Source organism: [Flexibacter] sp. ATCC 35103 (assembly GCF_001975985.1).
GTDB lineage: Bacteria > Bacteroidota > Bacteroidia > Flavobacteriales > Flavobacteriaceae > Flavobacterium.
Genome location: NZ_MTQF01000006.1, coordinates 322,412 through 380,082, shown reverse-complemented (window position 1 = coordinate 380,082; position 57,671 = coordinate 322,412). Strand labels below are relative to the sequence as shown.

The window sequence follows — 57,671 nt, the reverse complement described above, 5'->3', positions numbered from 1 at the left end:
TGTTAGCCTTGCTGAACAGTCAAACTCATTGAACGAAGTTGTTGTAGTGGGTTATGGATCTGTGAAAAAAACAGATCTTACAGGTTCAGTAAGTACTATTAATGCAGCTACAATTACAGAAAGAAATACAACAAGTGCACTTGAAGCAATTCAGGGAAGCACACCGGGAGTCCAGATTTCATCAAGTTCAGGACGTTCTGGTGACGGATTTAAAGTGGTGATCAGAGGAAATAACTCTTTGATAGGATCGTCCCCTTTATATATTGTCGATGGTGTGCCAACTGACGGAATTGACTTTTTGAATCCTCAGGATATTGCCAGAATGGATGTCTTAAAAGATGCTTCTTCGGCTGCGATTTATGGTTCAAGAGGAGCTTCAGGAGTTATTATCGTAACAACTAAAAGTGGGATAAGCGCTAAATCAGGAATTAGTGTTACTTATGATACTTCATACGGAACTAAAACGGCTGCAAGATTGCCAAAAATGATGTCAGGTGAAGAATGGTGGAAATTTCATCAGGTAGCTTATATGAGCGCAACACCGGCAACTCAAACTCCGGCACAATTAGCTACACTGGCAGGAAATCAAAGTCCGTTATTAGTTTCCAGAGCTAATAGTGGTTATAATTATGATTGGTATGATGCTGTACTTAAATCAGGAATGACAGAGAATAATTATTTGAATATTTCCGGACGTTCAGACTCCGGTTTGAGCTATAACTTAGGTTTTGGTGTTCAGAGCGACAAAGGACTTATAGACAATGATTCGACTGATAAATATTCATTCAAAATAGGCTTAAATCATAAGATAAATGATAAGTTTTCTACAGGAGCAAATGTTACAATAGCACGCCTTGATACACAATTAGGGAGTGATTTAGCCATGCAGGACGCTTTCAGGTTAAGTCCGCTTATGTCTCCTTGGGCTGTTGATGCTGCAGGAAATGAAAAAGTAGGTACATTGTTTTTTCTTCCTGGAAAATTAACTTATCCTGACGGTTCCTGGGCGATTAATAAAACCAGTACAGTAAACCCGTTAGTGGAGATTGCCAATTCATCTCAAACAGAAAAAACATGGCAAACAGTTGGAAATGTTTATTTGCAATACCAACCTATCAAATGGCTTACATTTAAAACAACATTTGCTGCAGGAATAGAAAATACAGTTACAAGTACAGCTTATGGAGCTCAAACAAATGCAGGAGTTACCTTAAATGGTAAAAACTCAGCATCTATTAAAAACTTCAATAACTTCAATTATACGTGGGATAATCAAATTGATTTAAAACACACGTTTAATGATGTACATGATTTTAGTGTATTATTATTGCAAAGTATCTACTCAAATGTTGATGAAACATCTTATTTATATTCTAACAATCAGCCTTTTGATGTTGGATCAAATAATTTGGGTTCAGGAGTTCAGACAAGTTATAATTTGAGTTCAGGTTATGCAAAAAATACGTTGAGTTCATATGCAGTTCGTTTAAATTATACGTTTAGAGACAAATATTTATTGACCGCATCAAATAGATGGGATGGTTCTTCAGTATTATCAGAAGATAATAAATGGCAAAACTTTCCATCAGTTGCTTTAGGATGGAAAATAAGTAAAGAAGCATTTTTAGAAAACAATACTGTAATTTCTGACTTGAAACTTAGAGCAAGTTTAGGATATACAGGAAACGATAATGTGGCGCCTTACACATCTCAGGCTTTATTAAATCAACAGACTTTTTATGCAAACGGAGCAAATGTGGTTTCGGGATGGCAGTCTGAAAATTTAGCAAACCAACAATTAACGTGGGAGAAAACAAGAGAACTTAACTTTGGTCTTGACTATGGATTCTTAAAAAACAGAATTTCGGGTAGTGTAGATGTTTACGACAGATTATCTGATAAGTTGATTTACAAACAACAATTACCATCTGAATCAGGTTGGAAAAACACGTTCTCAAATGTTGGTTCTGTTAGCAACAAAGGAGTAGAGGTTTTATTGACTACTAAAAATATTGTGTCTAAAAACGTAAACTGGGAAACTACATTTACATTTACTAAAAACGTAAATAAATTAGAGTCGATTTACAATCAGGATAAGGTAAGTGATATTGGTAATAAACTGATTTTAGGATCAGAATTAAATCCAAATTACAACTATGTTTATGATGGTGTTTGGCAGGAAAGCGAAGCAGCTCAGGCAGCATCTTATGGTATGGCTCCAGGTCAGGCAAGACCAAAAGATTTAAACGGAGATGGTAAATTTAATCAGGATGACAGAACTGTAATTGGTAATGCAAATCCGGAATGGCAAGGAAGTTTATATTCTAAATTAACAGTTGGCCAGTTTGATTTTAATTTCTCAGTGCTTACAAGTCAGGGACAAACGGTTTTGAGTACTTTTCATCAAAACTTTGCAGATGTAAGCGACAGAGGTCGTCAAAAATTAGCAATGGATTACTTTATTCCAACTAATGGTACTGGTATTCCGGCAAATGCTAATAATTCAAACCCAAGACCGGGACCAGTTGCAACTGGTGCAGGAGCGTATTGGACTTCTTTATTTGGATATTACAGAGATGTATCTTATGTTAAAATTAAAAATATCTCTTTAGGATACACTTTCAATTCAGACTTACTTAAAAAGTTGAAAATGAGTAATTTTAGAATTTACATAAATGTTCTTGACCCATTTGTATTTACAGATTTTGACGGATATGATCCGGAATGGGCCGGTTCTGCTTTTGGTGTAAACCGTCCGGCATCTATTACTACGCAATTGGGATTAAGTGTTAAATTTTAATAAGATATAAAATGAAAAAGATACTATTAATTTTAGGAATAATCATTACTGCTTTTAGTTCATGTAGTGACTATATTGAAGAAGAGAGCCTTTCTAACGTTCCCGCAGATGCTACTTACAAAACAGCATCAGGGTTTCAGTTATTGGTAAATTCAAACTATGCCTGGCTTAAAGGAATTTATGGAGGAAATCCATGGTTGTTTGAATCAGGAACAGATATGTATGCTGAAGGAAGAACTCCGGAACCAGCCGGCTTAAGCCAATATACGTTATTAATTCCGTCGTCAAGTAATGTCGATGAGTTGTATATTTCATGTTACCAACAAATTCAGTCCGTAAATAAAACATTATATTATTCGACTTTGACTGAGCAAACATCAAACTTAAATACGCTTGTTGGTGAAGCACGTTATTTAAGAGCCAATGCTTATTTTCTATTAGTTCAAACTTACGGTGGAGTTCCAATTGTATTGGATAATATTACTACTCCTGTTTTATCTTTTAAAAGAAATACAGCCGAGGAAGTTTACGCACAAATTATAGCAGATTTAGATGCTTCGTTAGCATCTGTAGGAACTGCGGCGTATGCTACATCAGGAAAAGTAAATAAAAGAGCTGTAAACGATTTGTTGGCAAAAGTTTATTTAACAAGAGGCTACGAAACTTTTGGTACTCCGGCTGATTTTACAAAAGCAGCAGCGTATGCAGATGCAGCAATTGCTGGACAGGCTTTAAATATTGCTTTTGATCAATTATTTAAACCAGGAAATGATCTAAATGCAGAAACTATTTTTTCTGTTCAATATGATAAAGCATCAACAAGTACATCGCCTACAACATTAGGAAATAATCAGTTTTATTATTTCAGTTCTTATTTAGGAGGAGCAGAAACTGGAGCGCCGTTAAGAAGCTACAATTTATGCCCAACAGATTATGCTTTAGGATTATATGAAAAAGGAGATAAAAGATGGGATGCTACCTTTATGACAGAAATTCTGGAAGGTCCTGAAACAACAAACGGAGTAACAAAAAACGTTTTGTATTATCCGTATTATAGAAGTTCAACTCCGGCCACATTAAAAGTGAGACATTTTTATGAGCCAAAATGGTTTACACCAGCTGATAAAGCAGCATGGAACACTGCAAATGCATCCAGAAAATCAGCCACATTTGTGTATCATCCTTGGGGAGAATATTCAGCAGCACATACTTTAATCCAGAATCTGGACTGTTATACGATTCCGGTTAAGAAATTTGATGATCCGGATCCAACAACACCATCAAGTACAGGTCCTGTAAGTACAAGAGATATTATTGTATCAAGACTTGGTGAAACCTATTTAGTTGCGGCAGAAGCTTACTTAAAAGCAGGAAACCCGGCAACTGGATTAGATCGTTTAAACGAAGTTAGAAGAAGAGCCGGCGTAGCAAATGCAACTGCCGCTCAGTTTAATATCGATTATATTTTAGACGAAAGAGGCAGAGAACTTGTAGGAGAATATAAGCGCTGGTTTGATTTAAAACGTACCGGAACATTGGTAGCAAGAGCTTCGGCGTATAATTATAAAATAAAAGCTGCAAATTTTGTTGGAGTAGATGGTAAACTTAAAATTTTAAGACCAATACCACAAACGGCATTAGATTTAAATCAAAATAAGGATTTCCCTCAGAATCCTGGTTATTAGTAATTTTAAAATTTTTGAGGCTTAGTTTTTTGAAGAAAGTTAAAAAGGAGTTCGATCATGAATCGGGCTCCTTTCTTAACTAAATAAAATAGATGATTTTAATGCGAAAAGTTGTATTCCTTTTATTGTTGTTTTCATGTGTAGTTTCAGCGCAGCAATCGTATAGTGTAGATACATCATATACGGTAAAAAGCACGTACAATAAATTGATTAAAAAATATCCTGCGATCACAATTCCTGTTGCAAGTAAAAACAAGAATGTTGATGAAATTTATGATATCGTTTATTTTAAAGAAAAAGAAAGAACAGTGCATATTGATGCCTTTATCAATAAAACAAAAAAGCAAAATCCTGCTGTAGTTATGATTCACGGCGGCGGATGGCGATCCGGAAATAAAAACCAGATGAATGTTTTAGCACAGGAAATCGCTTCAAAAGGATATTCGTGTTTTACAATAGAATACAGATTATCACTCGAGGCAAAATATCCAGATGGAGTTTATGATGTAAAAAATGCAATTAAATTTATAAAAGATAATGCAAAGAAATTCAAGGTAGATCCAGACAAAATTGCGGTTTTAGGATGCTCTTCGGGAGGTCAAATGGCAGCTTTGATTGGTACTACAAATGAAAATCCGGCTTTTGATGATCCTTTAAATAAAAGTAAATCATCATCAAAAGTAAATGCGATTATTAATATAGATGGAGTTTTAGCATTTAGGCATCCGGAATCTTCAGAAGGAGAAATGGCATCGTTTTGGCTTGGAGGTTCTTATGAAGAAAAAACAGAAAATTGGAAACAGGCATCGGCATTAAATCACACTGATAAAAATACGCCTCCAATACTATTCATTAACAGCAGTATCCCAAGATTTCATGCAGGACGAGATGATATGATTGCGATTTTAAATCAAAATAAGATTTATAATGAGGTGCATACCATAGAAAATTCACCACATTCTTTTTGGTTCTTTCAGCCTTGGTTTGATGAAACGATACAATATACCACACAATTTTTAGACAGAATATTTAAATAATTTACAATAAAAGATGAAAACGAAAATCACATTAGCAACCTTATTTTTAGTAGGTATTACAGCAGTTAATGCGCAGAAATATGATATAAAAACCGCTAAAACATATGCCGAAATATCTGCAAAAACAGACGGAAAATGGGAAGGACGTAAATACATTGGCGGAACAATTTTTAAAAATGTTGAAAGGTTAAAACTGGCTCCGGAACATACAGATCATTCATTTGATATTCGTTACGAAGGTCCGGGTTGGGAAAGTAACCGAATTGGGTATCGTTTATACTTAGACTGGAGAAATGCAATTGACATATTCGGGAAGAAAACTACGGCAAATATTCTACCATTAGTAGGGCAGGATAATTTTGATTCATATCACAATATGAGCGATTGGGGAGCAGATATCCTTAAAGCAGGAAAAGGAATTGGTATTGGATCTATCGACCGTTATTTAAACAATGAAAAATTACACTTTCGTGAAGTTGATTCTACAATTGCTGCTGTGGTTAATAAAACAAACGAATCTGGTGTAAAAGTGAATTATTATGGCTGGAAAACAGCAGCGGATAAAATCGATTTTACATCTGTATTAACGATTAAACCAGATCAGCTTTATACACAACATACGATTCAGGCATCAAAAGAAATTAAAGGAATCTGTACCGGAATTGTAAAGCAAAAAAATACGGAAACCTTCAAAAAAGAAAGTAAAAATAAAAAATGGGCTTATTTGGCTACTTACGGGGAACAATCGTTAGTTCCGGATAAATTGGGAATGGCGATTTTTTATCAAACCAATACTATCGAAAACATTGCTGATACAGATTTAGATTATCTTTTGGTTTTTAAACCTACAAAAAAAGCAACTTCTTTCTACTTTTTAGGCGCATGGGAACAAGAACCAAATGGAATTAAATCTAAAGAAGAATTTGTGAAATATTTAGACGCACAATTAGAAGTACTGAATAAGAAGGGAAAAATGTAGTTAAGAGGAGAGAAAAAAGAGAATAGATGCAAGAGAATAGATTTAAGATAACAAATTAAAAATCTGCTCAATCTGCGAGAAAAAAAGCTAAAGATCAAAAATAAAATATATGTTTAAATCGTCTTTTAAGAATATCAATTTAATCGTTTTGCTATTGATTTTTAGCAGTAAAACAATCGCGCAGACAAATGAAAATCCTGTTCTGGCGGATAATCTGAAATGGTCAGAAAGAACAGCACTTACGATTTTAAATAAGTATCCAAAAGCATATCAGATTGACGGAACCGAAAAGCCAAAATGGGATTATAAAATGGGACTTGTATTATCTGGTTTTGAAAAGTTATATCAAAAAACAAACGATAAAAAGTACATCGATTACATCAAAGATTATGCTGATGAAATGATTGATGCAGAGGGAAATATCAAAAAATATGATATAAAAGAATACAATATTGATTGTGCAAATCCCGGAAAATTATTATTTAATTTATATGAGATAACAAAAGACAATCGCTATCTAAAAGTTATACAACAACTGAGGGCACAGCTTGAAACTCAGCCCAGAACAGCAAGTGGTGGATTTTGGCACAAACAAATTTATCCCAATCAAATGTGGATTGATGGTTTGTATATGGCTGAACCATTTTATACCCAATACACGGTAAAGTATGAAAATGGAAAAGCATTAGACGATATTGCAAAACAATTTGAATTGGTACAAAATCATCTTGTAGATAAAAAAAATGGTTTGGTTTATCAGGCCTGGGATGAAAGCAAAGAAATTGCATGGGCAAATCCTGAAACGGGAACATCCCCAACAATCTGGGGACGAGGAATTGGCTGGTACATGATGGCATTAGTAGAAACGCTGGATTATTATCCAAAAAACAATCCAAAGCAAAAAGAGCTAATAGCATATTTAAATCAAATTGCGAAAAGTGCAGTTGAGCACAAAAGCAAATCAGGTTTATGGTATCAGGTGGCAGATAAGCCGGAATTAAAAGACAATTATTTAGAATCTTCGTCATCAGCCATGATTATTTATAGTTTAGCAAAAGGCGCAGACAAAGGATATTTAGCTTCATCATATAAAAAGATTGCCCAAAAATCATTCGATGCTTATATAAAAGAGTTCGTTAAAAAAGATGATAAAGGACAAATAATTATTTCGAATGTTTCATCGAATGTTGGTTTGGGAGGAAAACCTTTTCGTGATGGTACTAATCAATATTACATCAGCAGTAAAGCAAAAGACAATAGTTCGCCGGCTTTAGCAGCATTTTTGTTAAGTGCAATCGAATTGAATAAATAACCATTAACCATTTTAAAATGATAAATAATAGAAAGAAAATTTATTCTGCTTCAATCCTGTTAATAGGACTGATTGTATTGTCGATTGGTAAAATGAATGCTCAGGAATCTGCAAAGAACGAAGTTATAATTTCTAAAGATTTAAAATGGTCAGAACGAATGGCTCTTTCTATAATAAAACGTGCGCCAAAAGCCTGGCAAATGGATAATAATGAGAAACCAAAATGGGATTATAAATTAGGTTTGGTAACGATGTCTTTTGAAGAGCTTTACAAAAAGACAAAAAATCCTGTTTATGCCAATTACGTAAAAGAATACGGAGAAACGGTAATTAATAGTTCAGGAGAAATCATGAATTATAAACTCGAAGATTACAATATCGATAATGTAAATGCCGGAAAAATTCTTTTTGATCTCTATAAAACAACAAAAGACAAGAGGTACTTAATCGCAATGCAAACATTAAGAAAACAATTAGAAACACATCCCAGAACAAATTCAGGCGGATTATGGCATAAAAAAATCTATCCGTATCAAATGTGGCTTGATGGTTTGTATATGGGAACTCCCTTTTATGCCCGTTACAGCACAGAGTTTAATAAAGGAAAAGATTTTGATGATATAGCAAAGCAGTTTGAGCAAATACAACTGCATACAATCGACAAAAATACAGGTTTGCTTTTTCATGCCTGGGACGAAAGCAAACAAATGCCTTGGGCAAACAAGGAAACCGGAGTTTCACCTAATTTTTGGTCACGTTCTATTGGATGGTATATGATGGCTTTGGTAGATGTATTGGATTATATGCCAAAAAATCATCCAAAAAGAAAAGAATTGATTCAGTACCTAAATGAAATTTCTGGAGCTGTTGCAAAATATCAGGATGCTTCAGGATTGTGGTATCAGGTTACAGACTCAGCAACAAAAGAAGGAAATTACCTTGAAGCCTCAGGATCTGAAATGTTTGTTTATGCTTTTGCAAAAGGAGTAAAAAAAGGATATTTACCATCAGAATATAAAAAACTTGCCGAAAAAGGATTTGACGGTCTCCTTAATAAATTGATTACAGTAGATCCTGATGGAGAAATTCATATTACACAAGTTTGTGCCAGTGCAGGATTAGGAGGCAATCCGTATCGCGATGGTTCTTATGAATATTATATCAAAGAGAAAATAAAAATAGATAACTCACATGGGTTAGGGCCCTTTATTCTCGCAGCACTTGAATTAGAAAAATAGTAGAATTTAAATATATTTTAAAATGAAAAATAATAAAAGACAAGGTTATTTTGCATCGGTAGTGTTAGTTTGTTTAATGGCTTTTACAAGCTGTAAAGTAACTTCGCAAGAACCTGCAAAAAAAGAGATCGTAATTTCTAAAGAGTTAAAATGGTCTGATAAAATGGCTTTGACCTTGATGAAACGTCATCCTGAAGCATACATGATCGACGATTCTAAAAAACCAAAATGGGATTATGTTCATGCTTTGGTTTTACACTCTATCGAAGAATTGCATAAAAAAAATCCTGATCCAAGATACAAAGCTTATATAAGAGGTTATGTAGATGAACTGGTACAAAATGACGGAACAATAAAAACGTACGAATTCGATAAATACAATATTGATTTGGTCGTGCCGGGGCGTTTGCTTTTTGATATTTATGCGACTTCAAAAGAAGAAAAATACCTAAAAGCAATGCAATTAGTACGCAAACAAATTGCTGAACAGCCACGAACTGCAAGCGGTGGATTCTGGCATAAACAAATTTATCCCAACCAAATGTGGTTAGATGGTTTGTACATGGGAGAACCATTTTATGCACAATATACTCTGACATTCGAAAACGGAAAAAGTTTTGATGATATCGCAAAACAATTTGAATTGATTCAGGCGCATGCAACTGATCCAAAAACAGGATTATTATACCATGCCTGGGATGAAAGCAAGCAAATGCCATGGGCAAATAAAGAAACAGGTAACTCACCAAACTTCTGGTCAAGAGCTTTAGGCTGGTATGTTATGGCACTTGTTGATGTGTTGGATTATATGCCAAAGGACCATCCAAAACAAAAAGAATTAGTGAAGTACTTAAATAATGCTTGTGAAGCTTTGGCTAAGGTTCAGGATAAATCTGGTTTATGGTATCAGGTAACTGATAAAGGAGGAAAAGAAGGAAATTATCTTGAAGCCTCAGGATCATCAATGTTTGCTTATGCTTTTGCAAAAGGCGTAAACAAAGGATATTTACCTGCAAAATATAAAAAACTGGCAAACAAAGCTTTTGACGGATTGACTAAAATCCTAATCAAAAAAGTAGATGAAGATGGAGGTATTACTTTAACAAATTGCTGTCAGGTTGCAGGTTTGGGAGGTACGCCATATCGTGACGGAACTTACGAATATTATGTAAACGAAAAAAAGAAGGACAATGATCCTAAAGCAACCGGACCTTTTATTCTGGCTGCATTAGAATTAAACAGATAATAAACAACTTTTTAAGTTCAAAAGAAACCCCACAGGTTTTTAAAACCTGTCGGGTTTAACTAAAGTAATTATTAAAAAATGAAAAACTTAAAAATCCTCTTTCTCTTATTATCCTTTTTCGCGATACAACAGAATTCTGCACAGGTTTGGGTGCCGGATAATGGAGACGAAACCTATACAAATCCTATTATCCACGCCGATTATTCAGATCCTGATGTCGTTCGCGTAGGTGATGATTATTATATGACCGCATCGTCTTTTAATTGCATTCCCGGATTACCAATTTTGCATTCTAAAGACCTTGTAAACTGGAAGATTTTAAGTTATGCTTTGCCAAAACAACCTCCATTTGATACTTTTAATACCGTACAGCATGGTAATGGCGTTTGGGCACCAAGTATTAATTTTCATAATAATGAATTCTACATTTATTATCCGGATCCTGATTTTGGAATTTATATGATAAAAGCCAAAAAAGCAGAAGGTCCGTGGTCTGAACCGCTTTTGGTAAAAGCAGGAAAAGGACTTATAGATCCTAGTCCGTTATGGGATGATGACGGCAAAGTGTATCTGGTTCATGCTTTTGCGGGAAGTCGTGCACAGATAAAGAGTTTATTGGTCGTTTGCAGTATGAATGCTGAAGGAACAGTGGCTAACAATGACGAAGTGATGGTAATTGACGGACATGAAAGCGAAGGAACAATTGAAGGTCCAAAATTTTATAAGCGCAATAATTACTATTACATTTTTGCTCCTGCCGGCGGAGTTGCTACAGGCTGGCAAACTATTTTAAGATCAAAAAATGTGTATGGTCCTTATGAAACGAAGAAAGTTCTGGAACAGGGAAAAACAACTATAAATGGTCCGCATCAGGGCGCTTGGGTACAAACACAAACTGGAGAAGACTGGTTTATACATTTTCAGGATAAAGGCGCTTACGGCAGAATTGTTCATCTTCAGCCTATGAAATGGGAAAAAGACTGGCCGGTTATGGGACAGGATTTTGATAAAAACGGAATTGGAGAACCCGTTACAACATTCAAAAAACCAAATGTAGGCAAGAAATATCCAATAGAAACTCCGGCAGAATCAGATGAGTTCAATGAACCTAAATTAGGTTTGCAATGGCAATGGCAGGCAAATTCTCAAATCAATTGGGGGTTTCCTACGAGTTTAGGATATCTTAATTTATTTTGTCAGACCACTCTAAAAGACAATCAGAAAATTTTTGATGCTCCAAACTTATTGCTCCAAAAATTCCCCGCCGAAGAATTTACCGTGACCACCAAATTGACTTTTAATACAAGGTTAAACGGAGAATCAACAGGACTTATAATCATGGGATTAGATTATAGTTATTTGAATTTTAAAAATGAAAACGGAAAATTATATCTGAATCAGAAAACGGGAACTTTTGATAAAAAAGTTTCAGAAACAGAAACAACGCCAGTTTTAATAGCAAACAATACAATTTATCTAAGAGTAAAAGTTAAAAAAGGAGGGATCTGCAGTTTCTTTTACAGTTTAGATGATAAAAAATACCAGTCTATAGGAACTGATTTTGTTTCTAAAGAAGGAAAATGGATTGGCGCCAAAACAGGACTTTTTGCATTGAGCCCAAAAGTTACCAATGATTCAGGAAATGTAGCTGTTGATTGGTTTAGAGTTACGAAGTAGGTTTAGAAAAAAGGGAAAAAGGGACAAAGGGACAAAGTAACAAAGCAAGTAATAAAGTAACTAAGTCGAAGGAATCTGCTTAATCTGCCAAATCTGCGTGAGAGAAAAAAATCAACACACAGAAACTTTGGAAAGCTAGAACAGATTTGCACGTTAAGCAGATTTTTTTATATAATAATCTGCGCATATTTGCTTAAGTCTTTTTAAAATCTGCGTGAAAATAAAAATAGTATTAGATATTTATTTCAAGTGAAACGACTATTTTAAAGTTCACAAAACCGATGCCTCTATGTGTTAAAAAACAGGCACAACAAATACGCAAATCAAATAAAAACATACAAGTGAATCAATTAAAAAAATATACAGCATTCGTTTTCTTTAGCATTTGTTTGAGTATAAATGCCCAAAATGCCTATAAAAACTGGTCTGATGTCATTCGTAAAAATGATGCAGCGTGGTTTGGTACTGAGGAAGCAAAAAAGATTGCCGAAAATGTTTTGCTCTATCAAAGAGACATTGGCGGATGGCCAAAAAATATTCAGATGCAAAACCCGCTCACTGAAACAGAAAAGCAAAAACTGATGGCATTAAAGAGTGATTTACATGAAATTACGACCGATAATGGTGCTACATGTCAGGAAATGCTTTTTATGTCTAAAATATACGCACAGATAAAAGACGAACGTTACAAACAATCGTTTCTGAAAGGACTTAACTATTTGCTCGAAGCCCAATATGATAATGGCGGATGGCCTCAGTTTTATCCGCTAAAAAAAGGATATTATACCCACATTACATATAATGATGATTCGATGGTAAATATTATGAACATCATGAAACAGGTAAGTGAAGAAACTGATTTTTATAGCATAAAGCCTTCAGAGGAAATTGTTGCGAAAACAAAACAAGCATTTGATAAAGGAATAGATTGTATCTTAAAAACCCAATACAAACAAAACGGAATATTGACAGCTTGGTGTGCCCAGCATGATGAGGTTACATTAGCTCCCGCAAATGCAAGAGCTTTTGAACTGGCTTCTCTCAGCGGATATGAGTCGGCTAAAATTGTATTGCTTTTAATGTCGATAGAAAAACCTTCACGAGAAATAGTCACAGCAGTCAAAAGTGCTCAGGTTTGGTTTGAAAAAACTAAAATCACTAATCTTGAAGAGAAACGTATTTTGAACGATGCCGGAAAAATCATAGAGAAAAAAATGATTGTTACACAAAATGCGACACCAATTTGGGCAAGATTTATGGATTTGAACACCAATGAACCTTTCTTTTGTGATCGCGACGGAATCAGAAAAAAATCTATGGATGAAATAGGTTCTGAAAGGCGTAATGGTTATTCCTGGTATACAGATGCTCCTAAAGAAGTGCTGAAAAAATATACAGCATGGGCAACTAAAAACGGAACAAAAGTCTCCGATTCAGAAAAAAAAAATATTAGTTTAATTACCGTTGCCCAAGACGGTTCCGGAGATTTTACTAAAATTCAGGATGCTATTTACGCGTGTTCTGCATTTCCTTATGAAAAAGTTACCATTTATGTCAAAAACGGAATTTATAATGAAAAAGTCCGAATCCCGGAATGGAATACTAGCGTAGTTTTACAGGGAGAAAGCAAAGAACAAACTATTATTACTTTTGATGATAATTTCGCTAAAATTGGTTTAGGGCGAAACAGTACTTTTTACACACCGACTGTTTTGGTAGAAGGAGACGATTTTTCAGCTTTAAACTTAACCATCAAAAATACATCAGGAGATAAAGGTCAGGCAATTGCATTATCAGTTGTAGCGAATCGTGCTAAAATTTCAAATTGCAATATTTTAGGAAATCAGGATACTTTATATTTATCAGGAAAAGAAGCCAAACAATATTTTAAAGATTGTTATATCGAAGGCACCACCGATTTTATTTTTGGAAGTGCCACCACATTATTCGAAAATTGCGAAATTCACAGCATAAAAAGCTCTTATATTACAGCAGCTTCAACTCCTGAAGGAACAGCTTTTGGTTTTGTTTTTAAAGATTGTAAACTTACGGCAGAACCATCAGCAACAGCAGTTTATTTAGGACGACCTTGGCGTATTTATGCCAAAACAGTTTATCTCAATTGTGATATGGCAAAGCATATAAAACCGGAAGGCTGGGAAAACTGGTCGAAACCAGAAGCAGAAAAGAATGCTTTGTATGCTGAATATAATTGTAAAGGTGAAGGATTTCAGCCCACAAAAAGAGTTGTATGGTCCCACCAGCTTTCAAAGAAAGAAGCTCAAAAGTATACTATCGAAAATATTCTGAAAGATTCAATTTCTAATTGGTATTCAAAATAAGACACTAAGTTACTGAGATGCTAAGTTTTTAAAATTTAAGTCATAATCTTAGAAACTTAGCGGCTTAGCAACTAAAAAATAAACTATGAAATATTTATTCCTTTTATTAATTTCATGCACTTCTTTTGCACAAAACAGCGAATTTCCAACAGCAAAAGTAGATGCTATTGTTAATAGAATTCAGCTTCCTGTGATTCCTTCTTATCAAATTAATGTTTTGAAGTTGGGTGCCAAAGGAGATTCTGTAACCAATAATAAAGCAGTCTTTGACAAAGCCATGGCATTGTGCAGAAAGAATAACGGAGGGACTATTATTGTACCAAAGGGAATCTATAAAATAAACGGCCCAATTCATTTTGTAAGCAATGTAAATCTTAAAATAGAAAAAGGAGCAAAAATTAAATTCAGTGATAAACCGGAAGATTATTTACCCATGGTTTTAACCAGTTGGGAGGGTACAATGCTTTACAATTACAGTCCATTAATTTATGCCTACGAATGCTCGAATATCGCTATAACAGGAGAAGGAACAATTGATGGAGAAGGAGGAAAGACCTGGAAAAGCTTTAAAGCAAAAGAAGGAGCAGGCAAAAACCTTAGCCGTGAAATGAATCACAATAATATTCCGGTTAAAGACAGAAAGTTTGGTGATGGATACTTTTTACGTCCTCAGATGATTCAGTTTTTCAATTGTAAAAATATTTTAGTTGAAAACATCCGTATAGAAAATTCTCCTTTCTGGTGTTTACATTTGCTAAAATCCCAAAGTATTACCGTTCGCGGTGTACGTTATAAATCATTAAATTATAATAATGACGGTATTGATCCTGAATATGCTAAAGATGTTTTAATCGAAAATGTAACTTTTGATAATGGTGATGATAATGTTGCCATAAAAGCCGGACGTGATCATGAAGGAAGAGCAAACGCTGCTACGCCCAGTGAAAATATTGTAATTAGAAATTGTAATTTCAAAGGCCTTCATGGCGTCGTGATAGGAAGTGAAATGTCAGCAGGAGTACAAAATGTATATGTAGAAAATTGTAAAACTATTGGGTATTTAAAAAGGGGCATCTATTTAAAAACCAATGCCGACAGAGGAGGTTTTATAAAAAATATTTTTGTTCGAAATATAGAACTCGATGAAGTAGAAGATTGTTTGTATATCACTGCAAATTATCACGGAGAAGGAAACGGTTTCCAGTCTGAGATATCGAATGTTTCTTTTTCGAATATTACCTGCAATAAAGCAACAGCATCCGGAATTGTAATTCAGGGATTTCCGGATAAAAAAGTGCGTAATATCTCTTTAAATAATATTGATATTAAATGGGCCAAAAATGCAATCTCATGTACAAATGCAGAAAATGTAGTGTTAAATGAAGTTTTTATTGGAGAAAAAGCAACAACTCCGTCAGCAGCAAAATAGTTCTTTTTGTTAGGTAAAAAGTAAAAGTAAAAGGAAGGTAAAAAGTAAAAAGGTGCAAAGACACAAAGATTTTCCGTAGAGACGCACAGCAGTGCGTCTAAAATTATTAAACACATGATTATAAATCTTTGTAAAAAAAGATCAGAAATAGAAAACGATAGAGTAAAATACATAGCAACTCAGACAATCTGAAGACCAACATCTACAAAGTCCAATAATCTAAATAAGTCCAATAATCTAAGAAGTCTAACATCTAAGAAGTCTAACAATCCAAGCAATCTAATTATGAAGTATTTAATAATAATCCTGCTAATCACCACAGCCAGTTTCGCTCAAAAAACAACTTTATATACTATTGGTGATTCTACCATGGCAAATAAAAAAGATCCGGACAAAAATCCTGAACATGGATGGGCGCAAGTTTTACAGCCGTTTTTTAACGAAAATATTGTGATCGAAAATAAAGCTGTAAATGGCAGAAGCACCAAAAGTTTCATTAATGAAAAACGTTGGGATTCTATTTATAAAAAACTAAAAAAAGGAGATTATGTTTTTATTGAATTTGGACATAACGACGAAAAAATAGAAGATTCTACACGATATACAAATCCACATACCCGTTATAGATACAATTTGATCCGTTTTGTAAAGGAAACCCGTGAAAAAGGTGCAACTCCTGTATTATTGACTTCAATTGCAAGACGTAATTTTAATGAAAAAGGAGTTTTAGTACCTACTCACGGAGATTATCCGTTAGAGACAAGGTTGGTGGCTCTAGAATACAAAGTCCCTTTTATTGACCTGGAATATTACACAGAATTACTGGAACAATCCTACGGACCGGAAAAATCAAAGCAATTGCATTTGCATTTTAAAGCAGGAGAAAATCCATATTATGATAAAGATAAGGCAGATGATACACATCTTTCTTTAAAAGGCGCCATATCTATTGCGCAAATTGTAGTAAATCAAATTAGATTATTAGAGGATTCAGCTATCGACAAACTTAAAAAAAGTATTAGGTAGAAACTTTTAGACTAAACTTCAATTTAAAAACGATAATCTTTAATAATGTCTTAAACTATAAGTTTAAAAACTTTTAGGAGTAAGCTGAGTCTCTAATGATTCAGAGATTTGCATTAGATATTAAGTTTGTGGTTGTAAGTTAATTGTTTTTTTTATTCTTAATATTCTACTTTAAATATTTTGATGATTATTTAGAAAGAGAGAACTTAGGTTCTCTCTTTTTTTGTTTGATATGTTTGAGCTTCAAAATTTATTTCAGATCCTGTTTTTTCTTATTAGCTTATTTGAATTTCAAAGATTGTCTTAATCTATTATTTAAAAAACTTCTAAGAGCAATGTCAACTAATAATTAAAATGATATTTGACTCGTCAATATAATTGACGAAAAGGTTATTGAGTTTCATAATTAATTATTTTTTTGTTGTTGTTTTAGGCAGTATGTAAGCATGTTTTTAATTTATAGTAGGATAAAAATTTTAGACGTTGTTAAGTTTTTGGGAACTATATACTGTCTAATCAACAATTAAAAGATAAAAAAAGAAGTTAAAGAAATTAAAGATAGTAAGGAATGAAAGAAGACAACAATACTATTTGGCACGGAACGAGAATAATGTTATATATTTTGATCATTATTTTATCTGTACTTAATTTAATTCAATTTTTTCATAAATAGCTTTTGATAAAACAGAATCTGTTTCTCTAAGAGAAATACATATTATTATATCCATTTTTTTTGTTAGTAAATTAAGTTAAAGTAAAGGAGGAATTAAATTCCTCCTTTTTTTTTACTCTTTTTTGACAATGTATAAAGCTATCATGCAATTCTCATTGATGTGCTTTGCCACTAAACTAAATAAGTCACAGTGACTCTGATTTATAGAATTATTCCCCTTATAATCACCTAATAATTTTAATGGTTTTATAATGGAATACTAATGGATATTATCATTATATGCATTTGATATTTAATTTATTATAGTCTTAAGTGATTGGTTAGCAGTTGTTTGTGTTTTGGTTCTAATAATGCATAATTGTCTTAATCTACAATTATAAAAACTTCTACAGGCTAACGAAGGTGGTATTTCGTAAGACCTTTGCACTTTCAAATCACAATATTTGAAATAATAAATCACGTAAAAAAATAATAATAACAATAAAGATTAAATCTTATGAAGAATAGATTACTCCCTTTAGTATTTGTTTTAGGATGTTACTCTGCTTATTCTCAGGTAGGTATAGGTACTAATAACCCACATGGAGCAGCACAGTTAGAAGTGCTTTCCGGAACCAAAGGTATCTTGATACCAAGAGTTACATTAACTGATATTAATGATAATACTACAATAAAAAGATTAGATGCAGGCGCTAATAGCTTATTAGTTTATAATTTAGCTGGTAATCTTCCTGAAGGATACTATTACTGGACTGCTATTGATGGTAAATGGAACAGAATTGTAACTTCTGCTGATTTAATAGCTTCAAGTAGTACTATAGCAGAAGCAGGAGCTCCTGGCACAAAAGGAGATATTGGAGAAGGTGTTTATATTTATACAGATACAGATACAAGTATCGTGTATGTAAAAAATGCTGATGGTACCTGGACACCTATCAATGGAAAAGACGGAAAAGATGGTGTAGCCGGAGGAACTGGTATACCAGGAAAAGATGGAGTAACTGCCCCTGCAGATGTTACGATCTGGGTGAATACAGAAGATGGTAAAATTTATGTAAAAGATCCAATTTCACAGGAATGGATTTCAGTTAGTGGAAAAGATGGTGTTGATGGTGCAGCCGGATTAGCCGGAGGACCTGGAGTACCAGGAAAAGACGGAGTAAGTGCTCCTGCAGATACTACAGTTTGGATCAATACAGAGAATGGTAAAATTTATGTAAAAGACCCAATTTCACAAGAATGGATTTTAGTAAGTGCCAAGGATGGTGTTGATGGTGCAGCCGGATTAGCCGGAGGACCTGGAGTACCTGGAAAAGATGGAGTAACTGCCCCTGCAGATGCTACAGTTTGGGTAGATACAAAAGACGGTACTATTTATATAAAAGATCCAATTAGTAATGAGTGGATACCTGTAAGTGGAAAAGACGGAGCAGCCGGAGCAGCCGGAATCAATGGAATACCAGGAAAAGATGCTGTTGTACCAGATGGTATTAGAATGGTTGTTAATGAAGATGGAATTCTATATATTCTAAAACCAGGTACAGACGGAACCCATGAGGCTGACTGGATTGCAGTTAATGACAATAAAGGAAAAGGAAGTCTTACTTCTAGTGACGAAGATATTATTTCTATAGTAAAAGCAGATGGTATTACTCCTGGAGGAACAGAGATTTTATTTGCTGATGCAGTAATTAAAGTTAAAGGAGGTGCTCATCAAGGTCAGGTTTTAACAACTAAAGACGCAACTGGTACAGTAGGATGGTCTAATCCTGTAAACAATAAACTGAGCATAAAAAGAGTTGAAGGTGATACAGATGTAAATGTAGAAAATGATAATGTTATTATTGTTGATGCAGGTAAAATGGCTAGTGGAACCCTTGCAATAAAATTACCTGCAGTTACTGATGAAAATCTTATTGGTAAAGTATTTTTTATTAAAAGAGTAGATGGTAATGATAACGCTATTGTAACTGTTGCTTCACAAGGAGGCGGTACTATTGATGATGATGGTTCTACAGTAACAGTAGGTCAAAATATTACTTTCCAGATTATTTTGGAATCTATTTCACCAACAGTAAAATGGCAAACGCTTTCTAAATTCTAGAAATACATAATTTTTTTGAGTGATTAAATGGAAAAGCAATTGCTTTTCCATTTTTCATTTATTTATAACTCATAAATAAAATTTACTAGGGTTATTATTTTAAAAACAACATAAAAGCAAAATTTAGTAATGCTACGAATTTATGTCGCATTATAATATTCTGAAAACGTATAGGATAAAACAACACTCTTTTATCAGAGTAATTTTGCACTTTAAAATATCACATTATGAAAATTAAATACATAGTTTTGTTAATCATGCTTATAGGCTTTAAGCAGGTTAACGCACAAATGGGAATAGGAACTTCCAATCCCGAAAATTCGGCACAATTGGATGTTAGTTCAAGTAAAAAAGGGATTCTTTTGCCCAGAATATCTTTAAACAGTACAAAAATACAGGCACCTGTAAAAGAAGCTGCGACAAGTTTATTGGTCTATAATATTGCAACTATAAACGATGTTACACCAGGATTTTATTACTGGGATGGAACTCAGTGGATTAGAATGGCAAGAAGTGATGAATCAACTTTTGATGCACTTACAGATACACAAAAAGCAAGTTTAAAAGGAGAAAAGGGAAACCCAGGAATTGCTGGTGCACCAGGTGCTAAAGGAGAGAGGGGAGACAAAGGGGATTCTGGGTCAGGGTCAGGAGGCGCAGAGACAACATATACAGCAGGGACAACATATAATATAAATGTATCACCTAACAATAGTTCTGGACAAATAACTTTGAAAAATTCTAATCTAATAACTAATATTAATGTTGCGACGAATAGTCGTTGCCCTGGAATGACTTATAATTCAATAGCTTCATTTGTTTCGAGCGGTGATTTACTTGTATTTCTTGGGGGAAGCGCAGAAAATGTACCTTTTTCTGTTACTTATCTAGCTAGTAATTCTATAAAATTAACTGCTTATGCAAATAGTAATACTTGTTCATACAGTAGCGTTGACCGCTATGATTTTACCATTACTAAGTCGGGGACAACTTTAACAATTGTGAATAATAATCAACATCCACTAGGTGCAAACATATACATTATTTCTCAGAATTAATTAGATGAAGTCAAAAGGGAAATTAAACTTTGTATTCTTTATGTAATAATATTGATTTGCTATATTTTAATATGAAGTTTTAAAAATCTTCTACAGACTAATATCAATTTGGGTTGTAAAAAAGAATTCAACTTTATATAATAAAGGACCAGTTAAAAGCTACAGTTGTGAAACATGTGGCTTTTTTTATGCAATTCTAATAATACTACTTTTTGATAATTTTCATAGACAAAATATAAATTTTACTAATTAATATATTACAATTAATTTAGTTTGATCGATTGCTATTAGTGAAAAAATGTTTTAAATCTATGAGTAAAAAGTAGCTCTCATTTTGTCAATTTCATAAAGAACTAATCTCATCAAGTGACCCACTATCTGATTTTTCCTTTATAGAAATCGATAGGTTTAATTTACATACTGACTAAATTACTAAATCTATATAACCATTTAATTTTTTTAAATTAACAACATTATGTCGAAGTCATAAATAGACTTGACTATTTATAAAATCTACACAAATTATTTCCTCAATACCTTGTTGTACTTGTCATTATAATATTTATAAATTGATTTTTCAGATTAAGTCAAAACTTTGTCTTATTCTACTATTCAGAAAACTTATATGGCTATAATCAGACTAGTTGTAAGATTATATTTGCGAATTAAATTATAAACATGAATATAAAATACTTAGCATTAGCAATCTTGCTTTTAGGGTTAAAGCAAGCAAACGCACAAACAGGAATCGGGACATCTAACCCTGATAATTCGTCCCAATTAGATATTACTTCCAGTATCAGAGGTCTTCTTATACCCAGAATTGAACTGACCAGTACAACTTCGCAGAGTCCGATTCCGGGAGTTGCTGCAACAAGTTTGTTAGTTTACAATAAAAGTGATAAAAATGATATTACACCTGGTTTTTATTACTGGAATGGTATTAAATGGGTAAGAATTGCCGAAGGCGATACTTCAAGTTCGACTGGTAATGTAATGGATATTAAAGTAATAAACAGCAATTACACTATCGCCGCTGCAGATTACACAATTATAGCTTCTCAAATGACGGAGGATATAACAATTAATTTACCTGATGCGGTTACAAGCAAAGGTCGAATTCTAGTGATTAACCAAGCGAATATTACCAATAATGCCGGTGATGAAGTTACAGTAAAGTTTAATCTTCCGGTTATCTATTCAGACACATTTAGTAGAAGCGAACTGGCCACAGCATATTATGCTGCAACCGGTGGAACTCTTAAAGTTACCTTACAATCAGATGGTGTAAACTGGTATACAGTTTCATCATTATAAAATAAGATAAAGAGAATCCTGTATCAAGCCATTGTTCTTTGGGAATATCGATTAAGGATATAAGAAAAAAGACTTTTTTAAGTGTAGAAGTAAAAAAGCGGAAACTTTTGAAAATAATGGTAATACAATATTTATTAATCAGCAAAAAATTAAAAATTAATCAGTTTGACTAAATAAGTCTTGATTATATAAATATATGTTCCCTTGCTAAATTTTTAAATGGTTACTCTTTACTGTTACTTAAATCAGACAATTTTAAACAATTCAATAAATTCAATAATGAAAAAAAATCTATTTTGTACATGGCTTTTGTTTGTGGCCATATTATTTTCAGTAAATATACAGGCGCAGATGACCATAGGTGGTAAAAAAGCACCTGAGGCTTTCTCTGTATTAGAGTTGCTTAGTAAAGGAGGGCTTAGATTGCCTCAAATGACAACAACAGAACGTAATGCTTTTGCTGTTTCAGGAAATGTTTTGGCCAATGGCCTTACTATTTTTAATAAAACCACAAGCTGTGTAGAGTACTGGAACGGTAGTCGTTGGGTAAGCTTGTGTGAAGGAACTTCTCAAATAACCATTAGCCCTGCAGTATGTCTTAATGTAGCAGCTGATGGTACAGGTTGTGACCAGACATTTAGTATTGATGATGTAGATTGTCCTAATGGTCCGTTTACATTTTCTATTGTGGCAGGAAACGAATATGGTTCATTGTACGATATTGATCTGGCCAACGGTAAATTTAATATTGGGTTTAATGAAAACACTTCGGTAAATACACGTTCAATATTAGTACGTGTAACAAGTACCTGTAATAATTCTTACAAAGATTTCTTATTCTCTCAAAAAGGAGTAGAATGTTCTTCTTATGCCGTGCCAACTATTAGCCCTTCGGCAGCTAACCTTACTTTGTGTGTGGGTGGTGGTGTTTATCTTTCAGTACCATTTAACACCTCTAATCTGGATAAGGTGATTTGGACTCGTAACGGTATAGAAGTTGCAAGAGGAGTTTCTTATTATGTAGCAACTCAAAAAGGAAAATACAATGTATCCATGGGCGCTATTGGTTGTAATACAAATACAGCTAACGAACGTAACATTACAGAATCAAGTACAACTGCAGCTGCTGCAATAACAATAATTACTACAAATAATGGTATTATTTGTGGTACCAATTCTGTTAAACTTACTGCATTGGGAACTACTTCAAATGTGCTATGGTTTCATAACGGAGTACAGGAAAAATCAGGAGCAGCAATTACTTTAGATGCTACCGGTGATGTAGGAGAGTGGTTTGCAGTGATTAATGAAGGCAACTGTTTTTCTAAAGCTTCAAATATTGTTACAGTATCAAAAAGTACAAGTGCAGATCAGATTATTCTTAATCCGAATAATGTATTGGTAAATGGTCAGCCATTAACTAGTTTTAACGCATTCTGTCAGGGAGGTTCTCTGGATTTAACAGTTGCCAATAAAACTGACGGTATAACGTATACATGGTATAATGGTAATGATATAATACGTGTTAATCCGTTTATTATACCAGCTTCTCAGACTAAAATTTCGTTACGTATGGTAGCTACAGATAATAGTGGGGCACTTTGCCCGGCAGAAGTAAGTGTTCTTGAAAAAGATATCCTTACAGGTAATGCCCCGGGTCAGCCTAATATTACGGGTAATGCTATACTTTGTGATGGTACTACTGATCTGACTTTAGTGCCACAAACGGCAGGTACTTATACCTATACCTGGTACAAGGACAATGTAAAAATGAGTGAAACAACAGCGACTATTAGAGTATCGACTCCGGGTGCTGTATATAACGGTACTGTTACAAACGCTACGGGATGTACAAGTACTATGGCTGTAAAAGCAATATCTGCAAATGTTTCGAGCTTACCAGTACTTTCATGGCAATCAAGACCAGACACGGCTACTTTTGGAGCTACGGTTACATTACAAACTGCTATCGAGTTTGGTCCTGCTATTTCATATACGTGGACAGCAGATAATGGTGCTGTGATAATAGGTTCTGGCGCAAGTGTTTCCGTAAGACTACCTGCCAGTGGTTCAGAAGGCCTTAGGGTTAATATTAAAGTAACTGCTGAAAATAATTGTGGAAGATCAACATCTCTAGAGCATTTTATTACAATGGGTAATGCATGTCCTACACCGGTTCTGACAGCGCAATCTGATATTACTCAAAGTGTGGCTGCAGGCTCAAGTGTTCAGGTTTCTATATCAGTTTCAGGAGGAGTAAGTCCTGCTTATCAGTGGTATAGTAGTGGAACATCCGGTACAACTGGTAATGCTATAAGTGGTGCTAACAATTCTTCTTATTCTTACAGCCCTTCGACCGCAGGTACATCTTATTTATATTGTATCGTAACCAATGGTTGTTCAGGTAACTTACAAGCTACTTCACCTGTATTTACAGTTGTTACACAGGCAAACCCAGCCACTTTGCCTGCAGGTTCAGGCACATTTGGAGGTAAATCTTGTTTTGATATTGCTGAGAGTAATGATGGCGGAACTTGCGGAACATTAAGTGCTCGTGGTGGCGGTAGGGCTAATTTTAATCTGGCAGCTACAAATACACAAACGTATACCTTTACCCCAAGTGGTACAGTAAGTAAAGTTCGCTTTAGTTATGTAGAATCTTTGGGAGGTTCTATTGTGAGATCGATTACTAACAATGGTAATGAAACAAGTCTTAATGTATCCGGACCAGTTACGGCAACAGTAGTATATAAAAATACTTTAAGCAGTGGTTCAGGAAGACAAGGTGATGCTTACGGCAGATCAGCTACTAATGCACTTTCAGTTGATTTATATGTTATTTACAATAATAATGCAAATGGTACAGGTACGGATGTACAGGTAAAATTAACTGCAAAAATACAGGATTGCAGCTGTTGTGGAGCTTATATTTCGCCTAATGTATGGAGAGAATTTATGTGTTACAACTTAGGTGCCGATGAATCTTTGGATCCTACTAAACCAGCATTAGGTTTGGTTGGAGATTATTATCAATGGGGAAACAAGACTCCAGCTGCATCATATAGAAATTTAGGCAGTGTTGCAAATTGGGATAGAAATTATGTTAAAATGTACTTGGCTTGGGGAGGTTATTGGACAAAACCAGTAGTTGACCCTTGTCCTGAAGGATATCGTATACCAGGATCGTGGGAATGGGATGGAATCTCTAAAAACAATACTGTTACTTCAGTAGGGAATGTCTCTAATGGAATAGGTAATTCAGGATATTTAATAGGAAGCTCTTTGATGTTGCCTAACGGAGGACATCGTTCGATTACAAATGGTTATGCAGATTTCATGTTTAAATCTTTTTATTGGAGTAGGGTCAGTGATCAAGGGTCAAGTGGTGCTGCGGTTTCATTCCGAGATGCATCTTCAATTGGAAATTCTTCTATGGCTACTGGGGGGAATATACGTTGTATTTCTGAATATTAGATTTACGGATATACACCATAAAAGGTTTGTATTTATTGCCTTAGTCTGAAAAAACTAAAGCAGTATTAAAACAAAAAGGATATGCGCTTTTCATTTTCTGCAAAAAAGCAGGATGAAAGGCGTATCCTTTTTAAATTAAATTTTAATTCTCAATCAAAATTTTAAAAAAAAGATGCGCTTGAATTTTTCCATTATTTACAAAATTGAAATTATACAAGAATGATATTGTTAATCAATGCATAATAAAAAAACAGAAGAAATGAAAAAGCTATTTATAGCTACTATGACCATTTTTGGTATAGTATCGCTACAGGCACAAACTGTAAAAATGTCTTTACCAAAATTTGCAGGAAAAGAGTATCATTACAGCTTAATACAAGGAGATAAAAAAGACACCATTGCAAAAGGTATACTAAACACGACAGGTAACATTACCTTAACGCTTCCAGCTTCACAAAAAAGTTTTAAAGGTGTTGCACAGTTCACGATAAATCAGGACGTGAGCATAGATTTGATTATGAACAACGAAAATTTTACTATAAGTTCTAATGAGGCACAGCCTACAATTGAAAATACAAAATTTACTGGTTCAATTGAAAATAATTTTTTAAGAGAAAGTCTGCAGCAAAAGAAAATATCTGAGAAAATGGAGTTAATCAAAGCGAGTTTGCAGCTTTATGATAAAGATGACGTTTTATATCCTGTTTTTGACAAAGAAAAAATACAATTAACCCAGGAGTTTATGACACAACAGGCTGAGGTAAAAAACAGTTTGTTGTATGCCGCCCGTATGCGCGAAATGCTAAACTTTTTAGGTGGTATAGGTAATAAACCTGATATGACCCAGGAAGATCTAATAAAAGAATATAGTCCTTTTGTGCGAAACAATCTTGATATAGAGACGCTTTACACCAGTAGTTTATGGAGTCCGGTTATAGAAAATTGGCTTAATATGCAATTATTTGGAGTGAAAAATGACGAAGTATTGCTGGAAGATACCAAAGCAATATTTTCTCGTATAAAAAGCAATACTGTATATACTGCTTTTGCAGAAAAAATAGTGGGTTTGTTTTCTAAAAATGGCAAAGATGATCTGGTAAATGTAATAGGACAATATGTATCACAATCAGGCAGGGTTGAAAAACCAGGAAATAATTTGCTAAGTGCCATGAATAATTTGGATAATGGTGCAATGGCTCCAGCTTTAAAAACTGGAAGAAGTGAAAAAATAATTAAAAGCAAAACCTTGTTATTATTTTTTGAATCAGGTTGTAACAGCTGTGAAAATGAAATTCATCAATTATTGGGTAATTACCAAATTCTACAGCAAAAAGGATATGAAGTAATAAGTATTGCGGCAGATCTGACTGTAAATGCTGGAGATGGACATAATCATGAGTTCCCATGGAAAGAACAATTGCTTGATTTTAAAGGATTTAAAGGTGTTAATTTTGAGAATTATGGAGTGATTGGGACACCAACTTTTTTTGTAATCGATGAGAAAGGTAAAATTACCGGACGTTATGCGAGATTAATTGATACAGGAATTCTATAGTAACCAATTCTTATTTTTTTTGACTCATACATTCGATCTCAGAACTGTAGAAAGTATAAAAGAACCTTTCAGTAAATATGCTTAATGTTGCTTTCACATCAAGATATATCATCTCTGTAGAGTGCACATTGCACAATATTCTTACCATAATCTTTTCCAGATCCCGAAACTCAGGATTGAAAAGGTAAAATTAGACTCGTTCGGGAATAACTATTTTTAAATATTTCTCATAAGCGTTAGTAATACAATCTTACTCTCTGTAAGCTTTGTTCAAATTTTCTATGCGCTTTGCTACGTAATTGTTTTTTCCGAACACCAATAACCTTGTTAGAATGATAATATTGACAAGACTAATTTGACCCTATTTTGATATACCAATAACTTTTAAGGGTTTATTACCTTTTGGTATGAAATTATATTTGCTTCTTAATAAAAGCACATTGTATAACCAATATAAACAGATGTATGAAAAAAAATGACTTATATAAAGTGAATAATTTAGCACATGCTTTACCACAAGGTAAAAGCTCTTGTGTTACCTTAGGTTGCTTATTGATTTTGCTGTTTTGTGAAACAGCACAGGCACAGGTAAAAGGAATAAAGCAGGAAATTGATTCTGTTGTTGTTAACAAGGGACTTTTGCAAATTGTTACAGACAATAAGAGCGATGGAGGCATGTATGTTTTCTTTGATTTTGATAATCAAAATACAGGAGAGCTTATAAACGATGGTGAGCTGCATGTTTTTAAAAACTATAATAATGATGGTACTGTACGTTTTACCGCTGACGATATAGTAAAAAACAAACGCGTTATAAATAGCACCGGGACTACTTTTTTTTCAGATTTGTACGTAAAGCAATTAATTACAGGAAATGCTGTTTCTGACTTCCAAAATGTGGTTTTTAATAATATGTCATCAGTAGTTCCTTTTGATCTTACTACAACTATTAGGGTAGGTAACGAATCAAGATTCGAAAATGGTATCATCAACGCATTGGATTCTAAAGCCAGGGTAATTTTTAATCAATATGCTTCTGCTGTAAATGCTGGCGATCATAGTTTTGTTGACGGAATGGTTGTAAAATCAGGAGACACAGAGTTTGAATATCCTATTGGAAATAATTTATACTACAGGCCTTTAATAGTTGGTGCATCAGCAGGACAAAATGCCTATGTCTCTCAGTACTTTTTTAAACCCTCAGAATATTTAACAAGGGATAAAGACGCGAGTATCCTGGAATTAAACAGTGCTGAATATTGGGAAATTTCCCGTGACTCCGGAACAGATAAAATTATATTGGGACTTACGCTAAACAGCTCTACGACACCTTCTCATTTTTTAAATTTAAATCCTGACCAGCAATTAGCAATTGTTCGCTGGGATAGCAGGAATAATCTGTGGGTAAATGAAAAAGGATCTGCCGAAGAATCAACAAATCCTAACTTTTCAAATTTAATGATGGGAGAAGTAGAAGGGCCGGGGATTTTTACAGTAGCGATTGTTAAGAAAACAGTTCAACCTCAGGATGTTGAGGTCTTTAATGCGATTTCTCCAAACGGTGATGGTGTCAATGATACTTTCCATATAGCAGGAATCGATAAATATCCTGATAACTCAGTTGAAATTTATAACCGCTGGGGAGTAAAAGTATTTGAAACTAAGTCATATAATGAAAGTGACAATGTGTTTACTGGATATTCAGATGGACGTGCAACTGTTACAAGAGGAGAAAAACTTCCTACAGGAACTTATTTCTACATATTGCGATACAACAAAGAAGGAAACGGGATTGAGAAATCAGGTTATTTATATATAAATAATCAATAGAAAATAAAATTTAAGGATAAAAAAATAAGTACAACTAATGAAAAATATTTTTTACATAGCGGCAGTAATGCTGCTTGGGATAAGTAGCGCTTCAGCGCAGCAACAATCCCAGTATACCCAGTATATGTATAATACGATGACTTTTAATCCCGGTTATACAGGATCAAGAGAGGTAGTAAGTGTAATGGGATTATACAGAACACAATGGGTAGGATTGGATGGAGCTCCTAAAACCATGAATTTTTCCATTCAGAGTCCGTTAGGATATCATGGTAATGGTATCGGATTAAATGTTGTAAGTGATGTAATCGGACCAACCAAAAATATTGGTGCTATGGTAAATTATGCTTACACTATTCAAACAAACAACGATGTAAAATTCTCTTTTGGAATTGCGGGAGGTTTTGAAAATATGGTAATTGATTACTACCTATTAGACATCGAAAATCCTGATATTTATATGGTAGGAAAAGAATCTATGCTTTCTCCTAATGTAGGTGCGGGAATTTATGTGCATTCTTACAACTGGTATGTTGGTCTTTCTTCTCCTAAATTACTACAAACAAGTCATGATGATAAAGTTGCAGCTTCTGTTTACTCTTCAAAATCACATTTTTACGGTATTGCAGGATACGTTTTTGATATTAACCCTTATTTGAGATTTAAACCGGCTGTCTTAGCAAAATTTGTTGCAGGTTCACCAATAGCATTAGATTTATCAGCGAACTTTTTGATCAATGAGAAATTTACACTGGGAACTGCTTACCGTTGGGATGCAGGCGTTAGTGCAATGGCAGGCTTTCAGGTAACTGATGGTATACAGGTTGGTTACGGTTATGATTATGAAACAAGCAAGTTAGGAAATTATAATTCAGGTTCTCACGAACTTTTTCTAAGATTTGATTTATTCACCAATTCAGGTAAACAATTAATTAATCCAAGATTTTTTTAACTAATGATTTCAGAACTACTTATGAAAAAATATTTTTTACTTTGGATAGTGTTATTTAGCTTACACAATACATATTCGCAGACGCGATTAGTAAATAAAGCTGAAAAAGAATTCGATAATAAAGCATACGCTTCTGTAAATTCAAGTAATTTATATGAAATTTTACTTGAAAAAGAATTTAGCTCTTCAGCTGTATACGCAATGTTAGGAGATTCCTATTATTTTAATGGAGATTATAAAAACGCACTAAAAGCATATGATTATATTGGAAAACTAAAAGATGAATATGTTTTTACCAATGATCAGTTATTTAGATACGGACAATCTCTAAAATCAAGCGGACGTTACGATGAAGCGTCTAAAATTATCAAACAACTGAATAGTAAAATTGGGAAAGAAGCCTTGAATTCGGATACTGATTATCTGAAAAATATCCAAAAAGAATCCAGTAGATATACTATAAAACCTGTAACGGCTAATTCTAAAATGCCGGATTACGGAACAGCATTTTATAAAGAAAAAGAGGTAATATTCACTTCGGCACGTGATACGAATATTACACCAAGATACAGAGATAGCTGGTCAGGAAAACCTTATTTTAAACTTTATGAAGCAACAATTACTCCGGAAGGGGATTTAATTGATCCGAAAAAATTAACGGGTAAAATTAATTCCGTATTTCATCAGTCTACACCTGTCATTACAAATGATGGAACTCAAATGTATTTTACAAGAAGTAATTTTCTTGGAAATAAATTTGGTACAGATGATACAAAAACAAATCGTTTAAGAATTTACAGAGCTACATTAGTAAATGGTGTGTGGGATAAAATCGAAGATTTGCCTATTAACAGTAATGCATATTCAACGGCACATCCTGCTTTGAGACCTGATGGTAAAAGTATGATTTTTGCATCAGACAGACCCGGATCTTTAGGACAGACCGATTTATTTGAAGTTGAATTAAAAAGTGATGGTACATTTGGTGAAGTTAAAAATATGGGGCCGTCTATAAATACGTACGGAAGAGAAACTTTTCCTTTTGTGACCAAAGCAGGACAGCTGTATTTTTCATCAGACGGACAATCCGGCCTTGGAGGTTTAGATGTATTTGCAGCAGTTAAAAATGCGACAGCGTATTCAATTGTAAATGTTGGTGAGCCTGTTAATTCCAGAGATGATGATTTTGCTTTTGTAATCAATTCAGATACGAAACAAGGTTTTTTCTCTTCTAACAGAACTAAAGACGATCAGATTTATAGTCTGAAAGAATTAGAACCAATTAAACTAATCAAAGGGGAGTTTACCGTTATAGGAAAACTGGTAGACATTACTACTGGTGAAGCCTTGCCAAAAGTATTGATCACGGCATATGATGGTGATAAAGAAATAGGTAAATATCTTACGGATAATGCGGGTGAATATATTATTAAACTTCCTGAAGGAGGACCATATAAATTAACATATACAAAAGATGGTTACTTAATTTCAGAAGAAATAGTTCCTAAATCTGGTGAGAATGCCCTGGTATCTATTGATAAAGGACTTCAAGTAGATCCTAATGCTGATAAATTCATTGTAGATGGAGGTAAAATATTAAGTGATAATGATGATTTGACTAAAACACTTGGTTTATTACCTATTTATTTTGACCTGAACGGCACAAAAATTAAAAAGATATCGCTAAAAGAAATCAATAAAGTCGTACAGGTTTTAAAAGATTATCCAACTTTTACAATTGATGTAAGATCACATACTGATAGTCAGGGAAGCAGCGCTTATAATCTTAAACTTTCTGAAAGAAGAGCACAATCAACTGTTAAATATATAGTAAGCAAAGGAATTCGCGCCAATAGAATTACTGGTAAAGGATTTGGTGAATCTGAAATACTAAACAGATGTACAGATGGTGTAAAATGTTCTGACAAAGAACATCAGGTGAACAGACGTTCTGAGTTTATAGTACACGCTAATAATAAAAAATCTGATAATAAAAAGTAAATATTAATTGATTATTAATTCAAATTTAAAACGGGATATCTGAAAAGATATCCCGTTTTTTTATTGATCATAAATTTGAATCTGTAAGCTATTGCAGATTTTATAATTCAAAACATAATAAGAGTATTTATTTACTAAAATAATAGTATACAAATTCTTAAAAGAAATTAGTTTTCTCAAAAAAATACCCTGTAGTTTTAATACAGGGTATTTTTTTTAAACTGGAATAGATTTTACATTAACTTCAGGTTTTTTGATTATTCTATTTTTTTTTACAAAATCTTCAGAAGGTTTTCTATGAAACAGATCATAATACTTAGTGCAGAAATAGCTTAATTTAGAATAGTTTAATTCATAAATTATCTCAGTTAACGTATTATAATCTCCGCTTTGTAAAAGCTTGGTTGCCAGAAGCATTTTTTCTTTTACAAAGAAATTGTTAGGTGTACTGTTGAACTCTTTTTTAAATAGCATCTTATACTTCGATGGTGACATTCCGGCCATTTTTGATAGAAATGGTACAGAAGGGAATGGATTGTATAAATGATCTAAAAGATATGTTTTTGTTTTATTTATAGCTTCCGTTTCAACTTCGGTAATTTCATTTTTTACAGTAACTGAATCTGTATAACGATTTAAAAAATTACCTAATAATTTCAATGAAATTCCTTTAAGATAAGGATCAAAAGATACATCAAAAACTGATTTACCCTTTAATGACTGGATTAAAAGCAAACTATTACTATCAATATTATCATAATAATAGGGAACATTTTTATCTATTTTAATTTTACGTTTTGCATATTCTTCTGTGGGATGATTTTTTATAAATTCGTTAAGTAGTTTTTTATCTACAAGCAGGCGTAATGCAATAGTTCTTTCGTTTATAGCGGGCTTAAAGGAACTTTCTATAGCATTGCTTATTACAGCTAAACCTAAATTAATAGAAGAACCAATTTTGTAATCGATATTGTCAATTTTTATTAAACTGGGATGATCACTTAAATCAAAATGAAAGATATAAAGTTCATTATCAGACTTAAGTCTGTTCATTTTTATGGGAGTACTAAGAACAAAATCCATAAATAAAGCAGAAATACCAGGGGTTATTTGGGTAAAAAAGGAATGTCCTTCACCAAGATTTTCAGGAAGAACGATTATTTTATTATCAATAAGTTCTCCACCCATTTCTTTGGCTAATTGGTATTGCCATTCCGGGGTCAAAGAATAAAAATGTGTAAATTTTTTCATATTTTTTGGGTACTCATTTTTAATGAACGTGATGCATTATCAATAAATTTTATTTGATATGATAATGATTTGTTTATAATTGATTAATGAATGCTTTAGGAGAAAGTCCAAAATGTTCTTTGAATTTAGAAGCAAAATAAGAGTTATTGGTAAAATGAAACCGATCTGAAACTTGTGATATAGTCAGTTTATTTTCTTCAAGAAGTTCTTTTGCCAATAGTAATTTATTATCCATAAAAAAGACATTTGGGGTAATACCTGTAATTTTTTTAAACAAATTTTTAAATTTAGATTCAGACATAGTAGCATTTCTGGCCATTAACTGAATACTTGGAAAATGACCTTCGATATTACTGATTAAAAACATTTGGCTGGCTATAATATTGGCTACATCAGACTCATTTACTGTTTGCAGGATAATCCTGTGGGTAGCCATTTTTTTTAAATAATTTGAAAGCAATAATTGCACGGTTCCATTAAGATTTAAATCGAATACCGGGCCACCTACTTTCAGTTTACGTAAATCAGCCAATATATGAAAACTCTCATTGCTCATACGGTCAAAACGTATAATCGTATTTTTTGATGAATCTGTTATTTTATCAATATCCCGAAAATTGATATTATTTTTTTTTGCAAATTGTTCAATTACTTTTTTATCAATAAATATGCAAAGAACAAAAGTTTTGCTATTAGGTTCTACCAGATAATTTGTATCAAGCGAGCTATCCATAACAATTAGATTGTATTGCCATCGGCCTAAATCCTGGACAACATTATTGTATGTATATTTTGCTTTTCCTTCGGTTAAATTGTAGTAAAGACATACAAAATCATTAGTCTTATTTTTTTGAATTAATTGATGTTCTATTTCGTTGTGTACATCAACATAATACGCTACAATACCGTCTCCGCAATCCAGAACATACCTGGTTCCGGGATATTTGTCTTCTGGTACAACTATAAAATTATTTTCAACTTTTCCTTCCAATTGTTTTGCAAGTGGCTCTACCCAATCTAAATTCGTTCCGTAGGAATGTTCAATTGTTTTCAAGATATTTTGTTTTTGGTCGTATAAAGTTAAATTTTTTTTGTTAAAATATTGATTATAAGTTGTTTTTACTTTTTTTTTAACAGATTTTTATTTTCTAAATTTTCAAAATGTTAAGAACTTCTTGCGCTATCAGCGATTTTTTTTTGTTTTACATAGGCGTTTTTTTATAATTGATTTGCAAACATTTTTGGTGATAATCCAAAATGGGCTTTAAATTTTGAAGCAAAATATGAGTTGTTTGTAAAGCTTAGTTTATCTGAGATCTGAGATACTGATAATTGATTTTCTTCAAGAAGCTTTTTAGCTTCAAGCAGTTTATTCTCCATAAAAAAAGTATTTGGTGTTTTTCCAGTTATTTTTTTAAACAAATTTTTGAATTTAGATTCCGACATATTTGCTTTTAAAGCCATTGTTTCTATAGACGGAAAAGATTCTTCAATATTATTAATTAAAAACATTTGAGTTTCTATTATCCTCTCCAGATCTAATTTATTTACAGTTTGTATTATAATCCTTGTTGCAGACATCTTTTTGAAAAAATTAGAAAGCAATAAATGAACTGTTCCTCGAATGTTTAAATCGTATACAGGACCTCCGGGTTTAAATCTTTGCAGCTCCTCTATCAGGTGATAACTTTCATCACTCATTCTGTCAAACCGAATAATCGTATTTTTTGAAGAATTAGTAATTTTGTTTATATTTTTAAAATTAATATTGTTCTTTTTGGCAAAATATGCCATTCGGGTTTTTTTTATAAAAATGCAAAAGGCATGTGATCTGCTTCCGGCTTTAATTTTATAATTTGTATCCAGTGAACTGTCAATAACTAATAAATTATATTTCCATCTCCCCACATTCAGGGCAAAGCTGTCACTGGAGTATTTGACATCACCTTCGGTAATATTGTAGTATATTCCAATAAAATCTTTTTTTGTGTTTTTCTGAATTAAATGAATGTCTTTGTTATTCATGACATCAACATAATAGGCAACAATATCTTCTCCGCAATCAAGGAAGTATCTTGTGCCCGTAAATGTATCTTCAGGTACTATTATAAAATTACCTTTTACTTTTCCTCCAAGTTTATTCGCAAAGGGTTTTACCCAATCCAAATCAGCACCATACGAGTGTTCTATTATTTTCACGGTTATAGCAGTTTTGCGGTATTTATTATTTTGGATGTATTGGTAGTTGTTATTGTACTTTTAAAATTTTTATTTTATTTATTCCTGACGGAAATTGCCATGATATTTCATCATTGACAGAATAGCCATATAAGGCTAATGCCATGGGAGATAATATTGATAATTTGTTTTGAGTGATATTACTTTTTTCAGGAAATACAATTTTAAAATCCCGAATTAAATTAGGTTCTATTTTTACTGTTATACTCGAATTGATTCGAACAATATCAGCTGGCATTTCTTCGTTTTTAAGAATTTTGGCTGATTTAAGTTCGTTTTCCAGTCGCCTGACGGACTGTTTATATACGTTATCCGTTTTCTTTTGTGGAGAATTGATTATTTTTTTCAATAATTCAAATTCATTTTCTTCTATAATAAGTTCATTATGTTTCATAATAATTTACTTTTTAAGCATTTTAAAAAATTAGTCCTAATACCATTAAATTATTTAGCGATGAGCAATTTTATAACTATCCCATTAGGCAAAAGACATGCCTGATTGATTCCTTTAGAATTAACTAATTAGGATTCATTCGATTAAGTTTCGATACATTTTATTCTGATTATTTATGCCCGGGGAATATAATTCCTAATGAGTAAGAATTACGCTGTTCTGTCTTTCTTTAAGATAATTTATGATTAAGGGTCTTACGATCTATTTGCAGAATTTTGGCTGCTTGTGTTTTATTATTACTTACAGCAGTCAGTACTTTTATAATTTGTTCTTTTTCATACTCTTTTAAAGATTTAAAAAGAATTTTTTCTTCTGGTACATGATATTTTAGTGCATCAGGCACATGTTGAATATTGATAACATCATCGCACATTATAATCATGCGTTGAATAATGTTTTCAAGTTCCCTGACATTTCCGGGCCACGAATACCTTAATAATATTTCGATCACCTTTTCATCTATAGTTATAGAAGGCTTGTTATATTCAATAGAATATTTTTTTATAAAATTGTTTATCAATAATACCAGATCTTCTTTTTTATCTCTTAAAGGAGTTGTTTTTATATTGACAACATTTATTCGATAGTACAAATCTTCTCTGAACGTACCTTCAAGGACCATTTGCTGCAAATCGCAATTGGTGGCACATATAATCCTCACATTTATTTTTTCGGCATTTCGGGAACCAATTTTTGTTATTTCTTTTTCTTGCAAAACCCGTAGCAATCTGGTTTGAACGGCTAATGATGCAGTACCAATTTCATCTAAAAAAATGGTTCCTCCTGATGCTGCCTGAAAAAATCCTATTTTAGATTCTAAAGCACCCGTAAAAGCTCCTTTTACATATCCAAAAAGTTCAGATTCGACTAAATTCTCTGGCATCGCACCACAATTTACAGAGATAAAAGGCATATTGGCAAAAGATCCTTTATAATGAATTGCTTTGGCTACGAGTTCTTTTCCGGTTCCGCTTTCGCCTTCTATTAATACATTTACTTTATTATCTTTTACACGTTCAATTATCTCTAATACCTTTTTTAACTGTTTAGAACTACCTACAATGCCCAGATAATCGTTGTTATGGATTAAGGAATCAACAGTAGTTATTAAATGCCTTAAATTGGTTTTTGCCAATAATGCATCAATTGCTTTTTCAAGTTCATTGCTGGTAAATGGTTTGTGTAAATATTCTAAAGCTCCTGATTTTAATGCTGTAACGGCATTATCAACAGAATTAATTCCTGTAACCACTAATTTTGGAATTAAAGGATAATGTTCTTCCGCATATTTTAACAATTCAATGCCATTAATCTCAGGCATATTAAGATCTGTAATCAATAAATCAATATCAGTATATTTTAGTACATCAATAGCTTCATTTACAGAAGATGCACGATAGGAATGGTAATTAAATGATTTTAAGTGACGCTGAATTAAATTGAGCATGTCGTAATTATCATCTACAATTAATATTTTTTGTTTTATTAGACTCATTTTATTTAATTTAAGGGAATTTTTATTATAAAAATGGTTCCGTTTGGTGTGTTGTCTAGCAGGTTTATTTCTCCGTTATGGTTTTTAACAATTCCATGAACTACGCTAAGTCCAAGCCCGCAGCTGTCTTTATTTGGTTTGGTTGTAAAAAATGGTTCAAATACCTTTTGTTTAATTGCATCAGGAATTCCTGTTCCCTGATCTGCAACTTTTACAGATAGATTTTTTGCATCATTTTCGATCGTTATTTTTATTGTACTTTCATCAGGAGAAGCATGTATGGCATTTATGATGATATTAAAAAATACCTGGGTAAGCTGTACAGAATCAACTCTTGCAATAATACTGTCATTTTTAAATATCAGTTCGCTTTTGATTTTTTTAGCCTGAAAGTTTTGCTTAAGAAATGATAAAACAAAATTTACGATTGGTTTAATTTCCTGAGATTCTAATTGCTGAGGCATTTCACGAGAAAAATACATTAGCTTTTTTACGATTTCACGAGCATAAATAACAGAACTTATAACAGTAGAAATATCATCGTTAATTTCAGAATCTGTATTATTGCTCTTAATTAATTCAGCATATCCTAATATATTTCCTAGTGGAGTATTGAGTTCATGTGCTATCCCTGCAGTCATTTCTCCCAGACTTGATAACCTGTCGATTCTTTCTACAGTTCGCATCAGAAGTTGTTTTTTTTCAAGATTTTCAAACTTTTCGATATAATTGCCAATTTCAAAAGCAATGGTATCTAATAATGTTTGTTCTTCCCTTAAAAAGTCATTGCTATTATAAGCATTTTCAGGATAATGTACTTTAATGAAGCCAACAATAGTTTTAGAAACAATTATGTTACTAATTTGGAAAACAGTTTGTTGATCGGGTTTTGATATCCATAAAGAGCAATCCGGGACTTGTATTTCTACGGAAGCTTTTTTATTGTACCTCCACGCTTTTTTGGTACTTATAATTATTTTTTCTAAAACTTCTTTTTCTATACAATTTGATCTGGATATTGTTTTTGATATTTCATATAGACAGGTTAATTCCTTAACTCTTTCTTTAAGTTTAATTTCTGTAGGAACTAAATTCATTTTTGTAGGAAATTATTTATAATGATTTTAAATTGAATTCAAAAGTAATTTAAATATTCTACTTAAGAATATTATTTGTATGTTTATTTAACTATTTGAAAACAAACTAAATAGAGTCTATTTTAAAGTCTTATTATGATATTATAATGTCTTATTTAGGTTATTTTCTATTTATTTTTGAGCTATAAATATCTGTAATTATTGTAAGAATTAATATTTGCTTTGGTTTCAAATATTTTTTTGTGAAACTGTTTTTTAAGAAGAAGTAAATAATAATGCTGCTTTAAAATTTATCTGCAGTTTTACTTGTAGTTGTTCAGTTTAATAAATAACTTTTTAAGACCTTGTTAAAAGTCTTATTTTGATATTATTATAACTTAATAAGGCATTATTAAGAATTGATTATAGGGTAGTTTTGTCATTGTTTTAGAGTTGAATATTTCCGGAACAGAAATAATAACGCTATAGATCAAAAAAAATATCCACAAATTTTTAATGCCTTCCAAAAAAACATGAATACTTCCGGCTTTTTCTTAGAGTTTGAATTAAATATAGGTGAAATACACAAACTTAATAAGATGTATTTCAAGAGCCTCTATAAAGAAAAGGTAACCGTATTCCTTGGAATTGTTTTATTCTTCGCGATATTCTTCGATTTTTTAAATTTAGATAATGATACCGATGTAATAAATTGGCTGGTACGCAATCTTATCCTCATTATATTGTTTTTTTTATTCCAGTATTCTTTTGTAAAGCCGATAAGTAAAACCATTTTTCAGTTTAGTAAAAAGCTTTTAAAATATAATAGGTTTAGTAAAAAGTATAAATTTAATTTTACCAACTCTAATATTTTTGTCCATTCACCTTTGGGAGAATTTGTTTATAAATGGAGTCAAATAGAAAATGCAATTCTCACGAAAGACTTTTTCTTTTTATATGTCAGAGATCGAAATGGCTATATTATTTCAATTTCTAACAAAACTAATGATGGTAGAAATATTCACGAATTAGTTGATTTTGTAGAAAATAATGTAACACATGTTACTAAGATCTAAAAGCATTACCTCAAAAAAACCTTATTCTATTCTTTTTATAACGTATTGTATCACTTTGTGTGATTTAACTCAGATTATCTTTGCAAAGATGTTTAAAGATTCTGATTTGTATTAATGATAATCTCTTTATGACTTATAAAAAACAGTAAATTATTTAATTTGAAATGTTTAAAGAATTAGAAATGAAAAAGGAAAGAATTTTGGTGCGTGATGATAGAGGATTTTTTTTAAAAATGTTTAAACGAAACTTCAGGACTGAATTTGATTTTTTTGAAAATTCATTTATGTCTGATTCTGAAAACGAAAACAAATCAGAACATTTTGATCGTTCTATATTTGTCATTTATGATAAATTTGAGCTAATGGAGTTTTTGAAATTAGAAAAAAAAGGTTCGAATGTTTTGTTATGTCTGTTTAATAAGCAATTGTATGATAGCTTATTTTTTTTAGATGAAATTAAAAGTTTAATCCTATTAGATTGTTCTAAAACAAGAAGCGAGTTAATGACAGAATTAAAACACTATTTTAATAGTAAATCTGATTCTGTATTGCAATTATCAAATGATAGTTTTCCAAATCCGAATATTATTTCTGCACAATTTAATAATTTCTATAAGTCTTTATTTTTCATGATGTAATAGATTTAAGATCAAAATTATGATTTATAAAACAAAAAAAGTAGAATATNNATATTCTACTTTTTTTGTTTTTCTATTAATAGCGATTGCAGAAAATAACTATTTCATTTTATAGATTTCTGAACCTGCTAATAAAAAACAACCTAATCCGTAGTCTTCAAAATCCGGAATTTTATCATATGATAAAGGTTGCCCGTCTTTCGGTTCTTTTCCTGTTGATTGCAAATAACCTAAAAAACCATTATTGTGCAAGCTTTCTGTTGTTATGGCGTTCCATGCTTTTTGAATTACAGGTAAATAGGTTTCTTTTTTCAAAATCCCACTGTTTATTCCGTAAGCCATTCCATAAATAAATAATGCCGTGCCTGAGGTTTCTTTTTCTCCAAAATTGGCAGGATCATGTAAGCTTACATTCCAGAAACCATCAGTTCTTTGAACAAGAACTAATGCTGCTGCCATCGTTTTTAAATCTTTTACATATTGTGCTCTGTGTGGTGCATTTTCTGGAATAATAGTAAGTACTTTTGCAAGTGCAGCAATCACCCATCCGTTCCCGCGGCTCCAATAGCAATCCTGACCGTTAGGTTCTTTATATGGAGGATCGAAATCAGCATCACGCCACCACAGGCCGTCTTTAGGATTAAATAGACCGTGATCGCCATGTTTATTTCTGGAGTACATATACATTTCGTACATTTTTTCGAAATATCGGTTGTCTTTTTCCAAAACTCCTAACTTGGCAAAAACGGGCATTCCCATTTGTATCGCATCAATCCAGGACCAATCGTCTAGTTGAGGCGTGTTTAAAAGCATGTTTATAGTAGCTTTTGTGTTTTTTAGCTTTTTAGGATCAGGTTCCAGATTATACAAATCGATATAGGTTTGTGCAGCACAATAGTTGTCTGCATTTCGGGTTGTATTACCACTATTAAATCCCCATTTATGAAATTCTGACCATGAATAGGCATAATCATAATAGACATCTTTTGGATAAATTTCATACAACGCCATTAATCCTTCATAATAAACACCGCGTGTCCAGATATTACTGGGACGCTCTTTATTTGTAATGATAGTTTTGCCAGTGTCGGGCCATTTTTGCATAAAATAATCATTAGCAAGAATCATTTGTTTGAGTACCAGTTTTTTATCAAAAGGTTGCTGTGCACTTGCTGAATAAATATGTGTAAGGTATATAGCGAAAAATAAAAGTAATTTCTTCATTTTTAATACTGGTTATTTAATAGTTAGTTTTGTTTTTTTAATGGTGTGATAGTAACAGGACCCAACAACCCTGATGGAGTTGGATTCCATTTTGTGGCATCAAATTTTTTATAATCTTTATCGACCATATTTATTTCGTAGAAAATTTTCCATTCTTCTCCTTTTAACTCTTTGTCCCTAATTCTATTGGCAGATAAATTAGTAACCTGAATTTTAATGTTATTTTTTCCATCTTTGAGTTTTCCAATATGCAGCGTATAAGGTACGGACCATGCTGTGCCAATAAATTCATCATTTAGCCATACTTTTGCACTTTCGCGAACATCACCCAAGTTTAAAACCCAATTATCTGTTTTAGAATTTAGATTGTCAAATTCTAATGTATAAGTGGCAGTTCCTGAAAAAGCTTCAGCATCAGAACTTAATTTTGTCCATGATTCTAAAGCAGAAACAGTTGCATTTGCGGGTAATTTTGGTCCGCCTTTATCAAAAGTGATGTCCCATTTTCCTCTTATGGAAACTGCATTTCCAGTGGTTTCATAATAAGTCCATTTTTTTTGCGAAGCTTTATTTTCAGTCTTTAAAACATAAGATTGTCCAGGTTCTATTTTTAGTTTTACAGCTGTAGTAGTGCTGCTTTTAGTAACGACAGCATTACCATATGCTCTGGTTAAGGGATCAAAAATAACAACTTCTTTATTGCCAACCTGAAGCGGAATAAATGTATCAATTGTTTTGGGTGTATGATTGACCAGATAATATATTTTTTCACCATCAATGCTTCTTCTCGTAAATTTTAATCCGGTCTCAACAAGACTTTCCGGATAGATCTGAGCATTCTCTAAAGTTTTAAAAATGTCAGAATTTGTTTTTATAATCTCTTTATTTTGAGATAGTACAGATTGAAGTTTTTGTTCTTGCTTTTTGTAATCATTAAAACCGGGAACAGATTCCGGTAAGCCTTCAAAAAGTATAACAGCACCTTCTTTTTTTAATTCAATTAATTTTTGCAGTGTAGCAAGAGGCATTTTTTTGCAAGTAGGAATAATTAAAGATTTAAAAGTTCCGCCAGGCAATACAATATTACCGTTTACCACTTTAGCTTCTGCTATAAAATTATCCGAAATAAAATCGACTCCATAACCTTTCTTCATCAAACTTCTGGTGGTATCATAAAATGAAGTCCCGTAAAGCCATTCAGATAACGAATGAATTTTGAACTGAACAAACAAACTTCCTTTTTGATATTTATCCCAAACATCATAAATAGGCCAATAGAGCAGGATTTCATTATCAGATTTTCCCTGTTGCAATAGCGACTGGCAGTTAGCAATATATGAAAACAGGGCAGGGGCATCTTCCCAAATGCTATTATTACTATTAAAGTTTACAGCGGCATAAAATTGCCATCCCGGCCATGCTGCGCGGATTGGGGAATAAGTAGAACCGTGAAGAAAAATATGATTAACGCCGTTTAGCATTAAGTCCTCGGCTTCAGGCTTACATTGTGATAACGCTGTTTTAAAATGTTCTCTCAGCCAAGTAAAAGTTTCAGATGAAACCAGATTTTTACCTGATATATGAGCTGCAGATGAGGAGAATTTCAGCATTACCGGATCAGCATCTCCTTCGCGAATATCTTCTTTTTCACGTCTAAAGCCCGGAATATCAAATGGCATCGAACCAAAAGTTTCACATTCAGGTATATCTGCAGATGCATATAAATCAATCAGGTTTCCCGGTGATCCGTGCGCCTGAAGTTTGGTTTTAAAGTTTTTAGAATGTGCCCATTTTGTCCACGATTTATCAAATTTGTTCAATAGAAGATCGGCAATAGTTTCACGATAATCGCTTCTGATTCTATTACTTGTCTCAGTATCGGTTTCATTCAATAAAAGAGGTAATTCTTTTTTTAAATCGTATCCTCTTCTGGTTTTGAACTCTTCAAAAAAGTCAGGCGTAAAATCAGTTCCGTAAACTTCAAAACTATCATTAAAAATAGCACGAATTTTTCCTTCACGCCCTTTAAAAGCAGTGTTAAAAGGAACTACATAAGCATTCAGTGCTTCTTCAGAATAATGATCTAATGTATATCCTTTTCCTCCGGGAGCAGCTCTTTTTACCTGCTGTCCGGTTTTTCCGCTAAACACGGCATAGATCGTATAATCTGTATTACGGGCTTTCCAGTTCAGTTTATTGGGCTCAGACAGATTGGGTAATCCAACATGGTTTCCTTCAATTCCTTTGCCTTTTGTATTTACTTTATATTTTTTTAACTCCTTTGTTAAATTTATATAACTTCCATCCGTTCCGTACGCTACAACATATAATAAATGGGCAGGAGTTTTTTCTTTACTGCTATCGAGGACTATGTTTTTATTGAAGGTTTCATTTTTTTTAAGAGGATATTTTTCTACTATTAGTTTTGTTGCAGCATATGGCAACGTAACCTGAGAACCTCCATAAGGCCATCCGGTTCCTAAAACCATATCGACCTGCATGTTCAGACTGTCAGCAATATGAATCGTATAATCTAACATTTCCATCCATTTTGGCGACAGATAGTCTATAAAGTTATTTTCTTCTCCTTTTACGCCATAAATAGGAGTTATTTCTACGCCTCCAATTCCGGCTTTATAAAAATCTATCAGGCTTTTTTTTAGATTAGGTTTGTCTACAGCACTTCCCATCCACCACCAGCGTGTCCAGGGCTGGTTAATATTAGTAGATTTTGGCCAGGGAGAAAGTGTTGCGTCCTGAGCAAAAGAACTAAAAGCAAAGCAAAAGAATACAATAATAAAGAGGTTTGATCGGGTTGGTTTCATTATTTATTCAAAGGGTTTTAGTGGTTACTAAAATAAATACTTCACAGAGTTAAAAATCTAGCAAGTGTCATTTTTATTCTTATTGTAATAAAGTAAAAGTAGGAGTAGTACATTAAAATGCTATCCTGTAGCGTCCTGTTTTTATTAAATATCATCAAAAATGAAATATTTACTAAAAAGCCTTACTTGTTTTGTAATTCGTATTTTTTTATATAAATAAATATTAAATGCTGAAAAATATTTTGATAAAATTTTGGATATCATATTTATTGTTTTCTTAATGAATTAAGGATTGTAAATCAGGCAGTTGTGTGTGTTTTTTGTTAAAATAAATATAAAAATATTTATAAAGTATTGAAATCTAACAGGATACTACAGGATACTGCGAATAGTAGTTCTGGATAAATTTGGAATTACTATTTAACTAACCAAAATTTAACTTTTATGAAAAACAAACTTAATCTTTTGCTGATTATGGCCTTTTTTGCATTACTGCATGCATCAGGTTATGCGCAAGAAAAAACGGTTACAGGAACAGTTACTGATCCGGCTAAACTCTCGATTCCGGGAGTTAACGTAATTGTTAAAGGAACCAATCGTGGAGCCAGTACTGATTTTGACGGAAAATTTAGTATTAAAGCTTCTGAAGGAGAAACATTAGTCTTTTCGTTTGTGGGATTTGTAAAGAAAGAAGTAAAAATAGGTGCCGCAAACACATATTCTATTTCTTTAGATGCTGAAAGTGCTAACTTAAATGAAGTTGTTGTGATTGGGTACGGAACCCAAAAGAAAAAATTAACCACAGGAGCAATATCCGGAATCAAGACAGAAAATTTTACCGAAAGACCTATTTCCAGAATTGATCAGGGATTAATTGGGCAGGTTGCCGGAGTTCGTGTCAAGCAAACAACAGGATTACCGGGACAGCCTTTTAGTATAGAAATCAGGGGAGCCGGATCTATTACTGCAGGAAATGAACCTTTGTATGTTATAGACGGATTTCCTATTTATACTGAAGGATCAAACAGCAATGGTGCTTTTTCAAACGGAAGTCCGCTGGATAATATGAACCCTAATGATGTAGCGTCGATAGAAGTATTAAAAGATGCTGCTGCGGCTTCAATTTATGGATCAAGGGCATCAAACGGTGTAGTTTTGATTACAACCAAAAAAGGTAAAAAAGGGAAACCAAAATTCACTTTCAACACTTATGGAGGAGTTAATAAAGAAGCCAACAGGGTAGATATGCTTTCTTCTCAGGGATGGATTGACAGGGCTAAAACTATGATAGATGCACAATGGGTAGGTTCCGGTATTGCAGGCGCATCTGCAACTCAGAACAATGCAGAAAGAATCGCAGCTTATAATGCAAAAAATCCAACTGCGCCTCTTAACACTGCTAATACCAGATATTATACCTATTTGTATGATGAAAGATGGGATATTCCCGGACATCCGGGATTAGATTATATCGACTGGCAGGATAAAGTTTTCCGTACGGGAGAATTTAGTAACTATCAATTGTCTGCATCAGGAGCGACTGATGTTGTGAATTACTATGTATCTGCCAATTACCAAAAAAATACAGGATATATCATTGGTACTGATTATACTTTGTTTTCTGCAAGAGCAAATGTTGATGTTAAATTGTCAGAAAGTTTTAAAATGGGAATTAATATTGCGCCTTCTTATTCTATTAAAAATGATCCCGGAGTTGAAGGAAAAGATAATACTTTGTTTAAAGCACTTACGGCAACACCGGTTTTTGAAAGTGCCTCGAATGCTGCCGGAGAAAAATATACCACGAGATATGCCTGGGGAAGCAGCACAACAAATATGTTGAATGCATTGGCCAGAACAGGAAAAAATTCGATGTACAGAACTTTGATTTCTACATATGCGAGTTACCAATTTGCGAAAGATTTTACTTTTAAGAGTACGATAAACTTTGACAACTCAGATAATACAAACGAAAGTTATACCCCAAATGATGTTCAGGCAAGTATTAGAGGAGCTTATAACACGTACAGAAGACAGAATTTGGTCAATGAAAACACACTTAATTATGATAAATCTATAGGGAATCATAATATTAATTTGCTTTTAGGACAATCCTTCAGTTCTTATGAAATCATGAAATCTACGTTGTCTTCAGGGGCACTTTACAACAGTTCAACTGTAGAAACATTGCCTACAGGATCACTTGGTTCTACAAATGCTGAAAAAAGCACCTTGCTTTCTTATTTTGCCAGATTACAATACAATTACAAAGAAAGATATTTGATCTCTGCGAGTATAAGACGTGATGGTTCTTCAAAATTTGGAACTGACAGACAATGGGGAGTTTTTCCGTCACTGTCATTAGGATGGAGAATAAAACAAGAAGAGTTTATGAAAAACGTAGACTGGCTGAGTGATTTAAAACTACGCGCCAGTACAGGTATAAACGGTAGTAATAACATTGGCAGTTATGCCTCATATGCAACTTTGGCAACTTACAATTACTCTATTGGCGGTGCGGCTGCAATAGGGCAGGGAGCAGCGTCAATACCAAATCCTTCATTACATTGGGAAGAATCACGAAGTGTAGATTTAGGACTGGATTTTGGGATTCTAAAAAACAGAATTTCTGGAACTGTCGAGGTGTATAGAAAAAATAATAGCGAATTATTGTTAAGAGTTCCTATTGTTGCTGCCACAGGATTTCAAAGTTATCTTACCAATGTTGGAGAAGTACAAAATCAGGGAATTGAATTTGAGGTAAACTCCCTGAATATTAAAACTCCAAGTTTTGAGTGGAGAACATCTGCAAATATTAGCCACAACGAAAACAAAGTTCTGGCTTTAGGTCCGGATCAGTCAAAAATTGAAATTAGCAATGCATATGACGGAGGTGTTCCTTTTATAAAATTAGAAGTAGGAAAACCAATGTATACTATCTTCGGGTTGCAACAAAATGGAGTTGTTACCCAGGCTGATATTGATAAAGGAGGAACAACAATTGGAGGAAATAAACTTGTTTTAGGAGATCCGAGATATATTGACCAGAACGGAGATAAAAAAATTAACTCAGATGACCGTGTGGATTTAGGTAATCCAACACCTAAATATACGTGGGGAATCACCAATAGTTTTAAATATAAAGCCCTTGATCTGAATGTATTGGTTCAGGGACAAAATGGCGGAACAGTATATGGATTAACAGGAAGAGCCATTGACCGTACCGGAATGGGATCTGTAGAAAATTCATTAAATGTAGATCCTGCGGTAAGAGGAAACTGGAGAACATCTTTTGGATATCAGGCAAACTCAGACTGGTTGTATAAATCAGATTATGTAAGCATTAGAAGTATCTCGATAGGATATAACTTAAAAGAAGCCATTAAAGGATTAAGCAGAATCGATAATATGAGACTTTATGTAACAGGTGAAAACTGGTTCTACTGGAACAAATATAAAGTTGGTTTTAACCCGGAAGCTGTAAATACATCAGCAAGTTCTAACAGCGATTTTTCAGTACCGGTAGATTATGGAGGAGCTCCTTTGGCAAAATCTTTAGTGATAGGACTTAACATTAATTTTAATTAAAATAAAATGAAAAAATATATTTATTTACTAGCAGCACTATTCGCTCTTATCTCTTGTGAGGACGAATTGACTCAATTGCCATTATCTCAGGGAACAATTGAGAATTTTTATGCTACGCCCGGTGATTTTATTCAGGCGAGAAATGCCACTTATTCTGTTGCTTTTCACGGAGCAGGAACTTATGGATATGCAAACAGGGTTTTGAATTTAAGCGAAACCAGATCAGATAATTTAATGGCAACAACACAAGCTTCCAGAGATTGGGAAGGTATCAATAGTTTCTACACTTCCATAAGCTCTAATACTTATATAAAAGAAGCGTATACAAGTAACTATAATGCCATTAATAAAGCAAACCAGTTATTAGAGAAAATAGCCGAAAAAGGAGATCAGATTTTTACCAATCCAGCTGATAAAGCCGCTATGGTTGCAGAAGCCCGTTTTCTTAGAGCATTTTGTTATTTTGATCTGATAAGATGGTTTGGGCGAGTTCCTTTAATCGATAAAACAATGACTGCTCCTGAAGCGGCAAAAATAAAAAGAACTCCCGTTATCGATGTTTATAAATTGATCATTTCAGATTTAGAATTGGCAATTCCGGATCTTCTTCCAACATACGATGCCGCAAATTATGGCAGAGTGACCAAATATGGAGCAAAAGCATTATTAGGTCTGGTTTACATGACACGTTCAAGCGCAACATACGGAATTGACGGTGCAACGCTTGGACTGAACGAATGGGACAAAGCATACCAACAATTAAATGACATTAAAACGAGCGGATTATATGCTTTAGGTACAGATTACGATGCTATCTTTAAAGTAGAAGGACTTACTAATAAAGAAAATGTATTAACGATTCCGTACACGCAAAATCTTCCGCTAGCTGTAGGAGGAAATTTTATGGTCGAATTAGGATACGAGCCTTATTTTGCTTCAGTAAATTTATCAGCACAAGGAGCTCTGGAAGCACGACCAATTTCAACCGGTTTTTTAAACCTTTTTGCTGCAACTGATAAAAGAAAGCTTTCCGGTATTGCGACCAGTTATACAGTTGCGACCGGTACTTACAAAGGAAGTTATACGTTACCCGTTTTTAAAAAATATATCGATCCTGCAAGATACGGAAACGGCCGCGAAGACTGGGGTGTAGACTTTATGGTAACACGATATACAGATGTCCTGATGATGATGGCAGAGTGTACACTTCACGGTGGAGGAGGTTCTCAGGCTGAGGTTGATGATATTGTAAACAAAGTAAGAACAAGAGCAGGTGTTCCGGCAAATGCTGCAAATATTACCTTAGATCAATTGTTTACAGAAAGAAGAAAAGAATTTTTCTCAGAAGGAACAAGATGGTTCGATCTAATCAGATCCGGTAAAGCCGTGACCATCATGAATGACTGGAAAGCTGCAGAAGATACCGAAGGGAAAATCAGGATCATTGAGAATAATTCATTATTATATCCAATTCCGTTATCCGAAATATTAGCAGTTCCGGGGCTTTACGATCAAAACCCGGGTTACGACTAATTCAAATTGCCCCCAAGTTTTTTTTTGTTTTTTTGAGAGGAGCTGTCTTTTTTAGACGGCTTCTCTTTCATTTTTTTAAATCAAAAATAAACAGGAAAGCACAGGACGCTTTTAAGGTTTAATTATTTTAAATTTAAAGTTTTAGTATCTAAAAACAATCCCAATGATTTACTTCAAAAAACTTCTTTTATTTTTATTTGTTTTAAGTGCCGGTTACTCCATATCTGCACAGGTAAAATTACCCGCTTTAGTAGCTGATAATATGGTTTTGCAGCAAAATGCTAAAGTTAATTTATGGGGATGGGCATCTCCTGATGAAAAAATATCGATCAGGTTAGGATGGACAAATCTTCCTGTTGAAATTACTGCTGATGCCAATGGAAACTGGAAAACCGAAGTGAATACGCCAAATGGAAGTCAAAAATCTTACGACATTATCATCGATGCTTCAAACACAATTACATTAAAAAACATTCTAATTGGCGAAGTCTGGCTTTGTTCAGGTCAGTCGAATATGTTTTTTCCTGTAGGAAGAGAAGATAAAACCTGGAAAACAGGCGTTAAAAACTATGAAGAAGAAGTAAAAAATGCTTCTTTCCCCAATATCAGATTGTTTACTGTTGCCTTAAATGCTTCGCCAACACCGCTTGAAGATGTTACAGGAAGCTGGAAAGTGTGTACACCACAAAGTATTCAGACATTTTCTGCCGTTGCCTATTTCTTTGGGCGAGATTTATATCAAAAATTAAACGTGCCAATAGGTTTAATTTCAACTTCATGGGGAGGAACAAAAGCAGAAGCATGGACCGCTCAAAATGTTTTAGAAGATGAAGTTTCCTTTTTGCCGATTCTTCAGGAAGATGCAAAGAATGAAAAATTGCATCAGGAAAAACTCGAAGCTTATTATTTAAGCCTGATAAATGAACGAATCGCAAGCGCTGAAAATGCACCAAAAGGGCAATTGAAAAAGCCTAAAAAAGAACCCAACAAAACGTCGTATGTGTTGTATAATGCAATGCTGCACCCCATTGTAAATTATACTATAAAAGGAGCAATCTGGTATCAGGGAGAAAGCAATTCCGGAAAAGCTTATTTGTACAGAACGTTATTTCCTGCCATGGTAAAAAGCTGGAGACAAGAATGGAAGCAAGGTGATTTTCCGTTTTATTATGTTCAGATAACACCTCATAAAGGACAAAATGCCGAAATAAGAGAAGCACAATTAATGGCTTTAAAAACAATCCCAAATAGCGGAATGGTCGTAACAACAGACGTAGGAGATGCTCAAAATATTCATCCCATTGATAAACAAACCGTTGGTTACAGACTATCTCTGATTGCACGTGCTAAAACCTATGGAGAAAATGAATTAGTATTTTCCGGACCTATTTTTAAGCACATGAAAATTAAAAAACAAAAAGCACAATTGTTTTTTGATTACGCAGCGTCTGGTTTGAAAAAAAACGGAGAAGTTTTAAAAGAATTTGAAATAGCCGGAAACGATCAGGTTTTTTATCCCGCCGATGCTAAAATTGACGGAAAGACAATTGTAGTTTCTGCTGCAAAAGTAAAAGAGCCCGTTGCCGTACGTTTTGCTTGGAAAGCTATTCCGGAACCTAATTTATTTAATAATGAAAACTTGCCTGCATCACCTTTTAGGACAGATGATTGGGAAATTAAAACAGAGAAGAAGTAAGTTAAAGCATTTAGGTTTATTTTTTAAACACATAGAGACATAGTTTATTGAACTTAAGAAAAGGCGTTTCACTTGTTTAAATAAACATAGCTATGGGTTAGAATATTTTCAAGCAGATTTAGCAGATTTTATTTTAATCTTTTTAATCTTTTAATCTGTGGCAAAAAAAACTTAATTAAAATTAAAATGAATAGAAGACAATTTATAATTGGAAATTCTCTGGCTGTTATGGCGCTGTGTCTTCCATTTTCGGCAGAAGCCATTGATTTGTTTGATGATCCAAAGTTGTCTGATTTCGAAAAAAGACTCCGACCAGTTGGACGTGCCTTAGAATTTGAAGATTATTATGTGTGGTGCAACAGCCCAATTGAAGGTCCTGACGGCAAAATACATGTATTTTTTTCCAGATGGCCAAAAGCAAAAGGAATGAGCGGCTGGATCAACAGTTCTGAAATTGCACATGCTGTCGCCAATAATCCGGAAGGTCCCTATGAATATGTGAGCACAATTTTAGCTCCGCGCGGAGAAGGTTTTTGGGATGCAACAACTTGTCATAATCCCAGTATTCATTTTGTGGATGGAAAATATGCCTTGTTTTTCATGGGAAATTCTAACGGAAAAATGAATACAAAACGGATTGGTTTAGCCACTTCGGATTCTCTTTACGGACCTTGGGAAAGACCTGAAAAACCGTTGCTGCTTCCTGGAAAAGAAGGTTCTTGGGACGATCTTTTAACCACAAATCCATCTTTTTTAAAACATCCAAACGGAGAATATTGGCTGTACTACAAATCATTGGATACTGAAAATTATGAACATCCAAAATTTCCCTTAAAAGGAAACAGAAAATACGGACTCGCAATCTCAAAATCACTTCACGGACCTTATGAAAAATATGAAAACAATCCGGTGATTGATTTCTCGAAATTAGGAGACAACAAACAATGTGAAGACGCTTTTGTATGGTATGAAAATAAGAAATTTAAAATGCTGGCGAGAGATATGGGTGTTTTTGGGATAGATTACGGATTGTACATGGACTCTGATGATGGAAAACACTGGAGCAATCCTCAAATTGCGTATCAGCCTTTAAACAAATACATTAAGCAGCCGGAAGCACCTAAACATCTCAATAGATATGGACGTTTGGAACGCCCGCAATTATTGTTTCAAAACGGAAAAGCAACTTATTTATTTACCGCTTCGCAAGGAGGGAAATATGAAACCGCTTCAGCATTTATTTTTAAAATAGTATAACAGTATTTAAAGCAGAAATTAATTGATATCGTTCAAAATGGAAAATAATAACACAGTTAGAAATGCCTTTACCATGAAACTAAAACCTGGTTTTGAAGCAGAATATAAAGTGCGGCACGATCAAATCTGGCCGGAATTAAAGGTATTACTTTCAGAGAACGGGATTCAGGATTATTCTATTTTTCTGGATGAAAAAACATTAACGCTGTTTGCGGTTCAAAAATTGAGTAAAGATTTTGATTCGGCTTATTTGCCCAATCATCCTATTGTGAAAAAATGGTGGAATTATATGGCGGATATTATGGAAACAAATCCGGATCATTCGCCGGTAACAAATTCCTTAAAAGAAGTTTTCCATTTAGATTAAATGATTAAATTGTTTTTGATATAAAAATAAATATAGAATAATGAAAAATACAATCAAATTTTACGCTCCAATTGCATGGTCAGTATTGATTTTTGCAAGCTGTAATGCCCAAAAAAAAGCAGCAGAAAATAGCATTGTTTTAAAAAACACCTCTGCTATAGAATTACCTCAAAAAGCGATTTCGATAAAAAGAAACCAGCTTTCACCAGAATATAATTTAGGAAGTTATCCTGTTTTAATCTATAAAAATGATACAATTCCTGCGCAGGTAAATGATTTAGATGGAGACGGAAAATGGGATGAACTTTTTCTGGTAACGGATTTTTCTCCAAAAGAAGAAAAGAAAATAACTTTAAAATGGTCTCAGTCAGATCCTAAATTCCCAATCAAAACAAGTGTGAGATTCGGGAAAAGAGAAGCTAAAAACCTGCCGGTTCATCCCGATACACAAGAAATTCTGATGGCAAATCAGGTACATAAAAAATTGGGTTATCAAAAATACCAAACCGATGGGCCAACTTGGGAAAATGATAAAGTAGGTTTCAGACACTATTTAGACGGAAGAAATTCTAAAGATGTTTTCGGAAAAAAGATTCCGGTTATAACGCCCGAAGATGTTGGAATAAACAGTAAAGGTGCCGTTGAAGACAATTACCATGTTATGTACGATTGGGGAAGAGATATTTTTCCTGTAGGCAATTCTGCCGGACTTGGCGGTTTTGCATTATTGGTCGATAACAAAATCAACAGACTCGGAATCATTGCAAGTGATACCCTAAACAATATCGTAAAAACAACCTTTAAAATTGTTAGTGAAGGTCCAGTAAATTCGGTTTTAAGTTATAGCTATCAAAATTGGGAAGCATCAGGAAATAAATATCAGGCGCAGGAAACATCCTCAATCTGGCCGGGAATGTATGGTTATAAAAATACTATTTCGCTAAGCGGTTTAAAAGGAAATGAAACGCTTTTAGTGACACTTTCGAACCTGAACAATCAAAACCCTTTGCAGGTAATCGATGTCGGAGATTTTGTATGTTTTATACAGCATGATAAACTAACATACGAGCGCCAGTGGATTTTGGGAACTGCAGTAATTGTACCAAAAAATGTGTATAAAGGCTATATCGAAGCACCAAAAACAGGACAATTAACTGATTCATATTTAATAAAACTCGCTGTAAAAAATAATCAGCAGATTAGTTATTACCCAATAGCAGGCTGGGAATTAAGTGCAGATAAAAATTTTAAAGACTCTGTTTATTTTACCAATTATGTCAGAACTTTAGCCAAACAACTTTCGATAAAAATTAAGGTTGAGGTAAAATAACCTGACGTAATATTTTGTCATCTCGAGGAACGAGAGATCACACCAGAAATTCGATAAAGATTGCACAAACAGAATTAGAACAAAATAACTATTACTAACCAAACCAAAAATGAAAAATATATTCAAATTTATAATCTGCATTATTACATTCGTACAGCCAATATGCGCACAGAATTACAGTAATGACAAATTCCCGGATGGTAGTGAAATCACCAATTGGTTTAAGGATTATTCTAAAATTCAATTGAAGAATCTGGGGAAACAATATACCATTACAGATTTTGGAGTTGCGAAAGACAGTACCAAAATTCAGACCGTTGCCATTCAGAAAGTGATTGATAGAGCAGCAGTAAATGGAGGAGGAGTTATTGTAATCCCAAAAGGAGTTTTCCTGAGCGGTGCATTGTTTTTTAAACCTAAAACAGCTTTGTACGTTTCTGAAGGCGGCGTATTAAAAGGTTCTGATAATATCGCCGATTTTCCTATAATGCCTTCTCGAATGGAAGGACAGAATCTGGATTATTTTCCGGCACTGGTCAACGCATATGGAGTAGATCATTTTTCGATTTCAGGAAAAGGAACCATAAACGGAAATGGTAAAAAGTATTGGGAAGCTTTTTGGCAACGCCGCAAAGAAAATCCAAAATGTACCAATCTCGAGGTTTCAAGACCAAGACTGGTTTTTATCTGGAACTCAAATAATGTTCAGTTTCAGGATGTAAAACTGATAAATTCAGGCTTTTGGACCAATCATTTCTATAGATGTAATAATGTAAAACTGCTTGATCTTTATATTTTTTCACCGCATGAAGGTGTAAAAGCACCAAGTACAGATGCAATTGATATCGATATTTGCACTAATTTTTTAGTAAAAGGTTGCTATATGTCGGTTAATGATGATGCGATTGCCTTAAAAGGCGGAAAAGGACCTTATGCAGATCAGGATAAAAACAACGGACCTAATACGAACATCATTATCGAAGATTGCACTTTCGGTTTCTGTCATTCGGCATTAACAAACGGCAGTGAATCTATTCATAATAAAAATGTTATTATGAGAAATTGCAAAATCGATGGCGCTTCGAGATTATTATGGCTAAAAATGAGACCGGATACACCACAGCGATACGAATATATTAGAGTAGAAGATATAAAAGGAGAAGCAAAAACGGGTCTGGCTATTTTTGCCTGGAAACAATTTTTTGATTTAAAAGGCCGCCCTGATGTTCCGTTATCTTATGGAGATCATGTTACCCTGAAAAATATAGAGCTTAAATGTGAAACTTTTTACGGAGTTGAAAATGATCCTAATGTGCGTTTATCAAATTTTACTTTTGAGAATTTAAAAATAGAAACCGTAAAAACAAACATTGATAAAACCATAATAAAGGATGTTACTTTTAAGAATGTTTTCGTGAATAAGCAGTTAGTTGAGTAATTTTTCCGCAATTTCTCATTTTATTTCGGTTGTTTTAAGGCTCAAAAGGTAAAAATATAAACGGTTTCTGATATTTTTTAAAAGAAAATCTAAATTATTTTATCCCCCTTCTTGCGAGTCACAAAAGCATCTTATTTTGTAATTGTTTAAATAAGTAGCTGATTAGTAACGTGTTGATTGTTCTGGGATGAGCTAAAAAAAGTGAGGTAAATTTAATGTTAAATAGAAGCATAAAAAACAGTTATAATTTTAACGTCAAATATGTTGTAACTATCAATCAAACTTTTATTTTTGCGGCTTAATTTAATAATTATAAGCATGAAAGATCTATTAGTAAAAATCAACGCCGAAATTGACACATTTAGAGCAGAAGCTGAATCTTTAACAGAAAAAGGTGTAAAAGCTGCTGGACCAAGAGCTCGTAAAGCTACTTTAGAAATTGAAAAACTTTTAAAAGAGTTTAGAAAAGTTTCTATCGAAGAATCAAAAAAATAATACGTTTATTCAAAATAAAACCTCGTTTAAGAAATTAAACGAGGTTTTTTTATGGGTAAAAGTTTTTTGTTAGAAAGAAGGAAGAGTATAGAGAATAGAGTAAAGATGTTAGAAGCAAGAAGCAAGAGAATCGAAGTTTGACTTAGTGTTGAGTATTTGTTTTGCTTTTCATTCTAATTGTACTTCTATCTGCTTAAATTATATTTTCTATTTCTACAATCTAATTTCTTTCTTCTTGTATCTATTTTCTATACTCTTTACTCTATTCTCTATATTCTATACTCTTTACTCTTGCTTCTTGCATCTATTCTCTTTATTCTATACTCTAACATCTTTCCTCTCACATCTCACAACTAAGACCGCAGTTTTTTAATTTATTAATGCTTTCTGCAACCGTCAAGGCATTTAGTTTTGCGCCTTCTAAACCGGTATGAGTATGATCTTTTGGAAAAAATGCTTTTACTTTTTCTTTTCCTAAAGCTTCATATTTTAGTGCTACAATTTCATTTAGATCAATATAGAAGACTTTTTCTTTATCGGCAATTTCTTTAGACCATTTGCCATAAGTATCATTTCGGCGTTCGATTTTTTCATTTGGCCATTCGTTTCTTGGTGTTTGGCTTAAAACAATTGGTATTGCACCTTTTTCTTTGGCTTCCCGAATAAATTTTGTCATATACCACCCAAAAGTATGTACGATTTCTTTTGAGCCGTCTGAAAGAGTTACTTCCTGGGTTTCCTCACCAGTTCCTTTAAGAGAACCTCTAAATTTTTCTTTATCGATTGCTCCGGCATCATTATGCCCAAACTGAATCAGGATAAAATCTCCCGCTTGCAATTGGTTTTTGACTTCATCCCAAAGACCTTCATGATCAAAAGTTCTGGTACTTCGACCGCCTCTGGCTTTATTGATTACTTCAATTCTTGTTGTATCGCAATAAGCAGGAAATGCAACTCCCCAGCCTACAGCATTTGCATCGTTGTTATTCGCCATTGTAGAATCACCAATTAGATAAACTTTTTTTCTGGCAGGAAAAACGATTTTCGGATCCTTTAAGATGTAGTTTTTTAAAGAATTCTTGCTTTCTCTCAATTGATTGATAATAACCGAAGCCGAAAGTACAGCGCCTTTTGCCGAAGTATGCGTATGATCCTTTTTGTAGAAATAAGTACCAGTCACTTTTTCTTCGCCAAGTTTTTCCATTTCAAGCACCATTTTATTGTTTAAATCAATAAAAGTTACCTTTTCCTTCTCAGCAATTTGTCTAGACCATAATCCGTACGATTGGTCGTTACGGGGCACTTTTCCTTCTTTCCAGTCGTTTCTTGGTATTGGTGAACAAACAATTGCAATCGCTCCTTTTGATTTTGCTTCCCGAATAATTTTATCAATATACCAGCCGTAACTGTGCACCGTTTCGTGTTTTTTGGTCAGGATATTATCAATTTCCTGAGTTTCATTTCCTATTCCTTTAATCGTTCCGCGAGCGCGAAGACTATCATCTATTGGACCGTCGTCATTATGCCCAAACTGAATCAGGACATAATCACCTTTTTTAAGTTTATTCAAAACAACATTCCACAAACCTTTATCCTGAAAAGTCCTGCTGCTTGTTCCGCCCAAAGCATGATTTTCGATCGTAACTTTTGTCGTATCTAAAAACTGACCAATATAATCTCCCCAACCCCAAAGTCCGCCTGAGCCATCGCCTTTGCCATTTTTTACAGTAGAATCACCTACAATAAAAACGGTTGGTTTTACGTCTTGTTTTAATGTGAAACTGAAGAATACTAAGACCAATAAAAGAGTTAGAAGTATTTTAAATGATTTCATTATTGAATTATTAATTGTGAATTGTAAATTGTGAATTGTAAAATGGAAGAATAAAAAACAATTATTTAGCATTTTCAAAGTTGAAAACTTTGAAAATGCTAACCTGAAACCTGAAACCTGA

At 33.4% G+C, this 57,671-nt stretch carries 38 protein-coding genes (1 of these 38 cut by a window edge); 29 read left to right on the top strand and 9 right to left on the bottom strand.

What is annotated here, in order from left to right:
* From BXU01_RS14540 to BXU01_RS14450, 19 genes are all read left to right on the top strand, one after another.
* Window positions 1-2,800, top strand: the 3' portion of a protein-coding gene (locus BXU01_RS14540) for a TonB-dependent receptor (protein ID WP_083693875.1). It extends 305 nt beyond the left edge of the window; the window shows 2,800 of its 3,105 coding nt (coding positions 306-3,105); its start codon lies beyond the left edge, outside the window; it ends in the stop codon at window positions 2,798-2,800.
* A gap of 11 nt (window positions 2,801-2,811) precedes the next feature.
* Entirely contained in the window at window positions 2,812-4,485 is a 1,674-nt protein-coding gene (locus BXU01_RS14535) for a RagB/SusD family nutrient uptake outer membrane protein (RefSeq protein ID WP_083693874.1), read from the top strand.
* 101 nt (window positions 4,486-4,586) lie between these two features.
* Window positions 4,587-5,522: an alpha/beta hydrolase gene (locus BXU01_RS14530; protein ID WP_083693981.1), complete on the top strand. Its 936-nt coding sequence runs from the start codon at window positions 4,587-4,589 to the stop codon at window positions 5,520-5,522.
* A gap of 13 nt (window positions 5,523-5,535) precedes the next feature.
* Entirely contained in the window at window positions 5,536-6,501 is a 966-nt protein-coding gene (locus tag BXU01_RS14525) for a DUF4861 family protein (RefSeq protein ID WP_083693873.1), read from the top strand.
* A 109-nt stretch (window positions 6,502-6,610) separates the two neighbouring features.
* The gene (locus BXU01_RS14520; RefSeq protein ID WP_083693872.1) at window positions 6,611-7,813 is read left to right on the top strand and encodes a glycoside hydrolase family 105 protein; all 1,203 of its coding nucleotides are present in this window, start codon (window positions 6,611-6,613) and stop codon (window positions 7,811-7,813) included.
* 17 nt (window positions 7,814-7,830) lie between these two features.
* Window positions 7,831-9,051 carry a glycoside hydrolase family 105 protein gene (locus tag BXU01_RS14515; protein WP_083693871.1) on the top strand — a complete coding sequence of 407 codons (1,221 nt, stop codon included), beginning with the start codon at window positions 7,831-7,833 and terminating at the stop codon, window positions 9,049-9,051.
* Window positions 9,052-9,073: 22 nt separating this feature from the next.
* Window positions 9,074-10,297 (top strand): glycoside hydrolase family 105 protein, encoded by a 1,224-nt coding sequence (locus tag BXU01_RS14510; RefSeq protein ID WP_083693870.1) that lies wholly within the window; start codon window positions 9,074-9,076, stop codon window positions 10,295-10,297.
* Window positions 10,298-10,375: 78 nt separating this feature from the next.
* Window positions 10,376-11,974 (top strand): glycoside hydrolase 43 family protein, encoded by a 1,599-nt coding sequence (locus BXU01_RS14505; protein ID WP_083693869.1) that lies wholly within the window; start codon window positions 10,376-10,378, stop codon window positions 11,972-11,974.
* A 341-nt stretch (window positions 11,975-12,315) separates the two neighbouring features.
* Window positions 12,316-14,316 carry a pectate lyase gene (gene pelA / locus BXU01_RS14500; protein WP_255373777.1) on the top strand — a complete coding sequence of 667 codons (2,001 nt, stop codon included), beginning with the start codon at window positions 12,316-12,318 and terminating at the stop codon, window positions 14,314-14,316.
* A gap of 85 nt (window positions 14,317-14,401) precedes the next feature.
* Window positions 14,402-15,745 (top strand): glycoside hydrolase family 28 protein, encoded by a 1,344-nt coding sequence (locus tag BXU01_RS14495; RefSeq protein ID WP_083693867.1) that lies wholly within the window; start codon window positions 14,402-14,404, stop codon window positions 15,743-15,745.
* Between the two features lie 285 nt (window positions 15,746-16,030).
* Window positions 16,031-16,771 (top strand): rhamnogalacturonan acetylesterase, encoded by a 741-nt coding sequence (locus tag BXU01_RS14490; RefSeq protein ID WP_083693866.1) that lies wholly within the window; start codon window positions 16,031-16,033, stop codon window positions 16,769-16,771.
* Between the two features lie 1,169 nt (window positions 16,772-17,940).
* Window positions 17,941-19,548, top strand: coding sequence for a hypothetical protein (locus tag BXU01_RS14485; RefSeq protein ID WP_083693865.1), 1,608 nt, complete (start codon window positions 17,941-17,943; stop codon window positions 19,546-19,548).
* 227 nt (window positions 19,549-19,775) lie between these two features.
* Window positions 19,776-20,606, top strand: coding sequence for a hypothetical protein (locus tag BXU01_RS14480; protein WP_083693864.1), 831 nt, complete (start codon window positions 19,776-19,778; stop codon window positions 20,604-20,606).
* Between the two features lie 678 nt (window positions 20,607-21,284).
* Window positions 21,285-21,923: a hypothetical protein gene (locus BXU01_RS14475; RefSeq protein ID WP_083693863.1), complete on the top strand. Its 639-nt coding sequence runs from the start codon at window positions 21,285-21,287 to the stop codon at window positions 21,921-21,923.
* Window positions 21,924-22,202: 279 nt separating this feature from the next.
* The gene (locus BXU01_RS14470) at window positions 22,203-25,397 is read left to right on the top strand and encodes a hypothetical protein (RefSeq protein ID WP_123774060.1); all 3,195 of its coding nucleotides are present in this window, start codon (window positions 22,203-22,205) and stop codon (window positions 25,395-25,397) included.
* Between the two features lie 259 nt (window positions 25,398-25,656).
* Entirely contained in the window at window positions 25,657-26,952 is a 1,296-nt protein-coding gene (locus tag BXU01_RS14465; protein WP_165689794.1) for a peroxiredoxin, read from the top strand.
* A gap of 465 nt (window positions 26,953-27,417) precedes the next feature.
* Window positions 27,418-28,782 (top strand): gliding motility-associated C-terminal domain-containing protein, encoded by a 1,365-nt coding sequence (locus BXU01_RS14460; protein WP_083693860.1) that lies wholly within the window; start codon window positions 27,418-27,420, stop codon window positions 28,780-28,782.
* Between the two features lie 37 nt (window positions 28,783-28,819).
* On the top strand, window positions 28,820-29,734 hold the full coding sequence (locus BXU01_RS14455) for a type IX secretion system membrane protein PorP/SprF (RefSeq protein ID WP_083693859.1): 915 nt from the start codon (window positions 28,820-28,822) through the stop codon (window positions 29,732-29,734).
* 21 nt (window positions 29,735-29,755) lie between these two features.
* On the top strand, window positions 29,756-31,735 hold the full coding sequence (locus tag BXU01_RS14450; protein WP_165689793.1) for an OmpA family protein: 1,980 nt from the start codon (window positions 29,756-29,758) through the stop codon (window positions 31,733-31,735).
* 216 nt (window positions 31,736-31,951) lie between these two features.
* Here BXU01_RS14450 and BXU01_RS14445 read toward each other — a convergent pair whose 3' ends face one another.
* The 6 genes from BXU01_RS14445 to BXU01_RS14420 form a co-directional block, all read right to left on the bottom strand.
* On the bottom strand, window positions 31,952-32,986 hold the full coding sequence (locus BXU01_RS14445; protein ID WP_083693857.1) for an AraC family transcriptional regulator: 1,035 nt from the start codon (window positions 32,984-32,986) through the stop codon (window positions 31,952-31,954).
* A gap of 73 nt (window positions 32,987-33,059) precedes the next feature.
* On the bottom strand, window positions 33,060-34,040 hold the full coding sequence (locus tag BXU01_RS14440; RefSeq protein ID WP_083693856.1) for an AraC family transcriptional regulator: 981 nt from the start codon (window positions 34,038-34,040) through the stop codon (window positions 33,060-33,062).
* A gap of 164 nt (window positions 34,041-34,204) precedes the next feature.
* Entirely contained in the window at window positions 34,205-35,185 is a 981-nt protein-coding gene (locus tag BXU01_RS14435; protein ID WP_083693855.1) for an AraC family transcriptional regulator, read from the bottom strand.
* 49 nt (window positions 35,186-35,234) lie between these two features.
* Window positions 35,235-35,618: a GreA/GreB family elongation factor gene (locus BXU01_RS14430; protein ID WP_083693854.1), complete on the bottom strand. Its 384-nt coding sequence runs from the start codon at window positions 35,616-35,618 to the stop codon at window positions 35,235-35,237.
* A 229-nt stretch (window positions 35,619-35,847) separates the two neighbouring features.
* Window positions 35,848-37,173: a sigma-54 dependent transcriptional regulator gene (locus BXU01_RS14425; protein ID WP_083693853.1), complete on the bottom strand. Its 1,326-nt coding sequence runs from the start codon at window positions 37,171-37,173 to the stop codon at window positions 35,848-35,850.
* A gap of 5 nt (window positions 37,174-37,178) precedes the next feature.
* Window positions 37,179-38,270 (bottom strand): sensor histidine kinase, encoded by a 1,092-nt coding sequence (locus tag BXU01_RS14420; RefSeq protein WP_083693852.1) that lies wholly within the window; start codon window positions 38,268-38,270, stop codon window positions 37,179-37,181.
* Window positions 38,271-38,848: 578 nt separating this feature from the next.
* On the opposite strand from BXU01_RS14420, the gene BXU01_RS14415 reads away from it, so the two are divergent.
* Window positions 38,849-39,325: a YcxB family protein gene (locus BXU01_RS14415; RefSeq protein WP_165689792.1), complete on the top strand. Its 477-nt coding sequence runs from the start codon at window positions 38,849-38,851 to the stop codon at window positions 39,323-39,325.
* A 182-nt stretch (window positions 39,326-39,507) separates the two neighbouring features.
* Window positions 39,508-39,963 carry a hypothetical protein gene (locus tag BXU01_RS14410; protein ID WP_123774058.1) on the top strand — a complete coding sequence of 152 codons (456 nt, stop codon included), beginning with the start codon at window positions 39,508-39,510 and terminating at the stop codon, window positions 39,961-39,963.
* A gap of 99 nt (window positions 39,964-40,062) precedes the next feature.
* On the opposite strand, the gene BXU01_RS14405 is transcribed toward BXU01_RS14410, so the two are convergent.
* Together BXU01_RS14405 and BXU01_RS14400 are read right to left on the bottom strand one after the other, a co-directional pair.
* Entirely contained in the window at window positions 40,063-41,187 is a 1,125-nt protein-coding gene (locus BXU01_RS14405) for a glycoside hydrolase family 88 protein (RefSeq protein WP_083693849.1), read from the bottom strand.
* Window positions 41,188-41,210: 23 nt separating this feature from the next.
* Window positions 41,211-44,012 (bottom strand): glycosyl hydrolase, encoded by a 2,802-nt coding sequence (locus BXU01_RS14400; protein ID WP_083693848.1) that lies wholly within the window; start codon window positions 44,010-44,012, stop codon window positions 41,211-41,213.
* 444 nt (window positions 44,013-44,456) lie between these two features.
* On the opposite strand from BXU01_RS14400, the gene BXU01_RS14395 reads away from it, so the two are divergent.
* The 8 genes from BXU01_RS14395 to BXU01_RS14360 all read left to right on the top strand — a co-directional run bounded on the left by BXU01_RS14395 (window position 44,457) and on the right by BXU01_RS14360 (window position 55,716).
* On the top strand, window positions 44,457-47,600 hold the full coding sequence (locus BXU01_RS14395; RefSeq protein ID WP_083693847.1) for a TonB-dependent receptor: 3,144 nt from the start codon (window positions 44,457-44,459) through the stop codon (window positions 47,598-47,600).
* A 6-nt stretch (window positions 47,601-47,606) separates the two neighbouring features.
* Entirely contained in the window at window positions 47,607-49,133 is a 1,527-nt protein-coding gene (locus tag BXU01_RS14390) for a RagB/SusD family nutrient uptake outer membrane protein (protein ID WP_083693846.1), read from the top strand.
* Between the two features lie 163 nt (window positions 49,134-49,296).
* Complete coding sequence (locus BXU01_RS14385; protein ID WP_165689791.1) at window positions 49,297-50,829, top strand: sialate O-acetylesterase; 1,533 nt, start codon at window positions 49,297-49,299, stop codon at window positions 50,827-50,829.
* 186 nt (window positions 50,830-51,015) lie between these two features.
* Window positions 51,016-52,086 carry a glycoside hydrolase family protein gene (locus tag BXU01_RS14380; RefSeq protein ID WP_083693844.1) on the top strand — a complete coding sequence of 357 codons (1,071 nt, stop codon included), beginning with the start codon at window positions 51,016-51,018 and terminating at the stop codon, window positions 52,084-52,086.
* A 37-nt stretch (window positions 52,087-52,123) separates the two neighbouring features.
* Complete coding sequence (gene rhaM / locus BXU01_RS14375) at window positions 52,124-52,453, top strand: L-rhamnose mutarotase (protein ID WP_083693843.1); 330 nt, start codon at window positions 52,124-52,126, stop codon at window positions 52,451-52,453.
* Between the two features lie 40 nt (window positions 52,454-52,493).
* Window positions 52,494-53,783 (top strand): DUF4861 domain-containing protein, encoded by a 1,290-nt coding sequence (locus BXU01_RS14370; protein WP_083693842.1) that lies wholly within the window; start codon window positions 52,494-52,496, stop codon window positions 53,781-53,783.
* A gap of 109 nt (window positions 53,784-53,892) precedes the next feature.
* Window positions 53,893-55,221 (top strand): glycoside hydrolase family 28 protein, encoded by a 1,329-nt coding sequence (locus BXU01_RS14365; protein ID WP_083693841.1) that lies wholly within the window; start codon window positions 53,893-53,895, stop codon window positions 55,219-55,221.
* A 318-nt stretch (window positions 55,222-55,539) separates the two neighbouring features.
* Entirely contained in the window at window positions 55,540-55,716 is a 177-nt protein-coding gene (locus BXU01_RS14360; protein ID WP_055095391.1) for a histone H1, read from the top strand.
* 340 nt (window positions 55,717-56,056) lie between these two features.
* Here BXU01_RS14360 and BXU01_RS14355 read toward each other — a convergent pair whose 3' ends face one another.
* Window positions 56,057-57,550: a rhamnogalacturonan acetylesterase gene (locus BXU01_RS14355; protein WP_083693840.1), complete on the bottom strand. Its 1,494-nt coding sequence runs from the start codon at window positions 57,548-57,550 to the stop codon at window positions 56,057-56,059.
* Window positions 57,551-57,671: the final 121 nt, after the last annotated feature.

Bases quoted from the DNA above. Each gene is read 5' to 3' on its own strand.
- BXU01_RS14395 (WP_083693847.1), top strand. From the start codon at position 44,457: ATGAAAAACAAACTTAATCTTTTGCTGATTATGGCCTTTTTTGCATTA.
- BXU01_RS14360 (WP_055095391.1), top strand. From the start codon at position 55,540: ATGAAAGATCTATTAGTAAAAATCAACGCCGAAATTGACACATTTAGA.
- BXU01_RS14490 (WP_083693866.1), top strand. From the start codon at position 16,031: ATGAAGTATTTAATAATAATCCTGCTAATCACCACAGCCAGTTTCGCT.
- BXU01_RS14450 (WP_165689793.1), top strand. From the start codon at position 29,756: ATGAAAAAATATTTTTTACTTTGGATAGTGTTATTTAGCTTACACAAT.
- BXU01_RS14430 (WP_083693854.1), bottom strand. From the start codon at position 35,618: ATGAAACATAATGAACTTATTATAGAAGAAAATGAATTTGAATTATTG.
- BXU01_RS14480 (WP_083693864.1), top strand. From the start codon at position 19,776: ATGAAAATTAAATACATAGTTTTGTTAATCATGCTTATAGGCTTTAAG.
- BXU01_RS14415 (WP_165689792.1), top strand. From the start codon at position 38,849: ATGTATTTCAAGAGCCTCTATAAAGAAAAGGTAACCGTATTCCTTGGA.
- BXU01_RS14385 (WP_165689791.1), top strand. From the start codon at position 49,297: ATGATTTACTTCAAAAAACTTCTTTTATTTTTATTTGTTTTAAGTGCC.
- BXU01_RS14475 (WP_083693863.1), top strand. From the start codon at position 21,285: ATGAATATAAAATACTTAGCATTAGCAATCTTGCTTTTAGGGTTAAAG.
- BXU01_RS14495 (WP_083693867.1), top strand. From the start codon at position 14,402: ATGAAATATTTATTCCTTTTATTAATTTCATGCACTTCTTTTGCACAA.
- BXU01_RS14535 (WP_083693874.1), top strand. From the start codon at position 2,812: ATGAAAAAGATACTATTAATTTTAGGAATAATCATTACTGCTTTTAGT.
- BXU01_RS14455 (WP_083693859.1), top strand. From the start codon at position 28,820: ATGAAAAATATTTTTTACATAGCGGCAGTAATGCTGCTTGGGATAAGT.
- BXU01_RS14530 (WP_083693981.1), top strand. From the start codon at position 4,587: ATGCGAAAAGTTGTATTCCTTTTATTGTTGTTTTCATGTGTAGTTTCA.
- BXU01_RS14400 (WP_083693848.1), bottom strand. From the start codon at position 44,012: ATGAAACCAACCCGATCAAACCTCTTTATTATTGTATTCTTTTGCTTT.
- BXU01_RS14525 (WP_083693873.1), top strand. From the start codon at position 5,536: ATGAAAACGAAAATCACATTAGCAACCTTATTTTTAGTAGGTATTACA.
- BXU01_RS14505 (WP_083693869.1), top strand. From the start codon at position 10,376: ATGAAAAACTTAAAAATCCTCTTTCTCTTATTATCCTTTTTCGCGATA.
- BXU01_RS14510 (WP_083693870.1), top strand. From the start codon at position 9,074: ATGAAAAATAATAAAAGACAAGGTTATTTTGCATCGGTAGTGTTAGTT.
- BXU01_RS14485 (WP_083693865.1), top strand. From the start codon at position 17,941: ATGAAGAATAGATTACTCCCTTTAGTATTTGTTTTAGGATGTTACTCT.
- BXU01_RS14390 (WP_083693846.1), top strand. From the start codon at position 47,607: ATGAAAAAATATATTTATTTACTAGCAGCACTATTCGCTCTTATCTCT.
- BXU01_RS14410 (WP_123774058.1), top strand. From the start codon at position 39,508: ATGAAAAAGGAAAGAATTTTGGTGCGTGATGATAGAGGATTTTTTTTA.
- BXU01_RS14470 (WP_123774060.1), top strand. From the start codon at position 22,203: ATGAAAAAAAATCTATTTTGTACATGGCTTTTGTTTGTGGCCATATTA.
- BXU01_RS14465 (WP_165689794.1), top strand. From the start codon at position 25,657: ATGAAAAAGCTATTTATAGCTACTATGACCATTTTTGGTATAGTATCG.
- BXU01_RS14515 (WP_083693871.1), top strand. From the start codon at position 7,831: ATGATAAATAATAGAAAGAAAATTTATTCTGCTTCAATCCTGTTAATA.
- BXU01_RS14365 (WP_083693841.1), top strand. From the start codon at position 53,893: ATGAAAAATATATTCAAATTTATAATCTGCATTATTACATTCGTACAG.
- rhaM (WP_083693843.1), top strand. From the start codon at position 52,124: ATGGAAAATAATAACACAGTTAGAAATGCCTTTACCATGAAACTAAAA.
- BXU01_RS14420 (WP_083693852.1), bottom strand. From the start codon at position 38,270: ATGAATTTAGTTCCTACAGAAATTAAACTTAAAGAAAGAGTTAAGGAA.
- BXU01_RS14425 (WP_083693853.1), bottom strand. From the start codon at position 37,173: ATGAGTCTAATAAAACAAAAAATATTAATTGTAGATGATAATTACGAC.
- BXU01_RS14520 (WP_083693872.1), top strand. From the start codon at position 6,611: ATGTTTAAATCGTCTTTTAAGAATATCAATTTAATCGTTTTGCTATTG.
- BXU01_RS14445 (WP_083693857.1), bottom strand. From the start codon at position 32,986: ATGAAAAAATTTACACATTTTTATTCTTTGACCCCGGAATGGCAATAC.
- BXU01_RS14380 (WP_083693844.1), top strand. From the start codon at position 51,016: ATGAATAGAAGACAATTTATAATTGGAAATTCTCTGGCTGTTATGGCG.
- BXU01_RS14370 (WP_083693842.1), top strand. From the start codon at position 52,494: ATGAAAAATACAATCAAATTTTACGCTCCAATTGCATGGTCAGTATTG.
- BXU01_RS14460 (WP_083693860.1), top strand. From the start codon at position 27,418: ATGAAAAAAAATGACTTATATAAAGTGAATAATTTAGCACATGCTTTA.
- BXU01_RS14405 (WP_083693849.1), bottom strand. From the start codon at position 41,187: ATGAAGAAATTACTTTTATTTTTCGCTATATACCTTACACATATTTAT.
- BXU01_RS14355 (WP_083693840.1), bottom strand. From the start codon at position 57,550: ATGAAATCATTTAAAATACTTCTAACTCTTTTATTGGTCTTAGTATTC.